Source organism: Xanthomonas sp. 3058, assembly GCF_014199765.1.
Classification (GTDB): domain Bacteria; phylum Pseudomonadota; class Gammaproteobacteria; order Xanthomonadales; family Xanthomonadaceae; genus Xanthomonas; species Xanthomonas campestris_B.
In genome coordinates, this window is sequence record NZ_JACHOF010000005.1 from 17335 (window position 1) to 73438 (window position 56104).

Consider the following 56104-nt stretch of genomic DNA (forward strand, 5'->3'; position numbering starts at 1 on the left):
ACGTACTTGCGGCGTGTCCCGCGATGGTGGGCGGGCAAGGGCCCTGCAGCCAAGTCGCAGAGCAGCTGCTAATGCGGCGTCATCGCTGCTACACGAACGTACTTGCGGCGTGTCCCGCGATGGTGGGCGGGCAAGGGCCCTGCAGCCAAGTCGCAGAGCAGCTGCTAATGCGGCGTCATCGCTGCTACACGAAGGTACTTGCGGCGTGTCCTGCGATGGTGGGCGGGTAAAGGACCTGCAGCCAAGTCGCCGCTCAGCAGCTCTGCAATAGAACGACGTGAAGTAGGTTTGTCAGCCGCGCTTACTCGGCAGCAGGCTTCGCGTCGGTCTTGGTGTCCAGGAAGTAGGCCACCACCTCACCCTTGATCTTCATCGTCATCGGGTTGCCGCGACGGTCGCGGGCCTTGCCGACCTGCACCTTGATCCAGCCTTCGCTGACCGAGTACTCCTCCACGTTGTCGCGTTCGACACCGTTGAAGCGCACGCCGATGCCGCGGTTGAGTGCATCGGCATCGTGGAACGGGCTGCGTGCATCGATGGCCAGATGATCGGGAGGGGTATCGCTCATGGGAAAGGCGTCATGGCGGCCGGGATGGCCGTCTTCGGCCGCACAGGATACGGGCCTGCGCCGTGAAGACCAGCCCCCGGCGACGCAGTTGCGTGCGTCAAGCGGTTTGCTTGCGCGCCATCAGGCCTCACACTTCCGCCTTGCAATCCTGGACGTGAGACCGTGATGCCCGACAACAGCGCCGACTACGATGAGCCCGATGACCTGAGCGCCGACAACGACGACGATCCGGACACCCAGCAGGGGCTGGTCTGGAACCTGTTGCTGCTGATCAATCCGGGCGACGAAGAAACCGCGCTGCGCCAGTTCGATGCCTATCGCGAGAGCGCCGGCGAGACCGACGGCGATGCGTGGTTATGGGCGCTGAAGGATGCGATCGACTGGAGCTCGGGATTCTATGTGGATGGCAGCGACAGCGAAACGCTGATCAGTGCGATCGACGAATTGTCCGCGCGTTGGAACTTGCGGATCGACTGGGGCGGTGACATCGACGATGACGATTTCCTAGCCGCCAACGATACCGCCGCGCTGCTGACGGTGGCCTACGACCGCCTGCGCGAATACGGCTACACCCTGTGGTGCTGGGATACCGGCAGCGATGACCGTGCCGGCTGGATGGCGCTGAGCCGCAACGATGAGGACATGCAGCGGCTGGCAGCGATCCTGGGCGCGGATCTGCGCCCGGGCAGCGATCCGTTCTAAGAGCAGCTAAAAAAACCTGGCGAGCGAGCGCCTGTCAGTGAGTGCAATGATTTTGTCTGTCGTATCTTGGTGGATGCAGTCAGAAATCCAGGTCAAACACTGAGTGGGTCGAATGCGCGGTGCCCTCACCAGAGACTCCGCTGGTTGCTGTGTTTAAACCCATGCATGCCGACCATCTCGACTGGTCCTTGCCCGCCCAGCGTCGCGGGACCTTACGCGGCATGGATGCCGCGTAAGCGCTTACATGGACGTCCTTGCAGCGTGTCCCGCGACGCTGGGCGGGCAAGGGCCCTGCAGCCAGGCCGCAGATCAGCCGGCCTGCAGTAGGCTGACACGAAGTCGTTTTGTTAGCCGCTCTAAGTCACTTGGGTACGACTGCCGCCCGGGCCATGGCCAGGGCGGCGTTTGCTGCGTCCGTCAGCTCTTGGCGGTCTTCACGATCGCCGGCGAGCCCACGGTTGCTCCACCCTTGTTCAAGGCGACCACGTACATCGTGTAGAACGTGTTCGGCTTGAGTCCGCCGAGCGTGTAGCGCGTGCCGCGCGACACCGCATAGGAGGTGTACGCACCGGTGGCGTTGTCCTGGGCGACGATCGCATAGCCGGTTGCCGTGTTGGTGGTGGTCCATTGCACCGTGCTGGTCGTGGCCGTCGTGCTGGCGTGCACGCCGCGCGCTTGGTTCGGTGGGGGCGTGCTGCCGTCATGAACCTCCAGCAGGGAATCGAGCAGCAGCGAGGACGGCAGCATCGAGCCCAGGCCGGTGACATTGTCGTAGCCCTGGCCGGCATTGAAGCCCGCCACGCCGTCGAACAGGTTGGCATTGCCATTGCTGCCATCGAGCACGTCGTTGGTGTCCAAGGACACCGTGCCCTGGAGATCCTCATAGAGGAACGGATTGGCGAAGCCGATCCGGCCCAGTCCGACGGCCTGGTGCGCCTGATCGGCGATGGACATGAAGCTGGCCCAGATCGGCGCCGAGACGCTGGTGCCGCCCACGTTGATCCAGCCGCCGTCCAACTCCGAATAGACCGCCACCGGTGTGGTGGGGCTGGCGACGGCGGCCACGTCAGGCACATTGCGGCGCGCAGACGAGCCCTGGTTCGCTGCAGCGATGGACACCGGCTTGCCATCGGTGCCGGTGATCAGCTGATAGTCCGGCAGTGGCCAGTAGCTGCTGATGCCGCCACCGGTGGCCCCGTAGCCCGCGCCAAGCAGGTTCCATGCCTCTTCGCTGCCGTAGCCGCCAGTGCGCCCGGTAAACAACGTCGTGCCGCCGACCGAGGTCACCAGCGGCTGGCTACCGGGATCTTCGACATGCAGGCCGCTGCCGCTGCGCCCATACGCGCCCTGATCGCCCGAACTGACATACACCCCCTGGCCTTGCGCCACCATCTGCGTCAGCACCTGGCCTTCTGCGGCCAGCGCAGCGTCGCCCATGAATTCCTCGTCGATCCCATAGGAGATGCTGACCGTCTGCGCGGTGTTGTCGTCGGCCATGGCACCTAGCGAGGCCAGCAGCGCGACCGGGAACGGATCGTCGCCTTCCTCGTAGACCTGGATCTGGCGCAACTGCGGGTTCACGGCGATCGCCATGTCGATGTCCAGCGCCGCCTCACCGGCCACGCCGGAACTGTTGACTGCACCGGCGTAGCCGTTGACGTTGCGTACCTTCACCGGCACGTTCGGCAAGCCAAACTGTTTGACGTAGGCGGCGATGTCGCTGGACAGGAAGCCGCCTTGCTCGAACAGCGCCAGCGTTTCCAGTTTGCCTGGGGCTAGCTGCTCGGGAATGGCATAGGCACGGCGCAAGTCTTGCGGGCTCAGGCCGCCGTTGGGGCCGTGGCCGGTGGCCTGGGTCGCGTCCGGCCGGCCGCGGCGGGCACCCTCTTCGGCAATCGCGGCGCGTGCCGCCGGATTGGTGGGTGCGTGGATAGCCAGGGGTGCGAAGCGGACGGCGTCGTGCAGCCCGACGATGCCGCCGACATGGCCGGCCAGTGCGCTGGGCAATTGCGGTTGGCGATCGGCCGAAAAGAACGTCTTGCCGTCGCTGCGTTGGTAGCGATTGAACGTCACGCCAAGATGCTGTGCGAACGTGGCCGCCGGTGCCTTCAAGGTAATCAGCGAGCCCGCGCCGCCGACACTGCTGACCTGGATGCCATGCGCCTGCGCAAAAGCCTTGATCGCGGCGACGTCGTCCTCGCGCGCACCGAAGCGGGCGGTGAATTCCGCCGGTGTCAGATAGTGGCCATAGAGCGCATCGCCTGGATGCGAAACGTGCATTGCATAGTCGTAGGCGCCTGCGCCGTCCTTCAACGGGAGGGTCATCACCAGGCTGATCGCGGTGCTGGGTGCCAGCGCACCGAGTTTGCGCGCGCTGCGCAGCTGCGCAGGCACGTGGGCCAGCGGGGCGGCCGTCTGAAGCGCAGCCGGCGCGGCCGATGGCGCGGCAATCGCCGGTGCGGCGACGCCGGCAAGAACGGCGAGGGCGGCCAGATGCAACGGCACGCGATGAAATCCAGAACATTTCTGCATAGCGAAATCCTCGGTTGCGGATGAGAACAACGTTGCCGAACGGCAGGCATGGCGCGATCTGCTCCATGCCCGCCGTGCTGGAGCGATGCCGGCTAGATCACTGCCGGGCCATCAAGGACACATTGCTGAAACCAGCGTCTCCGCCGACCAGCTTGATGAAGTAGGTGCCGGCCTGTGGCGACGGCAGGCGCACGGTCTGTGCATTGCCGGCACGGACCGAACGCAGGTCGTAGCTGCTGGTGGTGGGCTCGGCGCCGAACTTCACGTACAGGGCGACATTGCCGCCGCCGCCGTAGGAGAGCACGTTCAACGGCGTCCCCGCGGTGGCGGTGAAGCTATACAGACGCTCCTCGTCGACGCCGGCAGTTTGCGCGGTGAGCGGCGTGCGGTTGCTCAGTGCGGTGGTCACCGGCTTGCAGCTGCTGCCGCTGCAACTGGTGCGGATATAGTCCATCGCTGCCGTCGCATCGACGATGCCGCTGCCAATCGGGGTCGCTGCCGGCGGTGGCACCGGAAACGTGCGCGCGGTCTGCTTCAAGACCGCCTGCAGTTGCGATGGACTCAGCGGTGTCTTGCCAGCGCTCGCCAACGCGCTTTGCACCAATGCAGCCACGGCCGCGACGTGCGGCGTGGCCATCGAGGTTCCGGCATAGCCGCGATAGTTGTACTCGCCCGACGTCGGCGTGGTCTTGCCGCTATAAGCGGTCGACAGTACCAGTCCGTCCCAACCGCCGTTGCCCGTGTCCTCCTTCTCGCCACCACCTGGTCCCGCCACGTCGACGACTGATCCGAAGTTGGAGTAGTACGCAATGCCCCCTGTGATGCGGGTTGCACCCACGGTGATCACGTTGCTGCAGCTGGCCGGGGTGGATTGCGACGCATCGAGGGAATCATTGCCGGCGGCCACCACGACCGTGGTGCCGTTGGCGACGGCCGTATTGATCGCTTGCTGCGTGTTGCTGTCGCAACTGCCGGGGCCCCCCAGGCTCAGGCTGATCACTTCGGCCGGATGGGTATTGTTCGGCACGCCATCGACGTGTCCGCCCGACGCCCATACGATTGCATCGGCAATATCCGAGGTCATGCCGCCGCATTGCCCGAGCACGCGGATCGGCAGGATCTGGGCGTCGTGTGCGGCGCCAACGCCGCCAATGCCGTTGTTGGTCAGTTCGCCGATCGTGCCGGCCGTGTGGGTGCCGTGCCAGGAACTATCGCGCGCACTTTGCGCACAGGGGTTGCCGTCGGCTATCCAATCGCCATAGTCGAGCGCGCCGGGCACCCGATCGTCGGTGGCGCGACGGGACACGATGGCATTGGTGATGAAGTCGTAGCCCTGCAGGACGTGGTCGTTGTTTTTCAGATCCGGATGGTCCGGCAGGATGCCGGTATCGATCACGGCCACCACCACGCCGCTGCCGGTGGAGGTCTCCCAGGCCTTGGGCGCGCGGATTCCGCCCGTGCTGTCCTGCATATGCCATTGATACTGGGTGTAGAGCTTGTCGTTGGGCACTGCCGGATCGGTGGCCTGCGCCGTTGCACGCGCCTGTGCCGGCAGTGCGGCCGACCCGACCCGGTCGAGTACCGGCTGCATCATCCGATCGAATTGCGCGTATTCGACGGCCGGATCGGCACGCAGTGCGGTCAGTAGCTTGGTCTGCTCGGCAGCAGTCAGGTGGCCGGTCAGGCGCATCACGCTGGCGCCGGTGCCGGTGGTGCGCAGGACGCGCGCGGCCATCGGCGCGCTACGGGCGGCATTACTGCTGAGAGGCAGCACGTTGGCGCGGCGTGCGGCCGACGACAGGATGGACTCGCGCAGCGCGTTGGAGCCGATGGTCGGTTTGTACTTGACGATGAGGCGGCCGGCCGCGGGGGAGCCGGCAGGCGCCGGGCTGTCGACCAGGCCACGTTGTTCCAGCAGATCGTTGGCTGCATGCAGCTGGAAGGGGGCGGTGGCGAGGAGGGCGCTCAGCAACAGCGTCCGGAGCGGCGGAGGGGCAGTGTTCATGGGCGGAATTCCAAGGAGAAAGGGGATGGCGGTGCGTGCGGACAGGCTCACAAGTCCACACCGAAGCCCAGGCCGGCGGAGGAGTCGCTGCCGCTGAAGGCGCCACCCAGGCTGAAGGAGCCGCGCTCGCCGATCTTGCGGGCATAGCCGATCGACAGCGCACGCTCGCTGCTCTGGAAGCCTGCGCCGACGGAGATGCGTCCACGTTCGCTCTGCGTGCCGGCCGCATTGCTGGCCATGTTGAGCATCGCCGCGCTCATCGCGCCGAGGCGGTCGATGCGGCGATCCATGTTCTGGAAGCGGCGCATGCTGTCGTCGTGCAGCTGGCTGAAACTGTCGCTTAGGGCCGAGACGCGGCTGTCGGTATAACTATTGGCCGAACTCAACGTACGTGCGTCGCCCGAAGAGACCTGGGCGACGTTGGCCGCGTCGGTATCGGAACGACCGGCGGCTACGTTGATGATCTGCCGCTCGGCGCCGGCGCTACCCACCGAGACCGTGTTGGAGCGGTCGGCGACCGAACCTTGGCCCAATGCGACGGCGCCTTGCGCGGTGGCACGCGCGCCCTGCCCAATTGCCGTGGCTGACGCCGCGCTGACCTGTGCGCCCTCGCCCATCGCCACCGCATTGGTCGCCACTGCAGCAATCTGCGTGTTGGCGCCGACTGCGGTGCTGCCATCGGCATTGACGCGCGCATTGCTGCCGATCGCGGTGTCGTTGGGGCCGTGCGCGTAGGCGTTGCCGCCGATCGCCGTGCCGGTGGCATCGTTGGCCACCGCCGCGGTGCCCATCGCCGTGGACGTGGCGGCCACCGTGCTGGTGCTGGCGACCGCCGGCGTCGGAGTGCCTTGCAGCTCGCTATCGCTACCCTCGGCTGTCGCAACCGCGGAGGTTGCAGGCGCCAGTACTGCCGACACGCCGGCACTGCGCAACGCGGCCGTCCGCAACAGCGGCGTGCCACCCATGCGCCCACCCAGCTCGCTGACCTTGCTGTCCAGCGCGGTCAGTGCGGCACCGACATTGTTGTAGCTGGCACCCTGGATCACGTAGCTCGGCGCAACGAATACGCCCTGTGCGCCGATGGCTGCGCCACCGCCCAGGAAACTGGCGGCATTGCTCAGCGACTGGAACAACTGTCCGCCGTTGATCGCCTCGCTGCTGCCGTCGGCGATCGCGCCGGCGCCTAGATTGACGATGCGCCGCGTCGCCGGACCACCGCGACCGTTGCCGCTGCCCACCGAGACCGTATTGGCCTCGTAGGTACGCGACCCCGAGCCCAGCGCCACCGAATCGGCTCCGCTGGCACCGGCATTGGCACCCAAGGCCACGCCGTTGACGCCGCTCTGGCGCACGAAGCTGTTGTAGCCCAGCGACAGCGCGTTCTCGCCGGTGGCATTGGTCTGCCGCCCCATCGCCGTGCTGTTTACGCCGCTGGCGCTGCTGTCCACGCCCAGTGCGCTGGCGCCGGCGGCGCTGGCACGACTGCCTGCCGCCACCGCCACGCTGCGCGCTCCGCTGGCCGAAGCGCCGGCACCGGCCGCCGTGCTGCGCTCGCCGATCGCGCTGGCAGTGCCCTCGCCGGTGGCCTGCAACATGCCGCTGGTGGACTGCACATCTGCCGCCAATGCATCGAGCTGGCCCTTGTTGACCGCATCGGTGGCTTCGGTGCCGGCCGCTACGCTGGTGATCTGCCGTGTCAGCCCGGATGCCACATCGCCCACCGCCACGCTGTAGCTGCGGGTTGCGTGCGAGAAGGCGCCCAGCGCCACCGCGCTGACCGGAGCGCGGTTCCAGGCATCGTCCACCCAGTTGCCGACCTTGGCGCCATAGCCGATCGAGGTGGCATCGACGCCGTCTGTGCGGGTGGCCGCACCCAGCGCGGTGCTGTTGGGGTTGTACCAGGAGCTGACGGCGCCCGAGCCCAGGACCACGCTGTTGGCGGTCAAGGCCCAGCTGTTGTGACCCACGGCGATCCCGTCCTGGTCCGATGCCAAGGCATACGCGCCCAACGAGACCGTGTTGGGGGCGAACGAACCGGCGCTGTGGCCGATCGCCACGGAATCGGTGTTGCCCGGCAGATTGGGGAACACGTTGGAGTTGTAGCCGATGGCGATTGCGTAATCGGATTGCGTCACTGCACCCGCACCCAGCGCGACGCTACCGACACCGGTGGCCGCGGTGAGGCTGCTGCTGTTGCCTGCCGACGCCGCGGCAGTGCTGACGCCGCCGATGGCCACGCTGTCGATCCCGCTGGCCAGGGCGGTGTTGCCGATCGCTACGCTACTGGTGCCGGTGGCGCGGGCGAAGTAGCCGTTGGCAGTCGACAGATAGCCCGAGGCAACCGCCAAGCCGCCGACCGCAGTTGCTCCGTCTTCGAACGCGCGGGCGCGGTAGCCCAGCGCCGTGCTTTGCACATTGCGTGCTTCGCTGCCGCTCCCCACTGCAGTAGACAGCGCCGCGGTGGCCTTGGCGCCGCCACCCAGCGCCACCGCGCCGAACCCGCTGGCCTCGGTGGAATCCTGGTGACTGCCGATGATCTCGCCGGCATCGTTGTAGTCGAATACCTGGGTGGTGCCGCCGATGGCGACGGCCGATTCGCCGCTCGCTGACGCTGCGTAGCCGGTGGCGATGGCGTTCTTGGCCGTCACCGTGGCACCGGAACCCAGTGCAATGCCGCCTTCGCCGAGCGCATTACTGGCCTCGCCGATGGCCACCGCATAAGGCTCGCCGGCGAACGCGCCGACGTCTTCGGACGGGTCGCTGCCACCGACGATCTGCAGATGCTTGCCGATATCGTCGGCCGCGTCTGGTGGCGCCGTGGCGTCGTCCTGGGCCGTGTTGTCGGCGGTGCTTGCCTGGCTGGTCGGGCTTGCGGCCCCTGGCGCCGGGGTGGCGGCGTGTGCAGCAGAGAGACCACCCGCCACTACCAGAACCGTGACGATGGCGCGCGTGAGCGACCGCCGCGGTGGTGGTGCGATGCAGGCAGTGCTACCAACGGGGCGGAAAGCGGCGAGGCGGGCGCGGTGCTGGCCCGGTACATGGTCAGGCAGAAGGCTCATCGGTGTCCCCAGGACGTGGTGGGCGGAGCAACTGGCGCAGACCAAACTCCAAGGCATCCCCCTGTCGATGCGGAGTTCTGTCGGCGTGCGCGAAGTGCGTCAAAAATTTGTCACGCCACCTGGGGGCTGTCACCAAACGACGATTGCATCCACTCACCACGGATGTGAGCATCCGAAGTTGTCGAGGTTGCCTATTGCCAGTTCTGTGAAATTCATCTCCGTTTTTTTGCGCTGTTTGCAGTCACCGACGTCTGCCAGTGCCAGCGATCAGCGGCATGCGGCGTTCCTGCAAGTGCTGCTGGCGGCGATCGTGCTCTATACCGCCGGCGACATCGGCCTGTTTTTCTACGTGGCTGGCGCGGCGCGCTTGCTGAGCCACACGGACCTGTTGTTTGCCCTGGTGGGTAGCGTGCTCACCGCGGCAGGCGCGGCGATGGGCGTGTGGCGAGTGCGGCGCGGCGACAATGCAGGAGCGGTGCGGACCTACGTGGCCGCGACGTTGATCGGCGTGTTGGTCACCTATGTGCGGGTGGACATTTACGACCTGCTGACCAACCCCATGCCCTTGCTGGCGCTGGTGCTCGCCGGCATGGTGCTGGGGAGTCGCGCACTCTGGCGGGTGTTCCTGTTGCTGGCGGCCGCTGCGTTGCTGGGCATGCTCGCACAGGTGATCTGGCCGGTGCCCTGGCGCTCGGTGCGCGGCAACATCGGCTTAGGCCTGGTGACCGTCGGCGCCTATCTGCTGATCACCCTGATCCTGGATCGCACCATCGCCGCATTGCGCGACAGCTTGCTTGAATCAGAGCAACGCCGATGCGAACTGGAGCAGCTCAATCGCCGTCTGCTGCAGGAAATGGCCGAGCGCGAACGCGTGCAGGAGCAGCTGATCCACACCCAGAAAATGGAGGCGCTCGGGCGTCTGGCGGCTGGGGTCGCGCACGATTTCGATAATCTGATCAACGTGATCATCGGCTATGCGCAACGGCGCGATGCGCTGGAGGGCTACGGCGAAGCGCCACTGCTCAAGACGCTGGAAAACATCGAGACCGCCTCGCGACGTGCGTTGACTGTCAGCCGACGCATCCTCAACTTCGGCCGCGCCGAACCCGGCCTGCCGACCCTGTTCGATGCCCGCGTCGCACTGCGCGATGCCGAACCCACATTGCGCCAGTTATTCGGGCACGAGATCCGGCTGGAGTGCCTCGCGGCCGGGCCGTCGCTGTGGGTACTGATGGATCGCGATGATCTCGAATTGGTGTTGCTCAACATCGCCGCCAACGCACGCGATGCAATGGAAGGGAAGGGCGTGTTCCGCATCGAGGGAGAGTTGCGCGAGGCCACGGTGTGCTTGCGCTTCTGCGATACCGGTCCGGGCATTGCACCGCATCTGCTGGCGCGCATCCTCGAGCCGTTCTACACCACCAAGCCGGTCGGCAAGGGCACCGGGCTGGGCTTGTCGGTGGTGCAAGGCATCATCGCTGCGGCCGGTGGCCAGGTGACGGCGAGCAATGGGCCGCAAGGCGGGGCGTGTCTGTGCCTGCAATTGCCGCTGGCGGCAGCGCCGGCTCAGTCGGCCAGCAGGTAGCCCATGCCGCGCGAGGACAGCAGCGGCAGTGCCGGTGTCTGATCGCTGGCGATGCGTGCGGCCTTGCGCCGCAGACGATGGATCAGCATTTCCAGCCGGTGCAAGTCGAAGTCGCCGGCGGTGGCTTCCAATGCCGATACCAAGGTCTCGCGCTCGATCGCCTGGCCACGCTGCGCATCCAGGCAGCGCATCAGGCAGCGCTCCAACGCGGTCAGCACCATGACCGTGCCGTCCGGCGCCAACAGGCACCAGCCGTCTGATTGCAGTCGCCAGGCTTGCCTGGGCGCGGTGACGCTGATGTTGGCCGTGCGCAGACGCTGTGCCAGGTTGCGCAAGGTCAGTGCGAGGATTTCCGGATCGGCCGGTTTGCGCAGGAAGGCGTCGGCACCGCCGTGCAAGGCGCGGACGTGGTCGTTGCGACCGCGATTGCCGGTCAGCACGACGATGCCAAGCCCGGCGAACAACGAGCGCAGGTGCGTCACCACACTCAGTCCGCTTTCGTCGGGAAGGCCGAGATCGAGCACCACCAGATCGAAGGCCTGTTGCAGCATCAGCCGATACAGTTCGCCAGCGGTCCCGGCGCCGCTGACGCGAAAGCCGAACTCGCGCAACCCAGGGATGAGGATATCCTCGCGCAACAGCGCGTCGTCCTCCAGAACGGCGACGGACAACAGAGAGACAGCATCGGTGGAGAAAGCACGGATGGACAAGACACCTCTCCCAAGCCACGTGCAATGGTGACGGGCCGACGGTGTCGTACAACACCACACACGCGCGCGGCACGCAATGTATGTCTTTCATTGCGACGCGAGAGTTTGATTGGCGGGCCGGCAGTTCGGCCGACGCGGGTGACGGGATGCCGCCTGTCAGCGTCGCAGGCGCCGCTTATGCGTGCTCGCCGCGCGCTTGCGCTCGCGCATTGGCGATCAACGCCTTGAGCAAGGCGCGGTCGGTATGGCGGGAAATGGCGATGGCACCGAGCGCGATCGCTTCGGCGCGTAGCGGGGCTGGCACGTCGTAGTGCGCGCCGCTGAGTTTGTTCTGAAAGGCGCGGCGGGGAATGCCCAACCGCGCCGCCATGGCATGCAGCTCCTCCAGCGTATCGCCGAGCAGGTGCGCCCAGCGCTGATCGCGCCATAGGTGCACCGCATCGTCGACGTAGACGGCCACCGAGAAGCCTTAGGCCTTTTTGCTCTTCTTTTTCTTGCTGCCGTCGGTGCTGTCGTCGGTATCGTCGGGCGCGCTGTCGGCGGCGGCAGTGTCTGTCTCTGCATCGGCGTCGGAAGTGGCTTCAGCAGTGACCGGGGCGTCGTTCGCATCGGCGCTGGCGTCGGTCGCGTCGTCTTCGTCGCCCTCGGCATCGTCACCGGCGTCGCTGTTCTCGAACTCGGACACCAGCGTGGTCAGGTATTCCTCGGCGGTCTTGCCGTCTTCGGCGGCCAGGTCGTCGATCATCTGCTGCAGCTGGGTGGAGTATTCCAGCGAGATGGTCTTGCCTTCCTTCTCCTGCAGATTGGCCAGGTGTTTGAGCATGGCCAGCATCGGCACCGGGTTGTCGGCGCTGCCCATGGTCTGGCCGCCGATCGACAGCATCCACTCGCTGCCACCCTGCAGACCGATCGCAGCGACCACGCGGCCGTCTGCATCCTGCAGCACGGCGTGGTTGGTGACCTGGGGCGCCTGGCCCAGACGGACGATCGGACGCTTGGGTTGGGTCTTCTTGCGCTTGTCGCGCTTGGCCTTGGAATTGCGGGACACGGTGTTCTCGACGCTGGGAATGGCCGGCCATTCTAGGCGCTTGCGCGCGCAACGGCTTGCTGGATGCCGCCAGTGCCGGCTTGGCATTGCGGCCAACGCAGCAGCGGCGGCTTCCGCCGAGGTGCGCTGGCGCGCCCACAGTAGCGACGCTTCCCGCTGACTTAAGGCGTCTCGGACGCTGCGCTGACCCTCGTGCGCGGCCCGCTCAACGCCGCTTCGGCGGCCCTGGCCAGCGCGGTGGCCGATGCCACCTGCGTGGCGCTGGACATACGCCCAGCGGCCTGGGTGGTGGCGGAACCGGGCGCCACAGCGGGCTTGGCCGGGCCGGCCGGTGCGCCGGCGGCACCGGCGCTCGCACCCGCAGCGGGCAATGCAGCCGGCGGTCCCACCGCTGCCGTGCCGGTGGCGCTCAAATCCGGCACCTGAGTATCGGCATCGTGGGTGGCTTTACCCAACGCCACGCCCTGGCCGGCGCCGGCCAGCGCGGTCTGCTCGGCATCCTGGGTCATCACCACGATGCTGATGCGACGGTTGATCGGATTCTGCGGGTTGGTCTTGTCGAACAGCACCGAGGACGACAAGCCCACCACGCGGGTGACCTTGGCATCGGCCATGCCACCAGCCACCAGCGCACGGCGCGCGGCGTTGGCACGGTCGGCGCTGAGTTCCCAGTTGGTGTAGCCGGCATCGCTGCTGTAGGCGGTGATGTCGGTGTGCCCGGTAATGCTGATGTGGTTGGGAACCTGATTGATGAAGCTGGACAGCTCGTGCAGGATCGCCACCGTGTAAGGCTTGAGCTGGTCGCGGCCGATGTCGAACATCGGGCGGTTCTGCTTGTCCACGATCTGGATACGCAGCCCGTCCGGTGTGAGGTCGAGCAGCAGCTGGTCCTTGAATGGTTCCAGCGCCTGGCTCTTGTCGATGGCCTCCTTGAGGTCCTGCATCAGCGTTTCCAGGCGTTTCTTGTCCTTGGCACGGCTGTCTTCGCTGGAGTCGGCCGCGTTGTCGCGCTTGCGGCCCATTTCGTCCTTCTGCCCCTTGGCCAGGTCGGCGGTACCGCCGAGCTTGATCATCGAGGTGCTGGCGCCGCCGGGCCCGTTCATGCCGGGCGAGGGAGCCGTCGATTTGCCCGACAACGGGCTGGGATTGCGGAAGTATTCCGAAATCGCCGCGCGCTGTTCCTTGGTGGTGGCCGCCATCAGCCACAGCACCAGGAAGAAGGCCATCATCGCCGTCACGAAGTCGGCAAAGGCCACTTTCCAGGCGCCGCCGTGGTGGCCACCGCCCTGCACCTTCTTGACCCGTCGGATGACGACGGTGGATTTGCCCTCGGCCATGACTGCGGGCCTACTTGATCGTCTTCAGGTGCGTTTCGAAATTCGCAAAGCTCGGACGCACGTTGGACGGCAGCGTCTTGCGCGCGAATTCCAGCGCAATCTTCGGGTTGTAGCCGCGCAGGCAGGCCAGCAGCGCGGTCTTGACCGCTTCGTACATGCGCCCGTCCTGTTCGGCGCGCGCTTCCATCGCGGCGGCCAGCGGCGCGACGAAGCCATAGGCCAGCAAGATGCCCAGGAAGGTACCGACCAGGGCGGCGCCGACGTGATGGCCGATCTCTTCGATCGGCCCGCCGATCGAGCCCATGGTGATCACGATGCCGAGCACGGCCGCCACGATGCCGAAGCCGGGCAACCCATCGGACACCTTGCTCAAGGCATGCGAGGGTGCCAATGCTTCGTGGTGATGTTTTTCCAGTTCCAGTTCGAGCAGCGGCTCCAGCTCGTGCGGCTCGATGTTGCTGCCGATCATCAGGCGCAGGCAGTCGGTGATGAAGTCCAGCAGGTGATGGTCGGAGACCACCTTGGGGTAGTTGCCGAAGATGGTGCTGTCCTGCGGTTTTTCGACGTGGTCTTCCAACGCCATGAAGCCGTCGCGGCGCGCCTTGTTCAGCAGCTCGTAGATCAGGCTCAGCGTGTCCTTGTAGTCGTCGGACTTGTACTGCGGGCCCTTGAACACGCCCAGGATGCTGCTGAAGGTCTCTTTGACGATCTTGCCCGGGGTGCTGACCAGAAACGCACCAAACGCCGCGCCACCAATGATCATCAGCTCGTACGGCTGCCACAACGCGCCCAGCTTTCCATGCGACAGCACATAGCCGCCGAGGACGCTGACGATGACGACGATGAAGCCGATGATGATGAGCATGACGCAACCAAAAGCAAACAGAGTTGCTGTTGTTTCGGCTTGCGTGGCGGATTCTTGAAGCGGGTTGCGTGAAGGTGTGCGCTTTAACTGAACGATGGGGAGCAGCGGGCGCGGCCTTTACGCAGCGAAGTTGCTGTCCTGCCGCGGGCTGGGCAATGCGGGCTCGGTGTTTCAAGCCTGAACGCATCGGCTGGGCGGTACAGGACGATGGCGCAATCGATCAACGGTCGTTGCAATGGTGTTGGTGCGTGAGCGCATGATCGACTTGCTGACCATGAGCGTGCCGACGCATCGCCGCGCAGGAAAAAGCCGATGAGGCAGGCGATGGAGGTGATGCTTGGGCAACCGCACTCTACTGTGGCGTCTGGAGATTGGGCTGTACAGCGTTGCCGTAGCGGATCAATCGCTGCAGCGGATCGGTGCAGCGGCACTGCGCCTCGTACGCCAGCGCAAGCGATCAGGCGGCGGTGTGCGATCCGGAAGCGCTCCCGGATCGCATGCCGCGCTCACGCTGGTTGCGCTTCGGCGCCCTCGCGCTGCAACGGGTTGGGCAGCGCCTGGCCGTTTTCGGTAAAGCCCAGCGAGACCGAGTTGAGGCAATGCCGCTCGCCGGTGGGCGGCGGACCGTCCGGGAACACGTGGCCGAGGTGGCTGTCGCAGCGCGCGCAGACGATCTCGGTGCGGATCATGCCGTAGCTGATATCGCGGATTTCGCGCACGTGGGCCGGGTCGTAGGGTGCGAAGAAGCTCGGCCAGCCGGTGCCGGATTCGAACTTGGCGCTGGAGCGGAACAACGGCAGCCCGCACAGACGACAGGTGTAGACGCCGTCGAGCTTGTTGTCCAGAAACACCCCGCAGAACGGCGCCTCGGTGCCGTGGTGGAGCAGCACGCGCTGTTCCTCGTCGCTGAGCCCGGCGATCAGGGCATCGCGCTGGGCGGGGGAGGGAGGGGTCAGATCGAACTGGCTCATGGGGTTCTCGCCTGCACGCGCTGACGGTGTGCCGGCGCCTTGCCTTGGTGATGTGGGCGTGGGTCGGCTGGTTCAACCGGGTGGGTGGAGGTTGGTGCGCCCTCATCCGGCGCTGCGCGCCACCTTCTCCCGCTTGCGGGAGAAGGAACCGCACTGCTTGCTCCCATCTCCCATCTCCCATCTCCATTGCGCAGTGAGCAGTGCGCGTTCCTTCCCCCGCTTGCGGGAGACGTCATGCCGCTGCTTTGTTCCTGCCCGCAGCAGGTGTTGCGCCTGTCGCTTCGCGTCCCTTCTCCCGCTTGCGGGGGAAGGTGCCCGGAGGGCGGATGGGGGCCGCATGCGAACCCAACCTCTCATCCCTTCGTCCTGATACGCGCCAGCGCTCTGCCAGGAACCTGCCTCCCCTGCTGGCAGACACGGCAGTGCCCAGCCTCGGCGGAATCCAGCACCGGCCTCACCAAGGCAGCAGCGCCGCAACGCAATGCCGAAGCGTTCAGGCCTGCCAGCCACTCTGTATTGCCGCAACCCTTGGGCGCCCCCATTGATGGAGGACTTCCAACCCACGCGGTGCCCGTCATGGCGATTCATTCCTCAACGCGTGCGCTACTGCTGTGCGCGCTACTGGCAGTCTCTGGCGTGGCTGCGGCGCAGTCGGCGACCAGCACGCGTTCGTCCACGACCTTGCAGCCGGTAGCCACACCGCCGCCGACGCAGTCGACGTTGAATGCGTCCAGGCCGACGCAACCGGTGCCGTCCCAGCTCGGCCAGCGCCCGGTGGCGCCGACGATTCCGACCCGCGGGCCGGCGCAGACCCCGGTCGCGCCGGCTGGCAGTCAGGTCAAGTCCGCCACCCCGATGGTCTACGACCGCAATGGCCGGCTCTTGCACGGCATGCAGCCGGCCGGCGCCAACCGGGTTCTGGATACCAAGACCGGGCGCTACTACGACGCCGTCCCGGCGGGCGATGGCATGCGCGTGGTGCGCTGATATCGGGGATTGGCGCTGGGAACCCGCGTTGTTGCTGGCGGCCGCCTCGCCAGCAGCGGCGATGTCGCCACCAGGCGCACCGCCCCCATGCAACCCCGCCGCCTTCAGCAAGCGGGGCGCTCCGTCTCCAGTGCGGTCCCGGCCCCCGACATCGGTGAATGCAGCTCAGCAGCGGCCAGATCGACCTTCATCCATCCGCGCTCCAGGCTTTCTCCAATCGCCTGACGCGCATCCCACTCCCGAATCTCAGCCCTCGATCGGCAGCGCCAACGTCTCCTTGACCTCTTCCATCACGATGTAGCTCTTGGACTCGCGCACATGCGGCAAGGTCAACAAGGTGCTGCCGAGCAGCTTGCGGTACGAGGCCATCTCGCTGATGCGCGCCTTGAGCAGGTAGTCGAAATCGCCCGAGACCAGATGGCATTCCAGGACGTTGGGTAGCTTGAGCGCGGCGCGGCGGAATTCTTCGAAGATGTCGCCCGATTTGTAGGCCAGGCTGATCTCCACGAACACCAGCAGGCTGGCCTTGAGGTAGTGCGGGTCCAGCCGCGCGTAGTAGCCGGTGATGGCGCCATCGCGCTCGAGCCGGCGTACGCGCTCGGTGCACGGAGTGGTCGACAGGCCGACGCGTTCGCCCAGTTCGGTGAACGAAATACGCCCTTCCTGCTGCAGGATGCGCAGGATCTTGCGGTCGATCTTGTCCAACTCGCGGGCGCGGGTGGCCATGGGGTTTGTCTCCACAAGCTTTGACAGGAAGTTTCACTGCAAAGACGGGTCGATTCCGGAAATCGCACTGCCTGGCTCGCAATATACTGCGTCTAACTGTCTCCCTCAGCGCGTGGTTGTGGGGGAATACCCTTTCAGGAGAGCGACATGCGCGTGCTCATTCTCGGTAGTGGCGTCATCGGCACCACCACCGCCTGGTATCTGGCCAAGGCCGGCTGCGAGGTCACCGTGGTGGACCGTCAACCGGCGTCGGCGCTGGAGACCAGCTATGCCAACGCTGGCCAGTTGTCGTTCGGTTACACCTCGCCATGGGCCGCGCCCGGCGTGCCCGGCAAGGCGGTGAAGTGGCTGTTCGAGCAGCACGCGCCGCTGTCGATCCGGCCCACCCGCGATCTGCGCCAGCTGGCCTGGCTCAGCCAGATGCTGCGCAACTGCACCGCCGAGCGCTATGCGGTGAACAAGGCGCGCATGGTGCGCATGTCCGACTACAGCCGCGATTGTCTGAACGCGTTGCGCGCCAGCACCGGCATCGAGTTCGAAGGCCGCCAACTCGGCACCACCCAGTTGTTCCGCACCCAGCAGCAACTGGATGCCGCCGCGCAGGACATCGAAGTACTGGCCCAGTACGGCGTGCCCTACGAGTTGCTGACCCCGGCGCAGATCGCCCAGTTCGAACCGGGCCTGGCCGGCGGCGGCGCGCAGATGGCCGGTGCCTTGCGCCTGCCCGAAGACCAGACCGGCGACTGCCGGCTGTTCACCCAGCGCCTGGCCGAACTGGCCACGCAGGTGGGTGTGGAGTTCCGCTACGGGCAGCAGATCGAGCATCTGCAGCACGAGGGCGGCCGCGTCACCGGTGTGCAGATCGATGGCCGCATCGAAACCGCCGACCGCTACGTGCTGGCGCTGGGCAGCTATTCGGCCGACCTGCTGCTCTCGCTCGGCCTGCATCTGCCGGTGTATCCGCTCAAGGGCTACTCGCTGACCATCCCGATCGTGGATGCGCAGCGCGCACCGACCTCCACGGTGCTGGACGAGAGCTACAAGATTGCGCTCACCCGTTTCGACCAACGCATCCGCGTCGGCGGCATGGCCGAGGTGGCCGGCTTCGATCTGTCGTTGAATCCGCGTCGCCGCGCCACGCTGGAAATGGTGGTCAACGATCTGTTCCCCGGCGCCGGCGATCTGGCCCAGGCCGAGTTCTGGACAGGTCTGCGCCCGGCCACCCCGGACGGCACGCCGGTGGTCGGCGCGACACCCTATGCCAACCTGTTCCTCAATACCGGTCACGGCACCCTGGGCTGGACCATGGCCTGCGGCTCGGGTCGCTATCTGGCCGATCTGATGCAGGGCCGTACGCCCGACATCGATAGCGAAGGCCTGGACATCTTCCGTTACCTGTCGCCACGCAGCGCCCGCGCGCAGCAGGAGGTCGCGTAGTGCGTCCTGCGCAAGCGGTGATCGATCTGGATGCATTGCGTCACAACTACCGCCTGGCCAAGCGCCTGGGCGGCAGCAAGGCCTTGGCGGTGGTCAAGGCCGACGCCTACGGCCACGGCGCGGTGCGCTGCGCGCAGGCGCTGGACGGCGAGGCCGACGGCTTTGCGGTGGCCTGCATCGAAGAGGCGCTGGAGCTGCGCCAGGCGGGCATCCGCGCGCCGATCCTGTTGCTGGAAGGGTTCTTCGAGCACGACGAGCTGCGCCTGATCGCCGAGCACGATCTGTGGACGGTGGTGGCCACGCCGCAGCAGGTGCGTGCGCTGGCCGAGTTCCAGAGCCCGCGTCCGTTGCGGGTGTGGTTGAAGCTGGACAGCGGCATGCACCGGCTGGGCCTGTCGCCGGAGGATTTCCGTGCGGCGTGGCTGCGTCTGCGCGGCCTGCCGCAGATCGCCTCGCTGGTGTTGATGACGCATCTGGCGCGTGCCGACGAGCTGGAGTGCAGCCGCACCGACGAACAGGCGGTCGCCTTCGCGCTGACTGCCGGCGGCATGCGTGCGGAAACCAGCTTGCGCAATTCGCCCGGCCTGCTCGGCTGGCCGGCGCTGCGCAACGATTGGTCGCGCCCGGGCCTGATGCTCTACGGCGCAAACCCGTTTCCGCTGGAGACCGAGACCACTGCGCAGCTGCGTCCGGTGATGACGCTGCGCTCGCGCATCATTTCCGTGCGCGAACTGCCGGCCGGCGAGCCGGTGGGGTACGGCGCCCGCTTCGTCGCCCAGCGGCCCACGCGTGTGGGCGTGGTGGCGATGGGGTATGCCGACGGCTACCCGCAGTTCGCGCCCAACGGCACGCCGGTGCTGGTGGAGGGGCAGATCTGCCCGCTGATCGGCCGCGTATCGATGGACATGCTCACTGTCGATCTCACCGATCAGCCACAGTCCGGGATCGGCGCCAGCGTGCAGTTGTGGGGCGCGTCGCCGCAGGTGAGCCCGCTGGCGATGCAGTGCAATGTCAGCGCGTATCAACTGCTGTGTGGGCTCAAGCGTGTGCCGAGAGCGTATGTGGGCGGCTCCGCAGGCGCCGTAGTGGGCGAGGGCGTGACGCCATAAGCCATCGTCCATTCTCCGTCGAGAGACAGGTGTTGCCCCGATTGCCTTCTCCCGCAAGCGGGAGAAGGTGGCGCGCAGCGCCGGATGAGGGCGCGCATGCGCGAAGCCTCGTGCCGCCGGGACGATAGGCGGGCGTTGCCACGCCCCACCCCAACCCTTTTCCCCATGGAAGAGCAGCTTTTCCAAGACTTCCTTCTCCCGCAAGCGGGAGAAGGTGGCGCGCAGCGCCGGATGAGGGCGCGCATGCGCGAAGCCTCGTGCCGCCGGAACGACAGGCGGGCGTTGCCGCGCCCCACCCCAACCCTTTTCCCCATGGAAGAGCGGCTTTTCCAGGATTTCCCTTCTCCCGCAAGCGGGAGAAGGTGGCGCGCAGCGCCGGATGAGGGCGCGCGTGCGCAAAGCCTCGTGCCGCCGGGACGACAGGCGGGGATTGCCGCAGCCCCCACCAGCCCGCCTCCCGATGGGAGAGCAGTGCTTGCCGAAAGCAGCGTCAACAAGGCCGCATCGCCTCACGCTCCCGCTGTCTACGTTCGCGATGCCTGTCGCAGCCCGCGGCGCCCGCCTATTACAGCCCGGCGGTACTCCGGTCGCCCCGGAACTGCTTGCGCACCCAGTCGTCGATCATCGCCTTTTCGAAGCGCAGCGGGTCGCTGTCGGTCAGGCGCGGTCCGCTCATCAGGAAGGCCGAATCCACCAACTTGCGTTCGCCCTGGTCGATCACCTGGCCATCGGCGCCGGTCAGCGTGTAATTGAAGCTCAAACGCGGCGGATAAATGTCCTTGACCACGCGCACATCCTGCATGCGCGGCCCATGCCAGGGCTCGTATTGGCCGGCGCGGCGGATGTCGGTGATGGTCACGCTCAGGCGCTGGCCGTCGGGCAGCTTGCGGGCGGCACTTTGCTGGAAATAGGTCGCCAGCTGGGTGACCCAATCGCCGCGCTGGGCTTCCCAGCGGTTGCCGCTGAAGCGCACTTCGGAAAACTGCGCCGGGTCGGTCCAGCGCACATCGACCTTGCCGTCGCTGCTCAGTGCGCGGGGCGCTTGCGGATCGGTGACGTTGCGCACGCGGGCCTGTACACCGGTCGCCGCGAGCAGTCCTGCCAGCAACAGGCTGGCGCCGGAAAGGCTGGAACGTTTCATCGAAAGTCTCCAAGCGGTCGATACGAGGCGTACCGGGCGTTTCAGTAGTGTGGGGGCGCGTGTGAGCGCCCGCAACGCGCTGCATGCAGCGCGGGCCGCCGCGTTGCCGCACGGTTAATCCGCACCGTCGCTGCCATGACGGCGGGTTCACTGCGCCTGCGCCCGCGCTTCACGGGGCAGCCGGGAAGATTGGCTGTATGGACACCCATTCCTTCCGCGCAAAGTCAGTGTCTTCGCCGCCGCCGCACATGCCGTCGGATGTGCGCCTGCAGTTCATCGATTGGGCGAAGCAGCATGGGCACAATCCCACCACCGGGGCTGCGGCATTCGTTGCGCTGCAAAGCGACGTGGATCTGGACATGGCTACGCGCGCATTGCGGCTGGAATCCGGCGCCGACCCACGCGCGGCATTGCGCGAGCATCTGGCATCGCTGGCGCGTCAGGTCGATGTGGCGGTGCAATTTCCGCCGGTCTATACCTACCGCGCCGCCAATGGACTGGAGTATCGCTACTCGCTGATGCTGGTGATTGCCGAAGATTGCGTGGAATGGACCGGGCGGGTCTGGCAGGACCTGGATTACCAGGGAATGCTCACCGGCCGTGGACAGGGACCGCGAGCCAATTACACCCAGTTGGCGCGTATGGCGCTGGAACACGAGCTTGATCGGGAGCGTCCGCATTATGTCCAGGCCTGAATTCGAATGGCAGCTGCCGCTCGGCGCGCAGGTTGCCGCCGACGAGGATGGCTTCAGCCAGCGCTGCCGGAGCGAATGCGTCGCACTGGGACTGTCGCAGGTGCGCTTGCAGCTGCTGGACCCGGACTACGCGCGTTCCACCGCCTGGCGCGAAGAAGCCCAGCGCTGGATGGACGAGCAGCTCCGCCGCGAGGGCGAGTGGGTGCTTCGTGGCGTGATCGCGGGTATCGTGGTGCTGGCTGCGTGTATCGCACTGGCCGCCGCACTGCTGTGGTGATTCCGGGCACGTGCTGAGCCGGACCAGGGTCACTGTGTGAACTCGGTCGGTTGGCTGTGCACCCGCTGACGACATCGTGCATGGTTTCATTTGTCGGTCATCTGCCCTGGCACCAGCCGTGGATCCCGATTTGAGTACTTCGACCTCCAGCACAGATCCGGCCGCGGTCCTACCGGCCCCCGTCGCCGAACCGTTCCTGGATTCGGTGATGTACCAGGAGATCTTCCATAACGTCGACGCCGGTTTTTGCGTGATCGATATGGTGTTCGACGGCGACCACGCGGTCGATTACGTCATCCGCATGACCAACGGTGCGTTCGAGCGCTATACCGGTCTGTCCAACGTGGTGAACCTGTCGATCCGGGCCATGCTCGCCGATCACGAGCAGGAATGGTTCGACCGTTACGGGCACGTGGCCCGCACCGGTAATCGCATCCATTTCGAAATGCAGGCCCAGGCGCTGCGCCGCTGGTATTCGGTGGATGCATTTCGGGTTGGGCAGCCGGAGCAGGCGCGGGTGGCGGTGTTGTTCATGGACATCACCGAACGTAAGCGCGTCGAGCGCGAGCTGGCCGAAAGCGAGGCGCGTTTCAGTGCGCTGGCCGACGGTTTGCCGATGCCGGTGTGGGTGCTGGATGCGCAAGGCGTGGTGCGGTTCGTCAACAGCGCCTATGGCGAATTTTTCGGCATCGACATTTCCAGCGGGACGGTGTCGGCGTGGAGCGAATTGCTGCACCCGGACGATCTGTCGATCTTCCAGTTCGAGTTGTCCGCCTCGCTGGAAGAACAGCGCGGCCTGCGCGCACTGGTCCGCGCCCGTCGCCATGACGGGAAGTGGCGCTGGATCGAAATGACCGCCACCCCGCGGTATTCGGCCGATGGCCGCTTCATCGGCCTGGCCGGCAGCAGCCCGGACGTGACCGAGCAACGCGAGATCGAGCAGGCACGCGAGCAGTTGCTCGAATCCGAGCGCAGCGCGCGCAACGAAGCCGAGAGCATGGCGCGGCTGAAAGACGAATTTCTGGCCACGCTGTCGCACGAGTTGCGCACGCCGTTGACCACGATCCTGGGCTGGAGCGAGTTGCTGTTGCAGCGGGTCGAGCAAGGGCATCCCAACTACAAGGGGTTGTCGGTGATCGCCAGCAGCGCACGCGCGCAGAAGCGGCTGATCTCGGACATGCTCGATCTCAGCAGCATGCTGCTCGGCAAGGTGCAGCTGGAGGTCGAGTCACTGGATCTGGCAGAGCAGCTGCGCGAAGCCTTGAGCACCCAGGAACTGGCGGCCGAAGGCAAGGATCAGGTGCTGGAACTGCATGTGCCGTCCACGCCATGCCTGGTGCTCGGCGATGCCACGCGCCTGCAGCAGGTGTTGTGGAATCTGCTTTCCAACGCGATCAAATTCACCCCGGCGCACGGCCGCATCGATGTGAGCATCGAACGCGACGACGGGCATCTGCTGGTGGCGGTACGCGACTCCGGCGACGGCATCGCGGCCGAATTCCTGCCGCATCTGTTCGGCCGCTTCCGTCAGGCCGATGGCACGACCACGCGGCAACACGGTGGTCTGGGCCTGGGCCTGGCGATCGTGCAGCAACTGGTGGAAATGCACGGCGGCCAGGTGGGCGCGACCAGTGGCGGCCGTGGCAAGGGTGCCACCTTCACCGTGCGCCTGCCCGAACACGTGCCCGACCAGGCCAAGCGCCCGCGCCGCGAATTGCGCCGGCGGCTGATGTCCGAACAGATCGTCGAAGCACGCGCACTCAATGGCTTGCGCCTGTTGGCGGTCGAAGACCAGCCGGACATGCTCGATTACCTGCGCCGTCTGCTGGAAGAGCAGGGCGCCGAAGTGGTGACCGCCGGCAGCGCCACCGATGCGCTGGCGCTGATCGATCATCGCGGTCACGCACGTTTCGACCTGATGCTGACCGATATCGGCATGCCCGGCATGGATGGCTATGGCCTGATCCGCACCGTGCGCGAAAACATGGGCCTGGATGCGACCGCGCTGCCGGCGGTAGCGGTGACGGCATTGGCCCGCGAGGACGACCGCAAGCGCGCGCTGGAATCCGGGTTTCAGGAGCATCTGGCCAAGCCCTACAGCGTGGCGCAGTTGGTCACCGCGGTGCGCGCAGCACGCGAATCGGTGGAATGAGTGGTGGTGCCCATGCGGCAGCGACGCCGCATGTGCCTCTTCCTGCACAAACGCAGTCTCCTGCAGGAACGCAGCGGCTTGCTGCTGTTTTCACGCGTCCTGGCCTAGCGTGACGCACTCCACGTTGGAGATGTCGCCATGCCCAAATACGCCCCGCACGTCTATTCCGAACAGGCACAGATCGCCACGCTCGAGCATTGGGTTTCCCTGCTCGACGGTCAGGAGCGCGTGCAGATCGAACTCGACGACGGCAGCATGCTCACCGGCACGGTTGCGGTGCGCCCGACCATCCAGACCTATCTGGACGACCACGGCAAGGAAGGCATGAATGGGCAACTGCGCCTGGATCAGCTCGATGCCACACAGCAACCGCAGTGGGTCTGGATGGATCGGATCGTGGCGGTGCACCCCTTGCCGCTGAGTGCAGACTCCCAGGTCATGCCGTAAGCGGGCTGGAATGCCTTAAGCGAGATGACTTGACGGTCTGTTTACTTCTCGCCGACGTGTTGCCGGCATGATGGCCGACTGTCGCAACTGTTCAGGATTCCCTCGCAATGAATGCACCCCTGTTGAAGCTCGCTCGCTGGCCGCTGTCGTTGTTGGCAGTCGCCACGCTCGCCGCCTGCGGCGATACCGCCACGCTTGCCATCGAACAGGGAACCGGGCCGAACCCGCAACTGCCCGAGCCGGTCAAACGCCTGATTCCCACCGTCAAGGTGGCGCCGGTCAAACGCTGGGCCGAAAACGCCAAGCCGGTGGCCGCCGACGATTTGCAGGTCAACGCGTTTGCGCGCGATCTGGATCATCCGCGCTGGGTGTACGTGCTGCCCAATGGCGATGTGCTGGTGGCCGAAACCGCCGAACCGCAGAAGCCCGATGACGCCGAGAGCGGTGGACTGCGCAAGAAGGTGCAGGGGGCGATGATGAAGAAGGCCGGTGCCGTCGTGCCCAGCGCCAATCGCATCACCCTGCTGCGCGACGTCGATGGCGACGGCGTGGCCGAAGTGCGCACCCAGTTCATCAGCGGCCTGTTCTCGCCGTTCGGCATGGCCTTGGTCGGCGATCGCTTCTATGTCGCCAATGCCGACGCGCTGGTGAGTTTTCCGTACAAGCCCGGCGATACGCACATCGCCGCCAAGCCGACCTTCGTGGCCAATCTGCCCGGCGGCCTCAACCACCATTGGACCAAGTCACTGCTGGCCAGCCCGGACGGCAGCAAGCTCTACGTGGGCGTGGGGTCCAACAGCAACGTGGCCGAAAACGGCATGGAGGCCGAACTCAACCGTGCGGCGATCCTGGAGATCGACCCTGCCACCGGCGGTAGCCGCGTGTTCGCCAGCGGCTTGCGCAATCCGGTCGGCACCGCCTGGGAGCCGCAGAGCAAGTCGCTATGGGTGGTGGTCAACGAACGCGATGAAATCGGCAGCGACCTGGTGCCCGACTATCTGACCTCGGTGCGCGACGGCGGTTTCTACGGCTGGCCGTACAGCTATTACGGCCAGCATGTGGATGAGCGGGTCGCGCCGCAGAATCCGGAACTGGTCGCCAAGGCGATCAAGCCCGACTATGCACTGGGCCCGCATACCGCCTCGCTCGGACTGAGCTTCGCCAGCGGTACGCTGCTGCCGGAGCGTTTCCGCCAAGGCGCCTTTATCGGCCAGCACGGCTCGTGGAATCGCGATCCGCCCAGTGGCTACAAGGTGTTGTTCGTGCCGTTCGTCGATGGCAAGCCCAGCGGGACGCCGATCACGGTGCTGGATGGCTTCCTGGATGCCGAAGGCAATGCGCAGGGGCGCCCGGTGGGCGTTGCGCCCGACAATAGCGGCGCGTTGCTGGTGGCAGACGATGTGGGCAACGTGATCTGGCGGGTGACGCCGAAGCCGCGCTAAACGCCACCGGGCGCCGGCCGAGCGCAACCGGTATGGATGCTGTGCGGACCGCCTGCCTGCTGCGTTGTCCGGGCGCAGGCGCTTGCCAGGTCACACCCGTTGCTGGTGGAGCTGGGCAAGCGCTTGCATCAGCAGTTCAAGTAAAAAAAAACCGGGCCCAGGCCCGGTTTTTTTGATTTTGACGACAATCCCGCGTGGACAGGCGCGACGTGCACCGACACCAGACACCTCCCACGCGGCCCAATGGCGCTGCATCAACGCGGTGGTTCCGGTGATGCGCTGAAGCGACGTGCATAACCCCGTTCTTCGGTAATGCGGCTGATGGCATCGTCGTCCATTTCCGGCGCGCCGTAGACCGCGTAGGCCAAGCTGCCATCGTCGCGCTCGCCGACTTGATGCAGGCGATAACGTGGCCGGCCGGCGCCGGTGTTTTCGGGGTAATGCAGCGGTGGCGTGGTGTCGTCCAGATCCATTTCGCTGTTGTCGACAACACCCCCGACGAACAAGGCTCGCATCGCGTCTCTCCGGCTATTGGCGTTGCGTCCAGCCTAGGTGGGCGAATGTTGCGTACGCATCAATAGTCCGTGTAGACATTGGAAGGCATTGCGTTCGTGTGTCACGCAATGGAAAGCGCGCGGTGTCGAACGTTGGCGAGGTCGTCGGCAGCGGTCCCTTACAATGGCCGCCTGTTCCTGACCCGATGATCCGATGGCTGGCCCGCACGATGCTCCGCTTCAAGCCCTGTTCCTGCCCTTTGCCCAGGGCGTACTGCCGTGGCCCGAGGGGCCGGTCCTGTTTCTGCGCGCGCGCGACGGCTTCGCGTTGCGCGAGCACGCGAGCGCTCAGGCGCTGACCTGCGAGCAGAGCTTCCGGCCGTTTGCCGAGGCACTGGAGCGTAGCGGCTGGACCGTGCGCGAAGAGAGCGCCATCGAAGCCGACAGCACCCGCTACGCGTTGGTGCTGGTGTTGCCGCCGCGCCAGCGCGAAGAAGCGCGTGCGTTGTTTGCACGCGCAGTGGCGCTGACCGCACCGGGCGGCCGGGTGGTGGCCTGCCAGTCCAACAACGAAGGTGCGCGCTCGGGCGAAGCCGATCTGCGTCAGCTCACCGGTCTGGCCGGCAGCCTGACCAAGTACCACTGCCGCACCTATTGGAGCGCCCCGCTGCCTGCCGACACCGATGCGCAGCTGCAAGCGCGCTGGGCCGCACTGGATGCGCCGCGTAAGATTCTGGACGGGCGTTTCGTCAGCCGCCCCGGCGTGTTCGCCTGGGATCGCATCGATCCTGCCTCTGCGCTGCTGGTCGAGCATCTGCCGACGACCCTGGCCGGACATGGCGCCGATCTGGGCGCCGGCTTTGGGTATCTGTCGGCCGAAGTGCTGGCGCGTTGCCCCAAGGTCACCGCGCTGGATCTGTACGAGGCCGAGGCGCGTGCGCTGACCCTGGCGCAGCGCAATCTGCAGGCCATCGCGCATCCGGCGCAACTGCACTACCACTGGCACGACGTGACCGCCGGGCTGGTGGCGCAGTACGATTTCATCGTCAGCAATCCGCCGTTCCACACACCATCGCGTGCCGATCGCCCGGACATCGGGCAGCGCTTCATCGCGGTGGCCGCGCAGGCGTTGCGCCCGGGCGGGCAGCTATTGCTGGTCGCCAACCGGCACCTGCCTTACGAATACGTGCTCAACGAGAGCTTCGGGCAGGTGCGCGTGGCCGCCGAACGCGATGGGTTCAAGCTGATCTCCGCCATCCGCGGGCGTGGAGCGCGCGCATGAAATTGGTCAAGCACATCGCCAATCTCGGCTACGGCAGCCGCAAGCAGGTGACCCAGCTGTTTCGCCAGGGCGCGGTCACCGATGCCGATGGCGAGGTGCTGTACGCAGACGACCAGGTCGAGCACGCGGCGATCCGCATCGATGGCGAACCACTCGACCCGCCACCAGGTTTCAGCCTGTTGCTGCACAAGCCCGGCGGCTACACCTGCTCGACCAAGGACACCGGCCGGCTGATCTACGAATTGCTGCCGCCGCGCTTTCGGTCGCGCGCGCCGGTGCTGGCGCCGGTGGGGCGGCTGGATCGCGAGACCAGTGGCATGTTGCTGATGACCGATGACGGTGCGCTGCTGCACCGGATCATTGCGCCCAAGTCGGCGCTGGACAAGGTCTACGACGTCACCCTGGCCGAAGACCTGCGTGGCGACGAAGCGGCGCTGTTTTCCAGCGGTACGCTGCTGCTGGAAGGCGAAACCAAGCCGCTGCTGGCGGCCGAACTGGAGGTGCTCGGCCCACGCCAGGCACGCCTGACCTTGCACGAGGGCCGCTACCACCAGGTGCGGCGCATGTTCGCTGCCGCCGGCAATCATGTGGCGGCATTGCACCGCAGCCGCATCGGCGGGCTGTCGCTGGACGGTCTGCCGTCCGGGCAATGGCGTGCGTTGGAGGCGAGCGATCTGGAAGTCTTGTTCGGGCGCGGCGAACAGGCATAGGCAAGGTCGCTGCGCTGGCGGGTATGCCGCTCTCGGCGATCTTCGAGAGGCATGGGCAGAGGTTAAGCGAACTGCGCTGCAGATCCTCAGACGTACTGCATCTTGCGCGACATGCCGCCATCGACGATGAAGTCCTGCCCGGTCACAAAGCCGGACAGCTGCGGCGACAGCAGATAGACCGCCAACTGCGCGATGTCTTCGGGTGTGCCCACGCGCCCGGCCGGGTGTTGCGCATGGTCGCGACGCGACAGCTTGGGCGCGCGCCGGCGCTGCGGCGCACGCCAGGCCTCGGTGCTGATCCAGCCCGGACTGATGCTGTTGACGCGCACCTGCGGGCCTTCGCTCAATGCCAATGCGTGGGTGAACGCGACCAGACCTCCTTTGGCGGCGGCATAGGCTTCGCTATGCGGCTCGGATTGCCAGGCCCGGGTGGAGGCGATATTGACGATCGCGCCGCCGCCTGCGGCCTGCGCCAATGCAGGCAAGGCCTGTTTGCTGCACAGGAACGCGCCATGCAGGCTCGACAGGCGCCGGTTCCATTCGTCCCAGTCCAGTTGCGGCAATGGCGCAACATGCGGATCGGGCACGCCGGCGTTGTTGACCAGGCCATCGAGTCGCCCGAAGCGCTTGAGTGCGGTGGCGATCAGGCGTGCGGCCTGCGCTTGGCGCGCGGCATCGCAACGTACGAACGCACTGCGCTGCGGCAACGCCCACTCCTGCACGCAGGCCTTGCCGGCCGCCGCATCCAGGTCGCCGATCACCACGCTGCCGCCGGCACCCAGCACCGCCTGCGCAATGCCGCGCCCGATGCCTTGCGCGCCGCCGGTGATCACCACCACGCGATCCTGCAGCGGTGACGGGTTCCATGCGGAAATAGCGGGAATCAAGGACATCTGCGCACCGTGACAATGAATTCACCGGCACTGTAACCGGTGCGCTGTGGTCGTCGCGGGACGTCGTTGCGCGGCCGGCAACTGCGCGCCGAGGCCTGGGTGGATCAGTGCTCGGCCCCGTTCAATACCCGCTCCCAGCCAGCGTGACCCAGGCGTTCCAGGGTCTGGATATTGCGCTCCACGATCACGTCCGGGTCCGGGTAGGCCGCCACCGCGCGCTCGACGCTGTCTTCGCGCAGCAGATGCAGGGTGGGGAAGGGCGAGCGGTTGGTGAAGTTGGCCACATCGTCCGGCGCTGCGCCCGCAAATTGATAATCCGGGTGGAAGCTGGCCACCTGCAGGATCCCTTGCAGATCCAGCGCGTCCACTGCCGCATCGGCGTTGTCGAGGAAGTCGTTGTAGTCCAGAAAGTCAGTGAGCACGTCCGGGTGCACGATCAGGGTGGTGTCGATCTGCTCGGCCGGCGTATCGCGCAACAGCACCAGTTCTTCGGCCAGTTGCTCCAGCAGTGCTTCGGGCGTGCTGGCGTCGCTGAGTACCAGCCGCACCTGTTGCTTGACGTAGACCGCCTTGGCGAACGGGCACAGGTTCAAGCCGATCACCGCGCGCTCGATCCATGTGCGGGTGGCGGTCAACGGATCGGTGGAAGGCGTGGACGTCATCGTGGCGGCGGCGTGATGGCGGGCCAGTGTATGCGATCGCTGCAGGCGTGGCCGCGTGCGCTTGCCCTATCTGGCAGGCATGAACGGCAGTACGAACCGCAGGCGCGCGCTTTGCCATCGCGCGACGCTGCTGTCGCTCTAGCGGCTGTCGGCGTGCGTGGTGCCGCCGCCAAGCTGGGCGCGCAAGAAATCGACCGACGCCTGCGCCACGGTGCCGGCCAGCGGTGTCTTGTGCGGCGAACCGACGGCATGCGCGCCGGTGTCGAAGGCAACGGCCGATTTGCGCGCTGGTGCGGTGCCCAGTGCAGCGAACATTTCCAGCATTGCGGGCACCGACGCGCTGGGATCTTCGTCGCCATTGGCAGCGCGGTAGTAGCCCATAAAGACCGGGCAATGCACACGTGGCCACGGTGGATCGGCGGCATTGGCAGCGAACAGGCTGCGCAGGGCGCGGAAGCCGTCCGGGTGCACAGCCTGCGACCAGAACGCCAATTCGGCAGGCGTGCGCGGGCGTGGATCGGTCAGCGGCAGTTGCGCGGCGCAGACCTGGTCGAGCAGGGCAGGGTCGGTGGCCTGGATGGCCGGCGACCACGCGATGACGGCGGCGATCGCGTCCGGGCGATGTGCGGTGAGCCACAAGCCCAGCGCAGCGCCCATCGACGAGCCGACGATGACCACGCGCTCGCCCAGGCGCTGCGCCTGCGCCAAGGCTTCCAGCGCCGACGCCTGCAGCGCGGCGGGCGTGAGTCCCTGCATCGCCTCGGGCGCGTTGAAACCATGACCGGGCCAGCGGTGCACGTACAGGTTTGCAGCCAAGGCATCGGCCATCTGCTCGGGCAACGCGCCGGCCTCTCCCGGGCCGGCGGTGAAGCCGTGCAGGTACAGCAGCACCAGCGGCGTGGCGGTCTGCGTGGCGTAGTGCCAGTGGCAACGCGCCGCGTTACCCGGCTTGAGGTCGGTGCGATGCATGGGCGGCATGTCGGGTGAGGATGGCCAGCAGTTCGTGTGCATTGATTGGTTTCGACAGATAGCCGGCAGTACCGGCGGCGGAGGCCTCGCGCATCGAATCGGGACGCGTATCGGCGGTCAGGACGATGATTGGCGGCAATGCGGTGATCGCGTCGCGCGCCTGGCGCAGCGCGTCCCAACCCGAGGTGCCAGGCATGTGCAGATCGAGAAAGACGATATCCGGCGCCGCTTCGCCGATACGCGCGAGCGCATCGGTGCCATCGGCATGAAAACTCACCCGGTGGCCGGCGCGGGTGAGCAGGTTGCCGATCACCAAGCGGTTGGTATCCATGTCCTCGAAGACCAGGCAATGCAGCGACGGCACCGTCTGCGCATGCAGCGCCAGCGCATCGCGCAGGTCGAGCCTGTGGCTGTGCTCGGCCGTGGCGACAGGCAGCTCGAACGTCCAGCGGAAGACGCTGCCGCCCCCCGGGTTGTCGTGCACCGTCAGCGTGCCGCCCATCGCGTCCGACACCGACAACGCAATGAACAAGCCCAGCCCGACGCCGCCTTCGATGCGGTTGAAACCGGTGCTGAGCTGGGTGAATGGCGTAAAGATGTCGGCCTTCCGGTCGTCGGGAATCCCGATGCCGGTATCGGTGACGGTCACTGCAATGCGCGCGCGATCGTGTGCCTGGGTCGCTGCGATCCGCAGATCGACCGCGCCGCCGGCCGGTGTGAACTTGATTGCATTGATGACCAGGTTGCTGATGACCTGCTCGATGCGGCCTTCGTCGCCCAGCACAGGCGGCGTTTGCGCCTCCACGCGCACGTCCAGGGTGATGCCCTTGGTGGAGGCGGCCGTGGCGCAGATGGCTTCTACCGTGGTGACCACGTCCAGCAGGCTCAATGGCTTGCTGTGCAGCTGCAGTCGTCCGCCGTCGATGCTTGCCACGTCGAGCACGTCATTCACACGATGGCGCAATGCGGTCGCGTTGACCGTCACTGCCTGCAACAGGTTGCGTTGCGCGGCCGGCATGCTGTCGGTGTCGATCAGCTGCGCGCAGTTGATGACCGCATTCAACGGCGTACGCAATTCGTGATTCATGGTGCTGATGAAGCGGCTTTGCGCATCGCGGGATGCCAGCGCCTGCTGCGCCACTTCCTGCATCGCGGTCACAATGCGCGCAACCAGCAACGGCAACAGCATGCTGAACGCAAGCGCGTACACAAAGTAGGCAGGCCGCGACAACCAGTAGCCGGCCGGTGCGGTCAGCACGATCAGCACGAAGGTGCTGAGCAAGGTTGGAAGGACCGCCTTTTGCCCGTAACGGGCCACCGCCACGATGGTGATGAACGGTACAAACGCGTTCAACGCCATCAGCAGGATGAAGGCGAGGTAGATCTGGATGCCGATGAACAGCAGGTTCATCGCAAAGCCCAGGGCATCCAGCCAGTCGCCCTGCGGGATGATCTTGCGTCGTACCAGCACCATCCACACCACCGCGACCACCCACAGCGTCACAGCGGTGGGGAAGACCGATTTCGCATCGGCGACCAGCACCGGCTGCGGTCCGTAGAGCCAGGCGAGGCACCACAGCGTGGCGATGGTCTGCACGATCACGCGGCCCAGGCATGCGCGGTATTCCAGAAACGCGTCGAACAGCTGCACCAGCCTGTCGTTACGCAGCTGGCGGGCGGCCAGGATCAGTCCGGGCGCCGCGCGCCTGGGAGTGCTAGACATGAGGACTCGTGTCATCGGGAGGGAGCATGCGTCGATAGTGCCTGACCAGTAACCCTGCGGCGGTGGCAATGGCGGTGAAGCGGTGCGCCAGCGTGTCGCCCGGCACGTGGCGACCCACATCGCCGCGTAGCTGGTCGCATGCCTTCAGCAAGGGCTGAGAGCCGGTCAGCGAAATCGTGTTCTTCAAGGCGTGGATCTGTTCCAGCGCCTTGGCCTGCGGAGTGGCGGCATCGCCTAGCGCGCAGGTTGCGATGGACTGCTCGATCTCCACGGCAAATGCATCGGCAAATGCGGCCGCCGCCACCGGGTCCAGCTCTGCCATCGTGTGCAAGGTCGAGCCGACTTCGATGCGCGGCTGCGCGTGCGCGGTGGCCGTGTGTGCCGCAGCACCGCGCGGTGCCTGCGCCTGCCCGCTGACACGCGGACGCTGCAACAGGCGGGCGAACAGGCGACGCATCGTTGCCGGCTAAGCCTGCGAACCGACGAGGGTGGGCGCGGTCGGCGCGCTTACGCCGCCGGCCTTGCACGCTGTGCGCGTACCCGGGGCTCGGCATCTGCACACACACACGCACTCGTCGACCATCACGCGCACTGCGCCGCACTCAGTCGCGGAAGTTGTCGAACTGCAGCGGCAGCTCGAAATCGGCCTTCTTCAGCAGCGCCATCGCGTCCTGCAGGTCGTCGCGCTTCTTGCCGCTCACGCGCAGCTTGTCGCCATTGATCTGCGCTTCCACCTTGAGCTTGGCTTCCTTCAACTTGGCCACCAGTTGCTTGGCCTGCTTCTGCTCGATGCCCTGCTTGACGGTGACCTTCTGGCGCGCGCCGGCCAGATTGGTTTCCATGTCGCCAAACTCCAAGCAACGCACGTCGATGCCGCGTGCCAGCAGGCGCGCGCGCAGGATGTCGGTCATCTGCTTGACCTGGAAATCGCTGGGCGCGGACTGGTTGATCGCCTTGCCGTCCTCCAGCTCGAACCTGGCCTCGACGCCTTTGAAGTCGAACCGCGTATCCAGCTCGCGATTGGCCTGGTCCACCGCATTGGTCAGTTCGTGCTTGTCGACTTCGGACACCACGTCGAAGGAAGGCATGCAAAGCTCCTGCTCTTTATAAACAGCCGCCATTCTATGGCATCGCGTCGTGCGCGCTGTCGATGCAGGTGTTGGCGGCCTGCCTGCAAGCGCGGCGATAATGCGCCATGCCCACCACCCGTTCTCCGCTTCCCGCCATCGCCTGGATGGTGGCCGCCGTGGCCTGCTTCTCGCTGATGGATGCGGGGATGAAGCTGCTGTCGGCGCACTACCCGCCGTTGCAGGTCACCTTGCTGCGTGGCGCCGCCTCGCTGCCGTTCGTGCTGGTGTGGGTGTTCGCCACTGCCGGTGCGCGTGCCATCGTGCCGGTGCGCTGGGGGCTGCACCTGCTGCGTGGGGTATTGGGCATGGTGATGATCGGCTGCTTCGTCTACGGCTTGAAGCGCATGCCGTTATCGACCGCGTACACGCTGTATTTCGTCGCCCCGTTGCTGGTGGCGGCGCTGTCGGTACCGTTGCTGGGCGAGCGGGTCGGGCCGCGGCGCTGGACGGCCATTGGCATCGGCCTGGTCGGGGTGAGCGTGGTGCTGCGCCCGGGCGTGGACGGGCTGATCTCGTTGCCCGGGCTGATGGTGCTGCTGGCGGCCACCGCCTACGCCATCGCGGCCATCACCGTGAGTCTGCTGACCCGCACCGACACTCCGCAGGCGATGGTTGTGTGGTTTCTGCTGTTCATGGCGATCGGCGCCGGCCTGCTGGCCATTCCCGACTGGGTGCCGTTGCGGGGCGAGCACGCCTGGCTGATCGCCGGCATGGGCCTGGCCGGGGCGCTGGGGCAGATCGCGCTGACCCAGGCCTTCCTGCGCGGCGAAGCGTCGATGATCGCGCCGCTGGAATACACCGGCCTGGTCTGGGTGATCGGCTGGGACTGGCTGCTGTGGCAGACCCTGCCCGACAGCTGGACCTGGACCGGCGCGGGCATCATCGTCGCCAGCGGGCTGTATCTGCTGCGTCGGGAGCGGATACGTCATGCCGATCGCCCACCGCCGCTGGATAGGCTGTGATTGGGGAGTCGGGATTCGGCATTCGGGATTGGCAACAGCAGGAATGCCGTTGTCCTTGCGAATCCCCAATCCCTAATCCCGACTCCCGGTTGTGAACATTGACTGGTAGGCTTCACGACCCCCCAAGCCGGTCATGCGCGGTGATCCAGTTTCAGCGGCTGCACAAGTCCTATTCCGTTGACGGGCGCCAGATCGTGGCGCTGCATCCGCTCGATCTGCGGATCGGCCCCGGCGAGGTGTTCGGCATCATCGGCCATTCCGGCGCCGGCAAGTCCACGCTGATCCGGCTGATCAACCGGCTGGAAGAACCCAGCGGCGGGCGCCTGCTGATCGGCGAGGAGGACGTCACCGCGCTGGACCGCCAGGGCCTGCGCAGCTTGCGCCGGCGTATCGGCATGATCTTCCAGCACTTCAACCTGCTGTCCTCGCGCACCGTGGCCGGCAATGTGGCGTTCCCGCTGGAACTGGCCGGCACCGCGCGCGCGGAGATCGATGCGCGCGTGGCCGAGCTGCTGGCGCGGGTCGGGCTGGAGCAGCACGCCAACAAGTATCCGGCGCAACTGTCCGGCGGCCAGAAGCAGCGCGTGGGCATCGCGCGCGCGCTGGCCACCCGCCCGCAGATCCTGCTGTGCGACGAGGCCACCAGCGCGCTGGACCCGCAGACCACCGCCTCGGTGCTGCAGCTGCTGGCGCAGATCAACCGCGAGCTGGGCCTGACCATCGTGCTGATCACCCACGAGATGGACGTGATCCGCCGCGTCTGCGACCGCGTCGCGGTGCTGGACGCCGGCAAGCTGGTGGAAACCGGCCCGGTGACCGAGGTGTTCCTGCATCCGCAGCACGCCACCACCCGGCGCTTCGTGTCCGAAGCCGAGCATGTGGACGAAGCCGAACTGCACCGCGATTTCGCCGCGGTGGGTGGGCGCGTCGTGCGGCTGACCTTCCTGGGCAACGGCACCTACGAGCCGGTGCTGGGCCGCATCGCCCGCGAGACCGGCGTGGACTACAACATCCTGTCCGGGCGCGTGGACCGCATCAAGGACACCCCGTATGGCCAGCTGATCGTCGCCCTGACCGGCGGCGACCATAACGCGGCACGCGCCGGCTTCGTCGCCGCCGGCGTGCACGTGGAGGATCTGCGCGTATGAATCTGTTGATCGCCACCGCCAGCGGTTTCTTCCGCAATCTCGATGCCGCCAAGTGGGGCGACATCGGCCAGGCCACCCTCGATACCTTGCTGATGCTGGCCGGCGCGCTGCCGCTGACGCTGCTGATCGGCCTGCCGCTGGGCGTTGCGCTGTTCCTGTGCGGCGCCCCGCAGCTGCGCCGCCGCCCGGTGCTGTACGGTGCGCTCGCGGCGGTGATCAACCTGCTGCGCTCGGTGCCCTTCATCATCCTGATGATCGCGATGATTCCGCTCACGCTGATGCTGATGGGCACCTCGCTGGGCGTGCGCGGGGCGATCCTGCCGCTGGTGGTCGGCGCCGCGCCGTTCTATGCACGCCTGGTGGAAACCGCGTTGCGCGAGGTCGATCGCGGCATCATCGAGGCCAGCCAGGCGATGGGTGCGACCACCCGCCAACTGGTCCTGCGCGTGCTGCTGCCGGAAGCGCGCCCCGGTCTGATCGCCGGGGCCACCGTCACCACCATCGCGCTGATCGGTTTCACCGCGATGGGCGGTGCGATCGGCTCCGGTGGGCTGGGCGATGTGGCCTACCGCGAAGGCTATCTGCGCTCGCATTCGGATGTCGCGCTGATCACCGTGATCGCCTTGCTGGTGCTGGTGCAGCTGCTGCAGATGCTGGGTGACTGGCTGGTGGCGCGTTACAGCCGGCGTTGAGGGGCACGGGCGGCCGGCGCCGTCCGGCAGGGTCGGCGGCAGGCGCATCGCGGTCGCTCGCTGTGTTGGGACATCGCATCGCCGCCCATGGGCGCGCCGTCGCGCATGGCCCATCCACCGGCGAACCCCGGCCCACGCATCGCCGTCGCACGCAGTGTCTGCTAGGTTGAATGCCTGCGGCAGTGCCGCATTCCTCCTCCCACGGACCCCTCTATGAGCACATTCGCGTTTCGTTCCCTCCTGGCTGCGGCCACGCTGGCACTGGCTTCCTGCGGCGGCAGTGGTGGCAGTAGCGGCGGTGACACCCTCACCGTGGCCGCCACGGCGGTGCCGCATGCCGAAATCCTCGAGGTGGTCGAACCGCTGCTTGCCAAGCAGGGCGTCAAGCTGGATGTGCGTGTGTTCAACGACTATGTGCAGCCCAACGACCAGGTCGTGCAGAAGCAGATCGACGTCAACTATTTCCAGACCGAGCCCTACCTGGATGCCTACAACCGCGACCGCAAGAGCCAGCTGGTGACCGTGGTCGGCGTGCATATCGAGCCGTTCGGTGCGTATTCGCGCCGGTTCAAGGCATTGGCGGACCTGCCCACCGGCGCCGATGTGGTGATTCCCAACGACCCGAGCAACAACAGCCGCGCGCTGATCCTGCTCGACAAGGCCGGGGTGATCAAACTCAAGGATGCGACCAATGCGCTGTCCAGCCAGCGCGACATCGTCGAGAACCCCAAGCAGCTGAAATTCCGCGAACTCGATTCGGCGATGCTGCCGCGCGTGCTCGATCAGGTCGATCTGGCGCTGATCAACACCAACTACGCGCTCGACGCCGGCCTCAATCCGACCCGCGACGCACTGGCGATCGAAAGCAAGGACTCGCCGTACGTGAACTTCCTGGTGGCCCGCCCGGACAACAAGGACGATGCGCGCGTGCAGAAACTCGCCAAGGCCCTGACCAGCCCGGAAGTGAAGGCCTTCATCGAGCAGAAGTACAAGGGCGCGGTGTTGCCCGCCTTTTAAAGGCGCAGCAACAGGCATACGCCGCCAGCGACGGGCGTGATCGGCGCCCGGCGTCGGCGTGGAGCAAACGGACACCGCACCGGCTGCGTACTGTTCGCAGAGGCATGGCAACGGCGCGCCATGCTACGCCACCCACGCTTGGCGCGGTCATCGACAAGGCCGCACCTGTCGTCAGGCGCAGTCGTTGCCGGTCCGGCCTCCACCACGCGTGCACGGTGGGTTAAGTGCGCGCCGCCTGCGCCGGGCTGACGGCTGCCAGGGTGACGTGTTGTCAGCCAATTGTTCACCGCAACCGAGCATCCGATGCCACTTCTTCTTGCCATTCCGCTGGCCGTGATCATCGCCCTGGCAGTGTTTGCAGTGCTGTTTCCATTGTCGCTGGTGCAACGCTTTCGGGTCGGCACCGCGCGTCGGCAGGCGCGCGGGTGGCTGTTGATGATCAACCTGGTGTCGGCCGCGCTGTCCAACGTGTTGTTCGTGATCTTCGCGTTGATCGCTGCGGCGTTCTGGCCGGGCGCGATCAGCCATGGCGCCTTCGGCTGGGCCTGCGGGTTGGCCCTGGGGGTGTTGGCATTGCGCCTGACCCGCTTCGAGCGCACCCAGCAGGGTCTGTTCTACCGGCCCAATCTGTGGCTGGTGCTGGCATTGACGGCGTTGGTGGTGGTGCGGGTGATCGCCGGCATGGTGCAGGGCTGGCGCAGCACCTGGCAGGGTGTCGCCTGGCCTACTGACGGCTGGCTCAGTCACGCCAGTCTGCTGGGCGCGGCTGGCGTGCTGCTGGGGTATGCGCTGGCCTATGCCACCTTGCTGTGGTGGCGCTGGCGCAGCGCGCGCCTGCGCGGCAGCGTTTACTGGCGGTGAACTGGCGCTCGCAGCGCAGCAGCTGTCGGTGCTCGGTTGGTGCTGCATTGCCGGTGACATGGGGCGGCGGATGGCATCGCACGGGCATGGCGCATCACGCTCTGTGCTTGCACCCGCGCCATGCGGGCAAGTCAGCGCTTCGAAATGGATGGGGCACCGCGAATTACAGGCAAAAAAACGGGCCTTTCGGCCCGTTTTCTCAACTGACAAGTCGCTGGATCGGACGTGCTTAGAAGCGCGCGCCGACACCGAAGCCGACGGTCCACGGATCCAGTTCCAGCTCGCTGCCGGTGCCCTGGCCGCCCACGCGCAGTTCCGGACGCGAACGCATGTAGCGGGCGTCGGCACGTGCGAACCAGGTGGAGTTGATGTTCATGTCCACACCGACGGTGCCGATGACACCCTTGGCGGTGTCCAGACCCACGTGCTGACCGGTGGTCGACGCCGCATCGATCTTCTCGTTGCTGAAGTTCGACTCGTAGTAGCCCACGCCCACGAACGGACGGAACACGTTGTCGGCCTGGCCGAAGTGGTACTGGCCGCTGATGGCGATCGGCTGCTGCTCGACGGTGCCCAGCTTGCCCACGCCATCGGCGTTGACACGGTGGTTGAACTTGTCGGCGGCGCCCCACAATTCAACGGCCCAGTTGTCGTTGATGTAGTAGCTGGCGCTCAGCGTCGGCGCCGGGCCGCCATCGACGTCCAGGCCAGGAGCCGGGTCGTTCTTCGGCTTGATCAGAGCGACACCGCCGACCACTGCCCAATGCTTGCCAGACGCGCTGTCGGCGCTGGTGGACGTCGAGGAGGTGTCACCGGTGTAGGTGGTGTCTTGTGCAAACGCAGACGGCGCAATCGCAAGTGCGGATACGGCGGCCAGGCTCAGGATGGAAATGGAACGCATTGGGGGTCTCCTCGTTTTCTTGTTTAGGCCCGTGGAGTGGGCCGCGCCAAAGCTATTCCCGAAAATCTGAATCCACGCCTACCTGCGGCTCGCTAAAATTTCGTTTGTTCAGCAAGTTTCCGAAGAAGGCCGTGGTTACGACATGCAAGCTGAAAAAGACATTCACGCAGATGCGACCGCCGTGACGAAAAACAACGTGTTGAAAGGCCTTCCAGCGCACATTCGCAGCGATTGCCGCGTGCTGGTGCTGGGCTCGATGCCGGGAAATGCCTCCCTGGAGGCGCGCAGGTACTACGCACACCCGCGCAACCGATTCTGGCCGCTGATGCAGGCGGTGTTGGGCATCGACGCAGGATCGGCGTATGCAGTGCGGCTGCAGATGCTGACCGAAGGCGGCGTCGGCCTGTGGGACGTGATCGGCCAATGCGAGCGGCGCGGCAGCCTGGACACCGCCATCGTGGCGGGCAGCATCGTGGTCAATCCGCTGGCCAGCGTGCTCCCGACACTGCCGCAGTTGCGCGCGATTGCCTGCAATGGCGCGGCTGCGGCGCAGGCCTGGCATCGGTATGTGCAACCGCAGCTACCGGTCGGTGTGCCGGCAGTGCCGGTATGGGCCTTGCCCTCGACCAGTCCGGCCAATGCCGCGTGGTCGTTGCCGCGCCTGTGCGAGGCCTGGCAGCCGCTATGCGATGCGCTGGCCTAGCGAAAGGCGAAAAGACCGGACAAGCGCCGCGTCGGCGGTGTGCTCTGCACTGCCGGCATCGACCACGCGCCAGAAGTCATGCCAGCGTCCGGCACGGGCAGCGGTGTGGCGATCGCATGCATGCTGCAGTCCCCGCACATCACGGAGCGAACCGATGGCAATCACGCAGCGATGGACGATGGCACTGGGTCTGCTGACAGGCATGCTGGGTGGCGTGGGCACCGCAATGGCCGACGATCTGCACTGCAATGTCAGCAGCGACTACGATCTCACGCTCAACCCGCGCAGCCTGATCCTGATCCGCACGCCTGCATCCTCCGGCGCGCCCGAGCGGCTGGTGATGCGCCAGGGTGCCTTGTTCGTCGACGACCGCTGGGTCGCGTTGAATGCGGCCGACCGCACGCGCCTGATCCAGTTCGAGCGCCAGACCCGCGAGGTAGTGCCGCTGGCGCAGGAGGTCGGGCGCGAAGCGGCCGATATCGCCATCACCGCGCTCGGCGAAGTGGCTGCCGGTTTCAGTCGTAGCCCCGAAACCACGCGCGTGCAGCTGGCAAGCGTGCGCGAGAAGCTCGATACGCGCTTGAAGCAGAGCTTCGGCAAGAATCAGCTCACCTCGATCGATATCGATGACGACATCGGCGCGATGGTGGCCGAACTGCTGCCGCAGCTGATCGGCGATGTCGTCGCCGGTGCGGTGCAGTCGGCGTTGAGCGGAAACGACGTGCAGCTGCGGTCGCTGGACGGGGTGGAGACGCGCATCCAGCGCCTGATCGAGCCGCAGGCGCGCGCGTTGCGGCCGCGCGCCGAGCACCTGTGCGAACGGGTCGAAGCGCTGGATGGGCTGGACAATGCGCTGGCGTATCGTTTGCCCTCGGGCGAGCCACTGCAACTGTTGCGGGTGGATCGACGCGCCTCGAAATAAGCATGCATCTGCGTGCGCAGACGCTGCATCCCGCCGGCCGTGCGATTTTTTCCACGGCAATGGTTGGCGCTGCGGCCCGCAGCCGGCCACAATAGGGGTTTCCCCATTCTGTTGCCGGAGTTCCCCGTATGGCCGAAATCAAGGAAGCACTTGTCCCCGATATCGGTGACTACAGCGATGTCCCGGTAATCGAGGTGCTGGTGTCGGTCGGCGATACGGTCAGCAAGGACCAGAGCCTGGTCACGCTGGAATCGGACAAGGCCACGATGGAAGTGCCCTCGTCGGTGTCCGGCGTGGTCAAGGAGATCAAGGTCAAGGTCGGCGATTCGCTGTCGCAGGGCGCCTTGGTGGCGCTGATCGAAGTGGCCGATGCCGATGCCGGTGCCGACAGCGCAGCCGCACCCGCACCGGCCGCAGCGCCTGCCGCCCCGGCCAAGGCTGCGCCCGCTGCCGCGCCGGCGCCTGCCGCCAAGGCCGAGCCGGCTGCGCCAGCCGCGTCCTCGGAAGGCGGCCTGGTCGAAGCCCGCGTGCCCGATATCGGCGACTACACCGACATCCCGGTGATCGAAGTGCTGGTCGCCGTCGGCGACACGGTTGCCAAGGACCAGAGCCTGGTCACGCTGGAATCGGACAAGGCCACGATGGAAGTGCCGTCCTCGGCCGCCGGCGTGGTCAAGGAACTCAAGGTCAAGGTCGGCGACACGCTGTCGCAGGGCAATGTGGTCGCCATCATCGCGGCCAGCGATGGCGGCGCCGGTGCGGCGCAGTCGCCGGCCAAGCCCACCACCGAAACCTCCGAAACATCCGGCAAGGTCGAGCCGGTCGCCGTGTCTGCGGTGCCGGACAAGCTGGCCCAGCGCGAGATCGCGCAGGTGCAGGGCGCGCGCTCCAGCGACGCCTCGCAACCTGCGCAGGGCGGCCAGCCGTCTGCCGGCAGCCCGAGCAGCCCGCCGGTGACCTTCGATGCCGATAGCGTACTGCCGTCCAAGGTGGCCTATGCCAGCCCGGTGGTGCGCGTGTTCGCACGCGAGCTCGGCGTGGACCTGCACCAGCTCAAGGGCAGCGAAAAGGGCGGCCGCATCACCCGTGAAGACGTGCAGCGCTTCGTCAAGGCCGCACTCAGTGGAGGCGTGCCGGCCGCAGCGGGTGCCGCACCGGCCGGTGGCGGCAACGGCCTGAACCTGCTGGCCTGGCCGAAGGTGGACTTCAGCAAGTTCGGCGAGACCGAAACCCAGCCGCTGTCGCGCATCAAGAAGATTTCCGGTGCCAACCTGGCACGCAACTGGGCGATGATTCCGCACGTCACCCAGTTCGAATCGGCCGACATCACCGACCTGGAAGCCCTGCGCGTGGCCCTCAACAAGGAAAACGAGAAGGCGGGCATCAAGCTCACCATGCTCGCCTTCCTGGTCAAGGCGAGCGCCGCGGGTCTGAAGAAATTCCCCGAGTTCAATGCCTCGCTGGATGCGGCCGGCGAAAACCTGACGTTGAAGAAGTACATCAACATCGGCTTTGCCGCCGATACGCCGAACGGCCTGGTCGTGCCGGTGATCCGCGATGTCGACAAGAAGGGCGTGCTGCAGATCGCCCAGGAAAGCGGCGAGCTGGCCAAGAAGGCGCGCGACGGCAAGCTCGGCCCGGCTGACATGAGCGGCGGCTGCTTCTCGATCAGCTCGCTAGGCGGCATCGGTGGTACGGCGTTCACGCCGATCATCAATGCGCCGGAAGTGGCGATCCTGGGCGTGTCCAAGTCGGCGATCCAGCCGGTGTGGAACGGCAAGGAGTTCGCCCCCAAGTTGATGCTGCCGTTGTCGTTGAGCTACGACCACCGCGTCATCGACGGCGCGCTGGCTGCACGTTTCACCACCTATCTCGCCCAGGTGCTGGCCGACATGCGACGCGTCCTGCTGTGAGAGCAGCGCTGCTGACGATCGCCGTGCTGAGCATGCTGCCGTGGACGTCTGCACTCGCACGCGAGTGCGGCAGCACGCTCGGGCGCGGCTGGCCGCCGGCGGTGGGCAACTACGGCACCGCGGTGACCACGCTGCTCGACGGCGCTACCAAGCCAACCCTGACCCTGCTCACGCTGCCCACCCGCGGCGTGGAAAGCGGTGTGTCGCTGGTGCCGGGCAAGGACGGCGCTGACTGGACCCTGCGGCATAGCCGCGCCGACGAGCGCGTCTACAGCTGGGTCAGCCAGAGCGATCGCGGCGCGGTGCAGTTGCGCACCGAGCAGACCCCGGAAACGGTCGAGATCCCGATTCCGGCGGCCTTGGCAAGGCGCCTGGTCAGCAACTGGACCAACGCACTGACCCGGCTGGCACCGACCGGTCGCACCGCGCCGGTCAGCGAGGGCGAAGTGCTGTCGTTCCAGGTCGAGGGCGTGCGCTACAGCGGCACGCGTCCGGGCTGCGGCGCCGGCGAGTTGCTGGTACAGCAGGCCGCGTTGCTGATCGAAGCCAGCGAAGGCAAGGAAAACAAGCGCGACAAGCGCTGGACCCAAATCGAATCGTCGCTGGATGAACTCCAGCAGACGCTTGCCGGCACGGCCGGTTGAGCCACAGGAGAAGCAAATGGCGGTCATTGAAATCAAGGTTCCCGACATCGGCGATTACAGCGATGTCCCCGTCATCGAAGTGCTGGTCGCCGTCGGCGACAGCGTGGCCAAGGACCAGGGCCTGGTAACGCTGGAATCGGACAAGGCCACGCTGGAGGTGCCGTCCTCGGCCGCCGGCGTGGTCAAGGAACTCAAGGTCAAGATTGGCGACAACCTGTCCGAAGGCGCAGTGGTGCTGCTGCTGGAGACCGAAGGCGAGGCCGCTGCACCGGCTGCGCCCGCCAAGGCCGAGACCAAGGCCGCTGCGCCTGCTGCGGCCCCCGCAGCCGCCGCACCCGGCAGCAAGCCGCCGGTGACACCGTCGCACCGCGCCCCGGCCGAACCAGCGCCGTCCAAGCCGGCGCTGGCCAGCGGCAAGCCGGCCGATATCGAATGCAAGATGGTGGTGCTCGGCGCCGGCCCCGGCGGCTACACCGCCGCCTTCCGCGCTGCCGACCTGGGCCTGGACACGGTGCTGATCGAGCGTTACGCCAGCCTGGGCGGCGTCTGCCTCAACGTCGGCTGCATCCCGTCCAAGGCGCTGTTGCATGCCGCCGCGGTGATCGATGAAGTGGCGCATGCCGGTGATTTCGGCGTGGATTTCGGCCAGCCCAAGATCACCCTGGACAAGCTGCGCGAGTACAAGGAAAAAGTGGTGGGCAAGCTCACCGGCGGCCTGGCCAGCATGGCCAAGCAGCGCAAGGTGCGCACCGTCACCGGTGTGGCCAGCTTCGTCTCGCCCAACGAGCTGGAGATCGTCGGCGACGACGGCAAGACCCAGCTGCTGCGCTTCGAGCATTGCGTCATCGCCGCCGGGTCGCAGGCGGTGAAGCTGCCCAACTTCCCGTGGGACGACAAGCGCGTGATGGACTCCACCGACGCGCTGGAACTGCACGATATTCCCAAGACCCTGCTGGTGGTCGGCGGCGGCATCATCGGCCTGGAAATGGCCACGGTGTACAGCGCGCTCGGCAGCAAGGTCACCGTGGTCGAGTTCATGGACCAGCTGATGCCGGGCGCCGACAAGGACCTGGTCAAGCCGCTGGCCGACCGCCTGAAGAAGCAGGGCGTGGAGGTCCATCTCAAGACCAAGGCCACCGACGTCACCGCCGACAAGAGCGGTATCACCGTGTCCTTCGAAGCGGCCGTGGAGGGCGAGAAGCCCGGTCTGCAGGCGACCGCCTACGATCGTGTGCTGGTCGCAGTGGGCCGTACGCCCAACGGCAAGAAAATCGGCGCCGACAAGGCCGGCGTCACCGTCACCGAGCGCGGCTTCATTCCGGTGGACCGGCAGATGCGCACCAACGTGCCGCACATCTTCGCCATCGGCGACATCGTTGGTAACCCGATGCTGGCGCACAAGGCCACTCACGAAGGCAAGCTGGCCGCCGAAGTGGCTGCCGGCGAGAAGAAGGAATGGGTGGCGCGGGTGATTCCGTCGGTGGCGTACACCAACCCGGAAATCGCCTGGGTGGGCGTGACCGAAACCGAAGCCAAGGCCAAGGGTTTGAAGGTCGGCGTGGCCAAGTTCCCGTGGGCGGCCAGTGGCCGTGCGATCGGTATCGGCCGCACCGAAGGCTTCACCAAGCTGATCTTCGACGAAGAGACCCACCGCATCATCGGTGGTGCCATCGTCGGCGTGCATGCCGGTGACCTGCTGGCCGAGATCGGGCTTGCGATCGAGATGGGCGCCGAAGCCGAAGACATCGGCCACACCATCCACGCGCACCCGACGCTTAGCGAGTCGGTCGGCATGGCGGCCGAGGTCTACGACGGCACCATCACCGATCTGTATATCCCGAAGAAGAAGTAAGCCGCGCACATCGCGTGCACTGCCAACGACGCCCCGCCTTGCGCGGGGCGTCGTCGTTTGGGCATGCTGCCAGGACGGGCTGCAGGGCGCGTCAGACAGGCAGTGCAGCCGATCGCATGGAGAGACACTGCAATGCGCTATGGAATGCTGGGAATGGTGATGCTGTGCAGCATCGCGGCGGTGTCTGCCGCCCGCGCGCAAGAACCGGATGATCCTCAATTGGCCGCTGCGTTGGCGAAGTGCCCGGGGGGGCCGAAACCTTCGATCGTGCGCAACGGCAGGCAAAAGCGCGTGCCGAGGCAGCGCATGCATCCGAACTCGCAACGCCTTCCGATCCGGCGCTACGCGCGCGTCTGCTGGAGATGGAGCGCGCCGACCAACTGGTCCGCAATGGCGATTGGTCGCAAGCGGCCGTGACCAGGATGGCCGCTGTGGATGCCGCGCATCTACCGCAGATCCGCCGCATCGTTGCCGAGCACGAAGGCCTGCCGAGCGCGGCCCAGGTGGGGCGCGATGGTGTCGCTGCAGCCTGGCTGCTGGTGCAGCATGCCGATGCCGATCCTGCGTTTCAGGAGCAGGTATTGAGCACGCTGGCGCAGCACGTTACGCGCGGCGAAATTCCGGCACGCTCTCTAGTGCTGTTGACCGACCGCGTCCTTGTCGGCAACGGCAAGCCGCAACGCTATGGCAGTCAGCTGGCCGCGCAGCAGGGCCGCTGGGTGCCCAAGCCCATCGAGGATCCGGAACACGTCGATGAGCGGCGTACCGCTGTGGGCGAAATGCCGCTGGCCGATTACATCTGCGTGGCCGCGCAGCTCTTTCCTGCGCCGTAACGGCCTTCCATATCAAACGCCCCAAAACACAAAAGACCCGCAAAAAGCGGGCCTTTTGGTTCAACCGGTCTATGCAACTCAGAACGCGAACGTCACGCCTGCGACCGGGCCCTTGAACTCCTGCTTCAGGCCGATCAGGCCATCGCTGCCGCGCTGGTCGACATCGAGCTTGAACCAGTCGTAGCCGGCGAAGATGCCGAAGTTCTTGGTGAAGCGGTATTCGGCCATCGCGTTGGCGCGGCTCAGATCGCCCTTGTAGTCGTCGAAGTTGCCCCAGCTGGTGTTGAGGTACTGACCCTGCACGTTGAACAGCCAATGCTCGCTCGGACGTGCGGTGAAACGGATGCCGACCACCGGCGCGACGCCGTCGGCCTTCTCTTCGAGCACGTCGCCGGTGAACACGCTGCCCAGATCTGCATACGCGTTGGCTTCGACCTTGGCGTATTCGGCACCGAGCTGCAGGCCCAGGCTGAATTCCGGCGAATCGATGACCGAATAGTCATACACCAGCGTGGCGACCTGATACTTCAGTTCACCCTTGATGAAGCTGCCCGACGGCACGGTGAAACCACCGGCGCTCACGTCCTGGGTCAGGGTCTCGCGGCGATCCTTGTCGTACTTGAAGTAATCGAAGATCAGGCGTTGACGGGTGCTGATGCGGAACACGCCATCCACGCGCGGCTCCCATTCCTTGCCGCCCAGCTTGAAGTCTTCATTGACCGACACATTGTTTCCTGCGACCAGTGTGTTGCCACGGATCGTGTTGTCGTTGTCGACATTCATCGCGCCGAGACGGATCTGGAAGCGATCGTCGGTATCTTCAGCGTGCGCCGGAAGGGCATAGCCTGCGGCCAGAACGCACGGGATCACCAGTGCGAGGAGGTTTTTCATGGGGGCTCCGAATCTTGGAATGGTTGGTCAGTCGAGCTTGTGCCGCGCATAGTCGATAAGCGCATGTCGTCAATTTGTGAAGTTTCTGTCCGTTATGCGTGAAGGAAACTTAGCAATCGGACAAAATGGTCCGCCATACATAGGCGTGCCAATGCTGCCCATGTCTTCTGTGCGCATGACGCCGTGATCGCTTGCACACGGGGGGCGCGCGTGTGGATCGATGCCGCGATTGGACCACGGGCGGGACATCGCTGGAAGCTCGCAGGGTGCGACAAAATGCGTAAAAAAAGCAGGAGCCCTGGTCTCCCAGGGCTCCCTGACGCGGCCTGCGGCACGACCTTTCGACGAGGATGTGCAGGCTAGCGAAGTTCTGACAGCCGGTTTGTGGCAAAGTTCCCACCCGCTGCTGCGGCACGTGTATGGTGCATCGCAGCACCCCGCGACCTTTGCCGGTTGTCTCGCAATTTGTCCCGTTGCTATACTTTCGCGGCTCGACGAGGCGCAACTGCGCTTCCCCCTCATCCACACGTAAGGTAACCGTAGTGCTGAACTCCGTTGACGCGGGTCGGCGGTTGATGCTGCGCGCTGCGGTATATCCGCTTGCCGCCGTAGCTATAACCAGTCTGGGGTTGCTGTTGGTCGGTCCCCGTTACTCTGCCGGTCTGGCATTGACCGGGTTTGCGACGGTGCTGGGCGGTTGGGTGGCAGCACGGACCGCGCTAGGCGGCGGTATCCAGGCAGCCGGCATTGCCATGGTGCGGCTGATTCTGGCGATGGTGTTGAAGTGGGTGTTGGTTTTCGTGGCGCTGGCGCTTGGTTTCGGCCTGTGGCGGCTGCCTCCTCTGGCTCTGTTGGCGGGTATCGCCATCGGGTTGATTTTTCAGGTTCTGGCTCTGGCCAGACGTTGATTCGAACTTATAAGGGCTCCAGACACATGGCGGGCGAGGCAGCAACCCCTACCTCCTATATCCAGCATCACTTGCAGAACCTGATCTATCCGGTTCGTGAGGGTGGCGGTACGTTTTGGACCATCCACGTCGACACCCTGGTCATGGCCGTGTTGATGGGCCTGGTCATGGTGCTGGCGTTCTGGACAGCGACCCGCAATGCCACGGCCGGCGTGCCGGGCAAGTGGCAGGCATTCGTGGAAATCTGCCTGGAATTCGTCGACCGGCAGGCCAAGGACACCTATCACGGCAGCAGCAAGCTGGTGACGCCGATTGCGATCACCATCTTCTTCTGGATCCTGTTGATGAACCTCATCAAGATGATCCCGGCCGATTTCATCGCCATCCCGCTGGGTTGGGCCGGCATCCACGCCTGGAAGCCGGTGCCCACCGCCGACGTCAATGCCACCTTGGGCATGTCGATCAGTGTGTTCTTCCTGATGATCGTGTTCTCGCTGCGCTCCAAGGGCGTGGGCGGCATGACCAAGGAATTTCTGACGGCGCCGTTCGGCAAGTGGATGATGCCGTTCAACCTGCTCCTGAACATCGTCGAGTGGCTGAGCAAGCCGATTTCGTTGGCGATGCGACTGTTCGGCAACATGTTCGGCGGCGAGATCGTCTTCCTGCTGATCTGGGTGCTGGGCGGTGCGGGCATCGCCGGCATGGTCGCTGGCGGCGTATTCGGCCTCGGCTGGATGCTGTTCCACCTGTTGGTGATTCCGCTGCAGGCCTTCATTTTCATGATGCTGTCGATCGTGTATCTGAGCCTTGCCGAAGACAGTCACTGAGTTTGCTGCACCCTTCATCTGCTTTATCCCGCTTCATCCATCACCCTTAGAAACTTTCGTTCGGAGATCACCATGTACCTCGCCGTCCTGACCAACCTCGCTCAAGTCCAGAGCTCCACCGTCCTCGCCGTCGGCATCATGATCGGCCTGGCCGCGCTGGGTGCCGGCCTCGGTCTGGCCATCATGGCTGGCAAGTTCCTGGAATCGGCCGCGCGCCAGCCGGAACTGATCCCGGTGCTGCAGGTTCGTATGTTCATCACCGCCGGCCTGATCGACGCCGCGTTCATCATCAGCGTCGCTGTCGGCCTGCTGTTCGCCTTCGCCAACCCGCTGGCCCAGGTGTTCATCGAGCGTCTGTCGCAGGCTGCCGGCTGATCCAGCGGTAGCAGGATGTGGAGGCAACCGCGTGCGGTTGGCTCCGCGGATGAAGGTCGGAAAGCGCCGCCATGCGGTGGCGCTTTCACCCCTAAAGAGCGATTGAGCGACCCATGGATATCACCCTTACCATTTTTGCCCAGGCGTTGGCCTTCGCCGGTCTGATCTGGATCGTCGCGACCAAAATCTGGCCGCCGCTGCTGAAGGCGATCGAAGAGCGTCAGCAAAAGATCGCTGAAGGTCTGGCTGCGGCCGATCGTAGTCAGAAGGATCTGGCGCAGGCGCAGGAAAAGGTCAACGAAGCACTGAAGGACGCACGCACCAAGGCCAACGAGATCATCGACCAGGCCCACGCGCGCGCCAACCAGATCATCGAAGCGGCCAAGCACGAGGCGATTGCCGAAGCCAACCGTCAGAAGGATCTGGCGCAGACCGAGATCGACGCGTCCGCCACGCGTGCCCGCGAGGAACTGCGCAAGCAGGTGTCCGCGCTGGCCGTCAGCGGTGCCGAGAAGCTGCTCAAGCGCGAAATCGATGCGAACGCCCACAAGGCGCTGCTCGACGAGCTGGCGGCGGAGATTTAATCGATGAGTCAGGCCCTCACACTTGCCCGTCCGTACGGCCGCGCCGCGTTTGCGATCGCGCGTGAGGGCGGCACCTTCGCGCCCTGGTCCGATGCGCTGGCGTTTTCGGCGCAGGTGGCCGGCGACCCGCGCGTGGCTGCGCTGCTGCTCAACCCGGCCTTGCGCCAGGAAGAAGCAGTGACATTGCTCGCTCCGCCGCAGGCTGGCGACGACTACCTGCGTTTTCTCGGCGTGCTGGCCGATGCGCAGCGGCTGTCGCTGCTGCCGGAAGTGGCAGGGTTGTACGAACAACTGCGTGCCGAAGCCGAACACGTCGTCAAGGCGACAGTGACCTCGGCCACCGCAATGCACCAGACAGAGCTCGACACGATTGCTGCTGCGCTGAAGAAGCGTTTCGGCCGCGAGGTGGACATCACCACCGCGGTGGATGCTTCGCTGATCGGCGGCGCGGTGATCGACACCGGCGACGTGGTCATCGACGGCTCGCTGAAGGGCAAGCTCGCGCGTCTGCAAAGCTCGCTCGCCCACTGAATTCACATAAACGCACGGCCCTCGCGGCCGGCACCTAGGACTGAACGATGGCAACCACGCTCAACCCCTCCGAAATCAGCGACCTGATCAAGACCCGCATCGATGCGGTCAAGCTGTCCGCAGAGTCGCGCAACGAAGGCTCCGTGACCAGCGTGTCCGACGGCATCGTGCGCATCTTCGGCCTGGCCGACGTGATGCAGGGCGAAATGATCGAACTGCCGAACAACACCTTCGCGCTTGCGCTGAACCTGGAGCGCGATTCGGTCGGCGCCGTGGTGCTGGGCGATTACGAGAACCTGCGCGAAGGCGACGTGGCCAAGACCACCGGCCGCATCCTGGAAGTGCCGGTGGGTCCGGAGTTGCTGGGTCGCGTGGTCAACGCGCTGGGCGAGCCGATCGACGGCAAGGGCCCGCTGGGCGCCACCCAGACCGCACCGGTGGAGCGCGTTGCGCCCGGCGTGATCTGGCGTAAGTCGGTCGACCAACCGGTGCAGACCGGTTACAAGTCGGTCGATGCGATGATCCCGATCGGCCGCGGCCAGCGCGAGCTGGTCATCGGCGACCGCCAGACCGGCAAGACCGCGCTGGCGATCGATGCGGTGATCAACCAGAAGGGCACCGGCATCAAGTGCGTGTACGTGGCGATCGGCCAGAAGGCCTCGACCGTCGCCAACATCGTGCGCAAGCTGGAAGAAAACGGCGCGCTGGCGCACACCGTGGTGGTGGCGGCGACCGCGTCCGAATCGGCGGCGATGCAATACATCAGCCCGTATGCCGGCTGCACCATGGGCGAATACTTCATGGACCGCGGCGAAGACGCGCTGATCGTGTACGACGATCTGTCCAAGCAGGCCGTGGCCTACCGCCAGATCTCGCTGCTGCTCAAGCGTCCGCCGGGCCGCGAAGCCTATCCGGGCGACGTGTTCTATCTGCATAGCCGCCTGCTGGAGCGCGCCGCGCGCGTGTCCGAGGAATACGTGGAGAAGTTCACCAACGGTGCGGTGACCGGCAAGACCGGCTCGCTGACCGCGCTGCCGATCATCGAAACGCAGGCCGGCGACGTGTCCGCGTTCGTGCCGACCAACGTGATCTCGATCACCGACGGCCAGATCTTCCTGGAAACCGACCTGTTCAACGCCGGTATCCGTCCGGCCGTGAACGCCGGTATCTCGGTGTCGCGCGTCGGTGGTGCGGCCCAGACCAAGATCATCAAGAAGCTGTCCGGCGGCATCCGTATCTCGCTGGCGCAGTACCGTGAGCTGGCGGCGTTCGCGCAGTTCGCCTCGGACCTGGACGAAGCCACCCGCAAGCAGCTCGAGCGCGGTCAGCGCGTCACCGAGCTGATGAAGCAGAAGCAGTATGCGCCGATGTCCATCGCCAACCAGGCGCTGTCGATCTATGCCGTCAACGAGGGTTACCTCGATGAAGTGCCGGTCAACAAGCTGCTGGCGTTCGAAGAAGGCCTGCATGCGCACTTCGCCAACACCCAGGGTGAGCTGATCTCCAAGATCAACAGCACCGGCGGTTGGGACAACGACATCGAAGCCGCGTTCAAGAAGGGCATCGAAGAGTTCAAGACCACGGGCAGCTGGTAAGAGCGCCGGGAGTCGGGATTGGGCATTCGGGATTTGTAGGAGCGGTGGTTCGGGGCGTTGGCTGATGCCGAATCCTCGCTCCTCATTCCCAGAAGTTAGGCATCCGGGGTTCTCGGAAGCGGTGAGGTAGGGAGGCGTTAGCCAATCCCGATTCCCGATTCCCGAATCCCACTAAGCGAGCGAAGCGAGCGAGTATGGCAGGCGGACGCGAAATCAAAACCAAGATCAAGAGCGTGCAGAACACCCGCAAGGTGACGCGCGCGCTCGAAATGGTCTCGGCCTCCAAGATCCGCAAGGCGCAGGAGCGCATGAAGACCTCGCGTCCGTATGCGCAGGCGATGAAGCAGGTGATCGGACATCTGGCGCAGGCCAGCACCGACTACCAGCATCCATTCCTGGTCGAGCGTGAGCAGATCAAGCGGGTTGGTTACATCGTGATCTCTTCCGACCGCGGCCTGGCCGGCGGTCTGAACAACAACCTGTTCCGCAAGATGCTGGGCGAAGTGCGCCCGTGGCAGGACAAGGGCGCCGAGATCGACGTGGTGACCATCGGTCAGAAGGCCTCGGCATTCTTCCGTCGCATCAAGGTCAACATGGTCGGCAGCGTGACCCACCTGGGCGACAGCCCGCAGGTGGAGCAGCTGATCGGCGTGATCAAGGTGATGCTGGACGCGTTCGTCGAGGGCAAGGTGGACCGCGTGTACCTGGTCTACAACCGCTTCGTGAACACGATGACGCAGAAGGCCAGCTTCGACCAGCTGCTGCCGCTGCCGGCCGCAGAACATAAAGTGGCCCATCACGATTGGGATTACCTGTACGAACCCGATGCCGCGACCGTGCTGGAGCACGTGATGACGCGTTACATCGAGTCGCTGGTGTACCAGGCCGTGCTGGAAAACGTGGCGTCCGAACATGCCGCGCGCATGGTGGCGATGAAGGCCGCCAGCGACAATGCCAACAAGATGATCGGCACCTTGCAACTGGTCTACAACAAGGCACGTCAGGCGGCGATCACCCAGGAAATTTCGGAAATCGTCAGCGGCGCGGCCGCCGTATAGCCGGGAATAGGGAATGGTGAATCGGGAATGGTCGAGGCAGTGGCACTTGATCTTCCCAATCCCGAATCCCGTTTCCCCAATCCCGACACCAGAATCGAACAGACATTAGTGGAGTTATCCAAATGAGTCAGGGCAAGATCGTTCAGATCATCGGCGCGGTCGTCGACGTCGAATTCCAGCGCAATGAAGTACCGAAGGTCTATCACGCGTTGAAGGTCGAAGGCACCGAAATCACCCTGGAAGTGCAGCAGCAGCTCGGCGATGGCGTGGTGCGCACGATTGCGCTCGGCTCCACCGACGGCCTGAAGCGCAACCTGCTGGCCACCAACACCGAGCGTGCGATTTCGGTGCCGGTCGGCGCCGGGACGCTGGGCCGCATCATGGACGTGCTGGGTCGCCCGATCGACGAAGCCGGCGACGTGCAGGCCTCGGACCATTGGGAAATCCATCGTGCTGCTCCATCGTACGAAGACCAGTCCTCCAGCACCGAACTGCTGGAAACCGGCATCAAGGTCATCGACCTGATGTGCCCGTTCGCCAAGGGCGGCAAGGTCGGCCTGTTCGGCGGCGCCGGCGTCGGCAAGACCGTCAACATGATGGAACTGATCAACAACATCGCCAAGGCGCACTCGGGGTTGTCCGTGTTTGCCGGCGTGGGCGAGCGTACCCGTGAGGGCAACGACTTCTACCACGAGATGAAGGACTCCAACGTCCTGGACAAGGTCGCGATGGTGTACGGCCAGATGAACGAGCCGCCGGGCAACCGTCTGCGCGTTGCGCTGACCGGCCTGACCATGGCCGAGTACTTCCGCGACGAGAAGGACGAAAACGGCAAGGGCAAGGACGTGCTGCTGTTCGTGGACAACATCTACCGCTACACGCTGGCCGGTACCGAAGTGTCCGCGCTGCTCGGCCGTATGCCGTCGGCAGTGGGCTACCAGCCGACCCTGGCCGAAGAAATGGGCGTGTTGCAGGAACGCATCACCTCGACCAAGAGCGGTTCGATCACCTCGATCCAAGCCGTGTACGTGCCTGCGGACGACCTGACCGACCCGTCGCCGGCGACCACCTTCGCCCACCTGGATTCCACCGTCACGCTGAGCCGTAACATCGCCTCGCTGGGCATCTACCCGGCCGTGGATCCGCTGGATTCCACCAGCCGCCAGATGGACCCGCTGGTGATCGGCCACGAGCATTACGACACCGCCCAGCGCGTGCAGCAGACCTTGCAGAAGTACAAGGAACTGAAGGACATCATCGCGATCCTGGGCATGGACGAGCTGAGCGAAGAAGACAAGCAGTCGGTGTCGCGCGCACGCAAGATCGAGCGTTTCTTCAGCCAGCCGTTCCACGTGGCCGAAGTGTTCACCGGCTCGCCGGGCAAGTACGTCTCGCTGAAGGACACCATCCGCGGCTTCAAGGCGATCTGCGACGGCGAATACGACCACCTGCCGGAGCAGGCGTTCTACATGGTCGGCAGCATCGAAGAAGCGGTCGAGAAAGCCAACAAGATGAGCGCCAAGGCGTAACAGCCGGGATTTGGCATTCGGGATTCGGGATTTGGTACGGCGGTGAGCGGGGTGCGGAGACGAGGTGAGTGGCCACAGTGGAAGCTGCGGTTGCCAATCCCGAATCCCCAATCCCCAATCGCCGCTTCACACTGTGAGGCACCATGAGCACTATTCGTTGCGACATCGTCAGCGCCGAGAAGGAAATCTTCCACGGTGAGGCGACGCTGGTCGTGGCCACCGGCGAACTGGGCGAGCTGGGCATTGCGCCCAAGCACGCGCCGCTGATCACCCGCCTGAAGCCGGGCAAGGTGGTGGTCACCACCGCCAGCGGCGAGCAGCTGGATTTCGCCATTTCCGGCGGCATCCTGGAAGTGCAGCCGCAGGTGGTGACCGTGCTGGTCGACACCGCGGTGCGTGCGCAGGACATCGACGAAGCCGCGGTGCGCAAGGTCAAGGAAGAGGCAGAACGTCTGCTGGCCAACCGTGGCGACGCGGTGGATGTGGCGGAAGCACAGCGTCGGTTGACCGAGGCGACCGTGCAGTTGCAGGCGCTCGAACGTTTGCGTCGCACTCTCAAGCACTGAGTGTCAGGGCATGCGGGCGTCGGATGGCGCATGCACCCCGAGGGTTGGAAGCACGGCCAGCTGCGCGTGTGGAAATCGAAACGCCGACCATCGTGTCGGCGTTTTTCGTTTTTGCGGATGCGCGTGCGTGATGCGGCCCGCACGCGCCGAGGCAGCAGGCACACTGCATGCCTTACATCGTGCCGCTGCTTGCCAGCGGTCCGGCACCTCATGCATGCCCGTTAAGGAACGCCAGATGGCCCGCAAGATCGATGGTTTTCGTGGTTTCGCGCTGACCGGCCTGTTGGCCGTGGCGATGCTGGGGTGTGCGCTGCCGGCGCGCAGCCAGCCGCCGCTGGATCCGTTGCTGGACCGCATCGTGCAACGCAATGCGATCGGCGATGCAGTGGCGCTGAGCAAGTGGGACAGCGGCAAGCCAGTGCTGGACCAGACGCGCGAGGCGGCGGTGCTGCAGAGCGTGCGCGATCAGGCTTCTGCGCGCGGGCTGGACGCCGACGATGCCGCGCGCTTCTTTGCTGCGCAGATCGAGGCCAACAAATCGGTGCAGTACGCCTTGTTGAACCACTGGCGCGAACGGGGGCGTGCACCGGATACGGCGCGTCCTGACCTGGCGAGCCTGCGCACGCGTCTGGATCAATTGCAGGGCGAATTGCTCGACGCACTCGCCGACGTCGCGGCGGCCCGTTCCGCGCCGCAATGTCCGACCAGCACCGCGCGCGCCGCAGCCCATTACGCGGCGCAATGGCAGCTGGATGCGCTGCATCGCGCGGCCTTGGTACGCAGCCTGGGCGATTTCTGCCGCTGAGTGGGGCGTCGTCCGAGAGCGGCCAACCAGACGTCGTGCGCGATCGTCATGTGGGTGCGGACGATGCGTGCGCAGAACCGGAGTACATGCCGCTCCGGGCACTGGCCGCGCCGCCTGGCGGCGGTGCAGGCGTGTTGTTGGCCGCACTAAAGCCCCTGGTCTATCTGCCCATGGGCGACACAGATCGCTTCAACGCAGCATCACCGTCGCTGGGCACCGCGCTGGCGTCGGTGCGCTCGCTCAGCGATACACCACATGCCGGCCCAGGAAAAACGACACGATCGCCAGTCCGCCTTCCACCAGCGGTTTGGCCAGCCAGGCCTGGCGCA

The 56104-nt window shown here is 65.7% G+C and carries 55 protein-coding genes (1 of these 55 cut by a window edge); 33 read left to right on the forward strand and 22 right to left on the reverse strand.

Features of this window, described 5'->3' with window-relative positions:
• Positions 1 to 301: 301 nt before the first annotated feature.
• Positions 302 to 568: a DUF3297 family protein gene (locus GGR61_RS08810; RefSeq protein WP_184409721.1), complete on the reverse strand. Its 267-nt coding sequence runs from the start codon at positions 566 to 568 to the stop codon at positions 302 to 304.
• A gap of 165 nt (positions 569 to 733) precedes the next feature.
• On the opposite strand from GGR61_RS08810, the gene GGR61_RS08815 reads away from it, so the two are divergent.
• On the forward strand, positions 734 to 1270 hold the full coding sequence (locus tag GGR61_RS08815; protein WP_184409722.1) for a hypothetical protein: 537 nt from the start codon (positions 734 to 736) through the stop codon (positions 1268 to 1270).
• Positions 1271 to 1687: 417 nt separating this feature from the next.
• On the opposite strand, the gene GGR61_RS08820 is transcribed toward GGR61_RS08815, so the two are convergent.
• The 3 genes from GGR61_RS08820 to GGR61_RS08830 all read right to left on the reverse strand — a co-directional run bounded on the left by GGR61_RS08820 (position 1688) and on the right by GGR61_RS08830 (position 8866).
• Positions 1688 to 3802, reverse strand: a complete 2115-nt coding sequence (locus GGR61_RS08820) for a protease pro-enzyme activation domain-containing protein (RefSeq protein ID WP_184621172.1) — start codon at positions 3800 to 3802, stop codon at positions 1688 to 1690.
• Between the two features lie 97 nt (positions 3803 to 3899).
• The gene (locus GGR61_RS08825; protein WP_184621173.1) at positions 3900 to 5807 is read right to left on the reverse strand and encodes a S8 family peptidase; all 1908 of its coding nucleotides are present in this window, start codon (positions 5805 to 5807) and stop codon (positions 3900 to 3902) included.
• Between the two features lie 47 nt (positions 5808 to 5854).
• Positions 5855 to 8866 (reverse strand): adhesin, encoded by a 3012-nt coding sequence (locus GGR61_RS08830; protein WP_184621174.1) that lies wholly within the window; start codon positions 8864 to 8866, stop codon positions 5855 to 5857.
• Between the two features lie 205 nt (positions 8867 to 9071).
• Here GGR61_RS08830 and GGR61_RS08835 point away from each other — a divergent pair, with 205 nt between their 5' ends.
• On the forward strand, positions 9072 to 10451 hold the full coding sequence (locus GGR61_RS08835) for an ATP-binding protein (protein ID WP_184621175.1): 1380 nt from the start codon (positions 9072 to 9074) through the stop codon (positions 10449 to 10451).
• Here the strand turns inward: GGR61_RS08835 and GGR61_RS08840 are convergent.
• From GGR61_RS08840 to msrB, 6 genes are all read right to left on the reverse strand, one after another.
• Complete coding sequence (locus tag GGR61_RS08840) at positions 10433 to 11122, reverse strand: response regulator transcription factor (protein ID WP_184409192.1); 690 nt, start codon at positions 11120 to 11122, stop codon at positions 10433 to 10435. The two genes, GGR61_RS08835 and GGR61_RS08840, sit on opposite strands and share 19 nt — an antisense overlap.
• 214 nt (positions 11123 to 11336) lie before the next feature.
• The gene (locus GGR61_RS08845) at positions 11337 to 11621 is read right to left on the reverse strand and encodes a DUF4031 domain-containing protein (protein WP_184409184.1); all 285 of its coding nucleotides are present in this window, start codon (positions 11619 to 11621) and stop codon (positions 11337 to 11339) included.
• A 9-nt stretch (positions 11622 to 11630) separates the two neighbouring features.
• Positions 11631 to 12296, reverse strand: a complete 666-nt coding sequence (locus tag GGR61_RS08850) for a hypothetical protein (protein WP_260287320.1) — start codon at positions 12294 to 12296, stop codon at positions 11631 to 11633.
• Positions 12297 to 12370: 74 nt separating this feature from the next.
• Positions 12371 to 13546, reverse strand: coding sequence for a flagellar motor protein MotB (gene motB, locus GGR61_RS08855; protein ID WP_184621177.1), 1176 nt, complete (start codon positions 13544 to 13546; stop codon positions 12371 to 12373).
• A 10-nt stretch (positions 13547 to 13556) separates the two neighbouring features.
• Entirely contained in the window at positions 13557 to 14411 is an 855-nt protein-coding gene (motA, locus tag GGR61_RS08860; RefSeq protein ID WP_184409181.1) for a flagellar motor stator protein MotA, read from the reverse strand.
• Between the two features lie 506 nt (positions 14412 to 14917).
• Entirely contained in the window at positions 14918 to 15382 is a 465-nt protein-coding gene (gene msrB / locus GGR61_RS08865) for a peptide-methionine (R)-S-oxide reductase MsrB (RefSeq protein WP_184409180.1), read from the reverse strand.
• A 576-nt stretch (positions 15383 to 15958) separates the two neighbouring features.
• On the opposite strand from msrB, the gene GGR61_RS08870 reads away from it, so the two are divergent.
• Positions 15959 to 16369, forward strand: coding sequence for a hypothetical protein (locus tag GGR61_RS08870; protein WP_184409179.1), 411 nt, complete (start codon positions 15959 to 15961; stop codon positions 16367 to 16369).
• A 246-nt stretch (positions 16370 to 16615) separates the two neighbouring features.
• Here GGR61_RS08870 and GGR61_RS08875 read toward each other — a convergent pair whose 3' ends face one another.
• The gene (locus GGR61_RS08875) at positions 16616 to 17095 is read right to left on the reverse strand and encodes an Lrp/AsnC ligand binding domain-containing protein (protein WP_005992148.1); all 480 of its coding nucleotides are present in this window, start codon (positions 17093 to 17095) and stop codon (positions 16616 to 16618) included.
• A gap of 126 nt (positions 17096 to 17221) precedes the next feature.
• On the opposite strand from GGR61_RS08875, the gene GGR61_RS08880 reads away from it, so the two are divergent.
• Together GGR61_RS08880 and alr are read left to right on the forward strand one after the other, a co-directional pair.
• The gene (locus tag GGR61_RS08880) at positions 17222 to 18532 is read left to right on the forward strand and encodes a D-amino acid dehydrogenase (RefSeq protein WP_326520626.1); all 1311 of its coding nucleotides are present in this window, start codon (positions 17222 to 17224) and stop codon (positions 18530 to 18532) included.
• Complete coding sequence (gene alr / locus GGR61_RS08885; RefSeq protein ID WP_184621179.1) at positions 18532 to 19641, forward strand: alanine racemase; 1110 nt, start codon at positions 18532 to 18534, stop codon at positions 19639 to 19641. The genes GGR61_RS08880 and alr overlap by 1 nt, the downstream gene beginning before the upstream one ends.
• 565 nt (positions 19642 to 20206) lie before the next feature.
• On the opposite strand, the gene GGR61_RS08890 is transcribed toward alr, so the two are convergent.
• A complete protein-coding gene (locus GGR61_RS08890; protein WP_184409176.1) occupies positions 20207 to 20782 on the reverse strand; it encodes a DUF3016 domain-containing protein in 576 nt (191 codons plus the stop codon).
• A gap of 248 nt (positions 20783 to 21030) precedes the next feature.
• Between GGR61_RS08890 and GGR61_RS08895 the strand changes: the two genes are divergently transcribed.
• From GGR61_RS08895 to GGR61_RS08915, 5 genes are all read left to right on the forward strand, one after another.
• Positions 21031 to 21477 carry a hypothetical protein gene (locus GGR61_RS08895; protein ID WP_184409191.1) on the forward strand — a complete coding sequence of 149 codons (447 nt, stop codon included), beginning with the start codon at positions 21031 to 21033 and terminating at the stop codon, positions 21475 to 21477.
• Complete coding sequence (locus GGR61_RS08900) at positions 21464 to 21754, forward strand: hypothetical protein (RefSeq protein WP_184621180.1); 291 nt, start codon at positions 21464 to 21466, stop codon at positions 21752 to 21754. Before GGR61_RS08895 ends, GGR61_RS08900 begins: the two co-directional genes overlap by 14 nt.
• 118 nt (positions 21755 to 21872) lie before the next feature.
• Positions 21873 to 23906 (forward strand): PAS domain-containing sensor histidine kinase, encoded by a 2034-nt coding sequence (locus GGR61_RS08905; RefSeq protein WP_184621181.1) that lies wholly within the window; start codon positions 21873 to 21875, stop codon positions 23904 to 23906.
• 138 nt (positions 23907 to 24044) lie between these two features.
• On the forward strand, positions 24045 to 24353 hold the full coding sequence (locus GGR61_RS08910) for a DUF3247 family protein (RefSeq protein WP_184621182.1): 309 nt from the start codon (positions 24045 to 24047) through the stop codon (positions 24351 to 24353).
• A gap of 107 nt (positions 24354 to 24460) precedes the next feature.
• A complete protein-coding gene (locus tag GGR61_RS08915) occupies positions 24461 to 25795 on the forward strand; it encodes a sorbosone dehydrogenase family protein (protein ID WP_184409172.1) in 1335 nt (444 codons plus the stop codon).
• Positions 25796 to 26049: 254 nt separating this feature from the next.
• Here the strand turns inward: GGR61_RS08915 and GGR61_RS08920 are convergent, their stop codons facing one another.
• Complete coding sequence (locus tag GGR61_RS08920) at positions 26050 to 26310, reverse strand: hypothetical protein (RefSeq protein WP_326520271.1); 261 nt, start codon at positions 26308 to 26310, stop codon at positions 26050 to 26052.
• A gap of 193 nt (positions 26311 to 26503) precedes the next feature.
• Between GGR61_RS08920 and GGR61_RS08925 the strand changes: the two genes are divergently transcribed.
• Complete coding sequence (locus GGR61_RS08925) at positions 26504 to 27571, forward strand: class I SAM-dependent methyltransferase (protein WP_184409171.1); 1068 nt, start codon at positions 26504 to 26506, stop codon at positions 27569 to 27571.
• Positions 27568 to 28281, forward strand: a complete 714-nt coding sequence (locus GGR61_RS08930; protein ID WP_184409170.1) for a pseudouridine synthase — start codon at positions 27568 to 27570, stop codon at positions 28279 to 28281. The genes GGR61_RS08925 and GGR61_RS08930 overlap by 4 nt, the downstream gene beginning before the upstream one ends.
• A gap of 86 nt (positions 28282 to 28367) precedes the next feature.
• Here GGR61_RS08930 and GGR61_RS08935 read toward each other — a convergent pair whose 3' ends face one another.
• The 6 genes from GGR61_RS08935 to GGR61_RS08960 form a co-directional block, all read right to left on the reverse strand.
• On the reverse strand, positions 28368 to 29174 hold the full coding sequence (locus GGR61_RS08935) for an SDR family oxidoreductase (protein WP_184409169.1): 807 nt from the start codon (positions 29172 to 29174) through the stop codon (positions 28368 to 28370).
• 104 nt (positions 29175 to 29278) lie between these two features.
• Entirely contained in the window at positions 29279 to 29836 is a 558-nt protein-coding gene (locus GGR61_RS08940) for a DUF1415 domain-containing protein (RefSeq protein ID WP_184409168.1), read from the reverse strand.
• A gap of 138 nt (positions 29837 to 29974) precedes the next feature.
• Positions 29975 to 30805 (reverse strand): alpha/beta fold hydrolase, encoded by an 831-nt coding sequence (locus GGR61_RS08945; RefSeq protein WP_184621183.1) that lies wholly within the window; start codon positions 30803 to 30805, stop codon positions 29975 to 29977.
• Positions 30777 to 32528 carry an ATP-binding protein gene (locus GGR61_RS08950; RefSeq protein WP_184621184.1) on the reverse strand — a complete coding sequence of 584 codons (1752 nt, stop codon included), beginning with the start codon at positions 32526 to 32528 and terminating at the stop codon, positions 30777 to 30779. The genes GGR61_RS08945 and GGR61_RS08950 overlap by 29 nt, the downstream gene beginning before the upstream one ends.
• Positions 32521 to 32985 (reverse strand): hypothetical protein, encoded by a 465-nt coding sequence (locus GGR61_RS08955; RefSeq protein ID WP_184409165.1) that lies wholly within the window; start codon positions 32983 to 32985, stop codon positions 32521 to 32523. The genes GGR61_RS08950 and GGR61_RS08955 overlap by 8 nt, the downstream gene beginning before the upstream one ends.
• Positions 32986 to 33130: 145 nt before the next feature.
• A complete protein-coding gene (locus GGR61_RS08960) occupies positions 33131 to 33616 on the reverse strand; it encodes a YajQ family cyclic di-GMP-binding protein (protein ID WP_016903460.1) in 486 nt (161 codons plus the stop codon).
• 107 nt (positions 33617 to 33723) lie between these two features.
• Between GGR61_RS08960 and GGR61_RS08965 the strand changes: the two genes are divergently transcribed.
• The 5 genes from GGR61_RS08965 to GGR61_RS08985 all read left to right on the forward strand — a co-directional run bounded on the left by GGR61_RS08965 (position 33724) and on the right by GGR61_RS08985 (position 38338).
• Complete coding sequence (locus tag GGR61_RS08965; protein ID WP_184621185.1) at positions 33724 to 34620, forward strand: DMT family transporter; 897 nt, start codon at positions 33724 to 33726, stop codon at positions 34618 to 34620.
• Between the two features lie 140 nt (positions 34621 to 34760).
• Complete coding sequence (locus tag GGR61_RS08970; protein WP_184409163.1) at positions 34761 to 35768, forward strand: methionine ABC transporter ATP-binding protein; 1008 nt, start codon at positions 34761 to 34763, stop codon at positions 35766 to 35768.
• A complete protein-coding gene (locus GGR61_RS08975) occupies positions 35765 to 36460 on the forward strand; it encodes a methionine ABC transporter permease (RefSeq protein WP_184409162.1) in 696 nt (231 codons plus the stop codon). Before GGR61_RS08970 ends, GGR61_RS08975 begins: the two co-directional genes overlap by 4 nt.
• 213 nt (positions 36461 to 36673) lie before the next feature.
• Positions 36674 to 37477, forward strand: coding sequence for a MetQ/NlpA family ABC transporter substrate-binding protein (locus GGR61_RS08980; protein ID WP_184409161.1), 804 nt, complete (start codon positions 36674 to 36676; stop codon positions 37475 to 37477).
• A gap of 303 nt (positions 37478 to 37780) precedes the next feature.
• Positions 37781 to 38338, forward strand: a complete 558-nt coding sequence (locus GGR61_RS08985) for a DUF1453 domain-containing protein (RefSeq protein ID WP_184409160.1) — start codon at positions 37781 to 37783, stop codon at positions 38336 to 38338.
• 229 nt (positions 38339 to 38567) lie between these two features.
• Here the strand turns inward: GGR61_RS08985 and GGR61_RS08990 are convergent, their stop codons facing one another.
• Positions 38568 to 39239 (reverse strand): OmpW family outer membrane protein, encoded by a 672-nt coding sequence (locus GGR61_RS08990; RefSeq protein ID WP_184409159.1) that lies wholly within the window; start codon positions 39237 to 39239, stop codon positions 38568 to 38570.
• Positions 39240 to 39381: 142 nt separating this feature from the next.
• Between GGR61_RS08990 and GGR61_RS08995 the strand changes: the two genes are divergently transcribed.
• From GGR61_RS08995 to GGR61_RS09020, 6 genes are all read left to right on the forward strand, one after another.
• The gene (locus GGR61_RS08995) at positions 39382 to 39942 is read left to right on the forward strand and encodes a DNA-deoxyinosine glycosylase (protein WP_184409158.1); all 561 of its coding nucleotides are present in this window, start codon (positions 39382 to 39384) and stop codon (positions 39940 to 39942) included.
• A gap of 154 nt (positions 39943 to 40096) precedes the next feature.
• Positions 40097 to 40864 carry a DUF2884 family protein gene (locus GGR61_RS09000; RefSeq protein ID WP_184409157.1) on the forward strand — a complete coding sequence of 256 codons (768 nt, stop codon included), beginning with the start codon at positions 40097 to 40099 and terminating at the stop codon, positions 40862 to 40864.
• A 128-nt stretch (positions 40865 to 40992) separates the two neighbouring features.
• Positions 40993 to 42777 (forward strand): dihydrolipoyllysine-residue acetyltransferase, encoded by a 1785-nt coding sequence (locus GGR61_RS09005; protein ID WP_184621186.1) that lies wholly within the window; start codon positions 40993 to 40995, stop codon positions 42775 to 42777.
• Positions 42774 to 43421: a hypothetical protein gene (locus GGR61_RS09010; RefSeq protein ID WP_184621187.1), complete on the forward strand. Its 648-nt coding sequence runs from the start codon at positions 42774 to 42776 to the stop codon at positions 43419 to 43421. Before GGR61_RS09005 ends, GGR61_RS09010 begins: the two co-directional genes overlap by 4 nt.
• Positions 43422 to 43437: 16 nt before the next feature.
• Positions 43438 to 45273: a dihydrolipoyl dehydrogenase gene (lpdA, locus tag GGR61_RS09015; protein WP_184621188.1), complete on the forward strand. Its 1836-nt coding sequence runs from the start codon at positions 43438 to 43440 to the stop codon at positions 45271 to 45273.
• Positions 45274 to 45512: 239 nt separating this feature from the next.
• Complete coding sequence (locus GGR61_RS09020) at positions 45513 to 46106, forward strand: DUF6624 domain-containing protein (RefSeq protein WP_184409153.1); 594 nt, start codon at positions 45513 to 45515, stop codon at positions 46104 to 46106.
• A 78-nt stretch (positions 46107 to 46184) separates the two neighbouring features.
• Here GGR61_RS09020 and GGR61_RS09025 read toward each other — a convergent pair whose 3' ends face one another.
• Positions 46185 to 46997 (reverse strand): hypothetical protein, encoded by an 813-nt coding sequence (locus GGR61_RS09025; RefSeq protein WP_184409152.1) that lies wholly within the window; start codon positions 46995 to 46997, stop codon positions 46185 to 46187.
• Positions 46998 to 47539: 542 nt separating this feature from the next.
• On the opposite strand from GGR61_RS09025, the gene GGR61_RS09030 reads away from it, so the two are divergent.
• The 10 genes from GGR61_RS09030 to GGR61_RS09075 all read left to right on the forward strand — a co-directional run bounded on the left by GGR61_RS09030 (position 47540) and on the right by GGR61_RS09075 (position 55775).
• Positions 47540 to 47905 carry a hypothetical protein gene (locus GGR61_RS09030; RefSeq protein ID WP_016901016.1) on the forward strand — a complete coding sequence of 122 codons (366 nt, stop codon included), beginning with the start codon at positions 47540 to 47542 and terminating at the stop codon, positions 47903 to 47905.
• Between the two features lie 26 nt (positions 47906 to 47931).
• Positions 47932 to 48732 (forward strand): F0F1 ATP synthase subunit A, encoded by an 801-nt coding sequence (atpB, locus tag GGR61_RS09035; RefSeq protein WP_039421795.1) that lies wholly within the window; start codon positions 47932 to 47934, stop codon positions 48730 to 48732.
• Positions 48733 to 48804: 72 nt separating this feature from the next.
• The gene (atpE, locus tag GGR61_RS09040; RefSeq protein WP_002814105.1) at positions 48805 to 49107 is read left to right on the forward strand and encodes a F0F1 ATP synthase subunit C; all 303 of its coding nucleotides are present in this window, start codon (positions 48805 to 48807) and stop codon (positions 49105 to 49107) included.
• 113 nt (positions 49108 to 49220) lie between these two features.
• Positions 49221 to 49691 carry a F0F1 ATP synthase subunit B gene (locus GGR61_RS09045; RefSeq protein WP_184409151.1) on the forward strand — a complete coding sequence of 157 codons (471 nt, stop codon included), beginning with the start codon at positions 49221 to 49223 and terminating at the stop codon, positions 49689 to 49691.
• 3 nt (positions 49692 to 49694) lie between these two features.
• Positions 49695 to 50222, forward strand: coding sequence for a F0F1 ATP synthase subunit delta (locus GGR61_RS09050; RefSeq protein ID WP_184409150.1), 528 nt, complete (start codon positions 49695 to 49697; stop codon positions 50220 to 50222).
• 47 nt (positions 50223 to 50269) lie between these two features.
• Positions 50270 to 51817, forward strand: coding sequence for a F0F1 ATP synthase subunit alpha (atpA, locus tag GGR61_RS09055; RefSeq protein WP_184409149.1), 1548 nt, complete (start codon positions 50270 to 50272; stop codon positions 51815 to 51817).
• 194 nt (positions 51818 to 52011) lie between these two features.
• Positions 52012 to 52875 (forward strand): F0F1 ATP synthase subunit gamma, encoded by an 864-nt coding sequence (atpG, locus tag GGR61_RS09060; protein ID WP_184621189.1) that lies wholly within the window; start codon positions 52012 to 52014, stop codon positions 52873 to 52875.
• Between the two features lie 122 nt (positions 52876 to 52997).
• Positions 52998 to 54404 (forward strand): F0F1 ATP synthase subunit beta, encoded by a 1407-nt coding sequence (gene atpD / locus GGR61_RS09065; RefSeq protein ID WP_046963369.1) that lies wholly within the window; start codon positions 52998 to 53000, stop codon positions 54402 to 54404.
• Positions 54405 to 54547: 143 nt separating this feature from the next.
• The gene (locus GGR61_RS09070; RefSeq protein WP_184409146.1) at positions 54548 to 54970 is read left to right on the forward strand and encodes a F0F1 ATP synthase subunit epsilon; all 423 of its coding nucleotides are present in this window, start codon (positions 54548 to 54550) and stop codon (positions 54968 to 54970) included.
• A 235-nt stretch (positions 54971 to 55205) separates the two neighbouring features.
• Positions 55206 to 55775, forward strand: a complete 570-nt coding sequence (locus GGR61_RS09075; RefSeq protein WP_184409145.1) for a chorismate mutase — start codon at positions 55206 to 55208, stop codon at positions 55773 to 55775.
• A 240-nt stretch (positions 55776 to 56015) separates the two neighbouring features.
• On the opposite strand, the gene GGR61_RS09080 is transcribed toward GGR61_RS09075, so the two are convergent.
• On the reverse strand, positions 56016 to 56104 hold the 3' portion of the coding sequence (locus tag GGR61_RS09080; RefSeq protein WP_184621190.1) for a GtrA family protein. Its footprint extends 295 nt past the window's final position; 89 of the gene's 384 nt are visible here — the last part of the coding sequence; its start codon lies beyond the right edge, outside the window; its stop codon occupies positions 56016 to 56018.

Excerpts from the sequence above, each read along its gene's own strand:
- GGR61_RS08810 (WP_184409721.1), bottom strand. The coding sequence starts at position 568 with ATGAGCGATACCCCTCCCGATCATCTGGCCATCGATGCACGCAGCCCG.
- GGR61_RS08815 (WP_184409722.1), top strand. The coding sequence starts at position 734 with ATGCCCGACAACAGCGCCGACTACGATGAGCCCGATGACCTGAGCGCC.
- GGR61_RS08820 (WP_184621172.1), bottom strand. The coding sequence starts at position 3,802 with ATGCAGAAATGTTCTGGATTTCATCGCGTGCCGTTGCATCTGGCCGCC.
- GGR61_RS08825 (WP_184621173.1), bottom strand. The coding sequence starts at position 5,807 with ATGAACACTGCCCCTCCGCCGCTCCGGACGCTGTTGCTGAGCGCCCTC.
- GGR61_RS08830 (WP_184621174.1), bottom strand. The coding sequence starts at position 8,866 with ATGAGCCTTCTGCCTGACCATGTACCGGGCCAGCACCGCGCCCGCCTC.
- GGR61_RS08850 (WP_260287320.1), bottom strand. The coding sequence starts at position 12,296 with ATGCCAAGCCGGCACTGGCGGCATCCAGCAAGCCGTTGCGCGCGCAAG.
- motB (WP_184621177.1), bottom strand. The coding sequence starts at position 13,546 with ATGGCCGAGGGCAAATCCACCGTCGTCATCCGACGGGTCAAGAAGGTG.
- motA (WP_184409181.1), bottom strand. The coding sequence starts at position 14,411 with ATGCTCATCATCATCGGCTTCATCGTCGTCATCGTCAGCGTCCTCGGC.
- msrB (WP_184409180.1), bottom strand. The coding sequence starts at position 15,382 with ATGAGCCAGTTCGATCTGACCCCTCCCTCCCCCGCCCAGCGCGATGCC.
- GGR61_RS08870 (WP_184409179.1), top strand. The coding sequence starts at position 15,959 with ATGGCGATTCATTCCTCAACGCGTGCGCTACTGCTGTGCGCGCTACTG.
- GGR61_RS08875 (WP_005992148.1), bottom strand. The coding sequence starts at position 17,095 with ATGGCCACCCGCGCCCGCGAGTTGGACAAGATCGACCGCAAGATCCTG.
- GGR61_RS08890 (WP_184409176.1), bottom strand. The coding sequence starts at position 20,782 with ATGAAACGTTCCAGCCTTTCCGGCGCCAGCCTGTTGCTGGCAGGACTG.
- GGR61_RS08895 (WP_184409191.1), top strand. The coding sequence starts at position 21,031 with ATGCCGTCGGATGTGCGCCTGCAGTTCATCGATTGGGCGAAGCAGCAT.
- GGR61_RS08900 (WP_184621180.1), top strand. The coding sequence starts at position 21,464 with ATGTCCAGGCCTGAATTCGAATGGCAGCTGCCGCTCGGCGCGCAGGTT.
- GGR61_RS08910 (WP_184621182.1), top strand. The coding sequence starts at position 24,045 with ATGCCCAAATACGCCCCGCACGTCTATTCCGAACAGGCACAGATCGCC.
- GGR61_RS08915 (WP_184409172.1), top strand. The coding sequence starts at position 24,461 with ATGAATGCACCCCTGTTGAAGCTCGCTCGCTGGCCGCTGTCGTTGTTG.
- GGR61_RS08920 (WP_326520271.1), bottom strand. The coding sequence starts at position 26,310 with ATGCGAGCCTTGTTCGTCGGGGGTGTTGTCGACAACAGCGAAATGGAT.
- GGR61_RS08925 (WP_184409171.1), top strand. The coding sequence starts at position 26,504 with ATGGCTGGCCCGCACGATGCTCCGCTTCAAGCCCTGTTCCTGCCCTTT.
- GGR61_RS08930 (WP_184409170.1), top strand. The coding sequence starts at position 27,568 with ATGAAATTGGTCAAGCACATCGCCAATCTCGGCTACGGCAGCCGCAAG.
- GGR61_RS08935 (WP_184409169.1), bottom strand. The coding sequence starts at position 29,174 with ATGTCCTTGATTCCCGCTATTTCCGCATGGAACCCGTCACCGCTGCAG.
- GGR61_RS08940 (WP_184409168.1), bottom strand. The coding sequence starts at position 29,836 with ATGACGTCCACGCCTTCCACCGATCCGTTGACCGCCACCCGCACATGG.
- GGR61_RS08945 (WP_184621183.1), bottom strand. The coding sequence starts at position 30,805 with ATGCATCGCACCGACCTCAAGCCGGGTAACGCGGCGCGTTGCCACTGG.
- GGR61_RS08950 (WP_184621184.1), bottom strand. The coding sequence starts at position 32,528 with ATGTCTAGCACTCCCAGGCGCGCGGCGCCCGGACTGATCCTGGCCGCC.
- GGR61_RS08955 (WP_184409165.1), bottom strand. The coding sequence starts at position 32,985 with ATGCGTCGCCTGTTCGCCCGCCTGTTGCAGCGTCCGCGTGTCAGCGGG.
- GGR61_RS08960 (WP_016903460.1), bottom strand. The coding sequence starts at position 33,616 with ATGCCTTCCTTCGACGTGGTGTCCGAAGTCGACAAGCACGAACTGACC.
- GGR61_RS08965 (WP_184621185.1), top strand. The coding sequence starts at position 33,724 with ATGCCCACCACCCGTTCTCCGCTTCCCGCCATCGCCTGGATGGTGGCC.
- GGR61_RS08975 (WP_184409162.1), top strand. The coding sequence starts at position 35,765 with ATGAATCTGTTGATCGCCACCGCCAGCGGTTTCTTCCGCAATCTCGAT.
- GGR61_RS08980 (WP_184409161.1), top strand. The coding sequence starts at position 36,674 with ATGAGCACATTCGCGTTTCGTTCCCTCCTGGCTGCGGCCACGCTGGCA.
- GGR61_RS08985 (WP_184409160.1), top strand. The coding sequence starts at position 37,781 with ATGCCACTTCTTCTTGCCATTCCGCTGGCCGTGATCATCGCCCTGGCA.
- GGR61_RS08990 (WP_184409159.1), bottom strand. The coding sequence starts at position 39,239 with ATGCGTTCCATTTCCATCCTGAGCCTGGCCGCCGTATCCGCACTTGCG.
- GGR61_RS08995 (WP_184409158.1), top strand. The coding sequence starts at position 39,382 with ATGCAAGCTGAAAAAGACATTCACGCAGATGCGACCGCCGTGACGAAA.
- GGR61_RS09000 (WP_184409157.1), top strand. The coding sequence starts at position 40,097 with ATGGCAATCACGCAGCGATGGACGATGGCACTGGGTCTGCTGACAGGC.
- GGR61_RS09005 (WP_184621186.1), top strand. The coding sequence starts at position 40,993 with ATGGCCGAAATCAAGGAAGCACTTGTCCCCGATATCGGTGACTACAGC.
- lpdA (WP_184621188.1), top strand. The coding sequence starts at position 43,438 with ATGGCGGTCATTGAAATCAAGGTTCCCGACATCGGCGATTACAGCGAT.
- GGR61_RS09025 (WP_184409152.1), bottom strand. The coding sequence starts at position 46,997 with ATGAAAAACCTCCTCGCACTGGTGATCCCGTGCGTTCTGGCCGCAGGC.
- atpB (WP_039421795.1), top strand. The coding sequence starts at position 47,932 with ATGGCGGGCGAGGCAGCAACCCCTACCTCCTATATCCAGCATCACTTG.
- atpE (WP_002814105.1), top strand. The coding sequence starts at position 48,805 with ATGTACCTCGCCGTCCTGACCAACCTCGCTCAAGTCCAGAGCTCCACC.
- GGR61_RS09045 (WP_184409151.1), top strand. The coding sequence starts at position 49,221 with ATGGATATCACCCTTACCATTTTTGCCCAGGCGTTGGCCTTCGCCGGT.
- GGR61_RS09050 (WP_184409150.1), top strand. The coding sequence starts at position 49,695 with ATGAGTCAGGCCCTCACACTTGCCCGTCCGTACGGCCGCGCCGCGTTT.
- atpA (WP_184409149.1), top strand. The coding sequence starts at position 50,270 with ATGGCAACCACGCTCAACCCCTCCGAAATCAGCGACCTGATCAAGACC.
- atpG (WP_184621189.1), top strand. The coding sequence starts at position 52,012 with ATGGCAGGCGGACGCGAAATCAAAACCAAGATCAAGAGCGTGCAGAAC.
- atpD (WP_046963369.1), top strand. The coding sequence starts at position 52,998 with ATGAGTCAGGGCAAGATCGTTCAGATCATCGGCGCGGTCGTCGACGTC.
- GGR61_RS09070 (WP_184409146.1), top strand. The coding sequence starts at position 54,548 with ATGAGCACTATTCGTTGCGACATCGTCAGCGCCGAGAAGGAAATCTTC.
- GGR61_RS09075 (WP_184409145.1), top strand. The coding sequence starts at position 55,206 with ATGGCCCGCAAGATCGATGGTTTTCGTGGTTTCGCGCTGACCGGCCTG.